This is a genomic window from Salibacterium halotolerans (assembly GCF_900115625.1).
In the GTDB taxonomy this organism is placed as follows: Bacteria; Bacillota; Bacilli; order Bacillales; family Marinococcaceae; genus Salibacterium; species Salibacterium halotolerans.
Window position 1 is genome coordinate 1 of sequence record NZ_FOXD01000022.1, and the last position, 51,326, is coordinate 51,326.

The following is a 51,326-nucleotide window of genomic DNA, read 5'->3' on the forward strand; positions in this document are numbered from 1 at the left end:
ATTTGCTTCCTAGGCATACATGGATGATAGAGGACCTTCTCTTTTTTTGCCAATCATCAGCTTTCGTCGCTACCGAGAACTATTTTACACATACTAGGTTGAAAAACCTTTTAAAAAAAAGAACCGGCAGCCTTTTCCAAGGCGTGCCGACTCGGGGTGTTATGTCGTTACGGTTTGTTTGGAATGGCTCGCGGATACCAGGATCGTCTCTTTGCCTTCATCAAAGGATTTGTACTCGATCCCTTCTTTCGTTTTGATGCCGAGCACTTTCTCTCCAAAGAAGGATTGAATCACGGGGATCGCCGCGTTATAGCTACTCCTTCATGCTTAGGAAGAGCCCTGCAACAAAAAAAGGTATTGATTTCCAATACGGTTATTTATTGTTATCATTTTGCAAGACTACTGCCTTTTCCATGCTTTTCTCTGCTTCATCCTTCGTCCACGAGCAGCGGCACATGGTGAAATCCTTCGTCTGTATGTTGAACCAGCCCGATATCAGAAAGCCGGAGTTCCGGTATGACGACCAGCGCCAACAGCGACAGGGTCATAAACGCGTAGTTCATGGTACAGCCGGCCGCTGCGAGTGCGCTGCTGACAGCGCGTGACTGTTCCGCGACCTGCTCAAACGGCTCCGGTGACATAAGGCCGGCCACCGGAAGCGGCAGTGCCGTCGTGTCGTTTTCGGTAACAACTACTACGCCGCCCTGCATGTCGATCACTTTATTGGCGGCTTCAGCCATCAGCGTCTCATCATTTCCGATCACGAGCAGATTATGGGAATCGTGTGCTGTCGTGGAAGCCAGAGCCGCCGGTTTCGTAAACCCGACGTTCGTCAGAAATGCCGACGCCTGCGTCCCTTTCAGGCCGTGGCGTTCGATCACCGACATCCAGCATACGTCTTTGTTCTCCGGAAGACGCAGCCTCCCGTCACGAACCGGAACATCGATATGTTCTTCTTTCGTATCCACGTGGTTTTCCCGTACCTGAATCGCTCTTGCAGTGTACGTTCCATCCGGTTTTCCCGCCGGTCCTTCCACGTGAAAATCTTTTGCTTTCACATCCGAGCGCAGGTGAACAGACTGCATGGCTTCGTCCGGGATACCGCTGCTTTCCCAATCAATCAGCATGGCCCCGTCCTCCGCGGCTTCTACACCGGCGGCAATGGTCGTTTGAACCTTCACGTCGCGAAGCGGTCCGTCCAGGATGAGAATGTCGGCGTACCTGCCCGGTGTGACCGAACCAATATCCTGAGACAGTCCGAATCGTTCGGCGGTATTCAGGGTGGCCATCTGAAATGCGGTCACAGGCGGTACGCCCTGTTCGATGGCGTGCCGGACGACGAAATCCATATGCCCTTCGTCCACCAGGGATTCCGGGCTGCGGTCGTCGGTGACGAGCATGAGCCGGCGCGTATTGATGCCCTGCTCGGTGTATGCAGTAATCGTCGGTACGACGTCATGCCACGCTGACCCACGGCGGAGCTTGGCGTACATGCCGAGCCGTACGCGGTCGATGACTTCTTCGGCACTTGTCACTTCGTGATCCCCGGAAACGCCGCTCGCAGCATACGCCGACATCCGCCAGTCCCCGCTCGGCCACGTGTAATGGCCGTCTGCGACCCGGCCGGCCTTCAGCGTTTCTTTAATCTCACCGAGCATTTTCTCATCGCCGAACACAACGCCGGGGAAGTTCATCACTTCGCCGAGAGCCACCATGTCCGGCCCCCACGTGAAAGCTTCCGCTACGTCATCCGAGCCCAGTTCCGCCCCGCTCGTTTCAAACGCGCTGCTCGTCGATGGCACGCAGGAAGCCGCCTGCATGTAACCGGCCATCGGGGTTTCGCGGAGTTCATCCAGCATCAGCCGCAGCCCTTTCATGCCGAGCACATTCGCGATCTCATGCGCATCGAAAAATCCGCCGGTTGTACCTTTTGGCAGTACAGCGCGGGCGAACTGTCTCGGCGTGATCTGACTGCTTTCAATATGACAGTGGCCGTCAATCAGGCCGGGAGTCACGTACCGGCCGCCGGCGTTTATAACCCGGGTGGCCGGCCCTATCGTGTGGGAGGCGTTATATCCAACGTAGGCAATGCGCTCTCCCTGCACCGCAATGGACATGCCCGGCTGTATTTCGCCGGACATCACATTGACGAGTCTCGCGTTTTCAACCACCAGGGTGGCGGATTCATCGCCGCGCGCGGTTTTCACCAACTGTTCCATATCTTCTGCCAGTGTTTTTCTTGAATTGGCAAATGTCATCGTATCCATCATTTCAGCTCCTTTATCTTACTCATATTATACGAATGAAAAGCGAAGCTGAAAATAGATCTGTCAGCCTTTTTTCCAAGCCTTATGATTCGGCGCGGTACAAGCGGATTTTCCAGGCGGAAGTGTCGTTTTCGAACACTTTCTCAAGCTCCAGATTATTCTCTTCGGCGTTTTCAATTTCAACGGCGGACAGAACATATTCGCCGCCCATATTCTTGAATGCCTGTGTCCCGAAGTCCAGGTTGTCTATCGTTTCCTGATTGTTTTTCGTAAACAGATAATTCTTGCCCAGTTCGTCGGAGAACACGTAAGCCCTTCCGCCCCAGTCATTGTAGTAATTTTGAAGGGTATCGTTTTTCGCAAGTTCGCCTTCGATAATGTTTTTAAACCGGTGTTTATACTCGAGCGGATACATCGTGACGTAAAAATCAAGCGTATAGAATCCATTGTACTGCGCGACAGCGGGGTGCATTCCGATACTGACCACCCGGTAATCTGATGGATCCTGCCCGATATAATTCTGAATATCGGAGAAAAGGTCTTCCGCGTAAAATTCTTCGTACGACGGATAATCGATGCTCCGGTATTTGAATTCATGGTGTCTGCTTGTTTCCCCGGCAACCTGGCCGATCAAAAGCAGCACAACGAGCACTACGCCGAACTTGATTCTGCGCTGAATCATCATCAGCGAGAGCCCGAAGACGACATACCAGATCACCACATTCAGAAGGTGGAACCGGCCGAAGTTGAACTCATTGATTAAGTCAACGGCATCTTTCAGCACCCGCATGCCTTCCCAGTTCCAGATCGAAATCCAGAAGGAAAAAACAACAATCAGAAGCAGCAGCCACGGAATCGCTTTTTCTCCGGACGTTAACGGGGCCGGCTGTTTTTTTAGTTTCAGCCGCCGGACAGCAATGATACCTGCCGTGAATAACAGCGCGAACACCGCGGTGAAAAAGGCAAACGGATAGTGGTACACATACGAATGGGAATGGGCATGCAGCAGGTTGTTAACGAAAAAGTCAGTGACCGTATCCCAGTTCCGGTATCCCCTGTCGAATTCCACCCGGTGCGGCGTGAATCCCTGGCCCAGGAGCTCGCCGTATACGAGCCGGTACTGTTTGACTAAGTACAAAGCCGTCATGAACGCGATGCCGCCGATAAACTTCCAGTTCGGTTTTTTATGCCGAATCGCATCCACAAGCCAGAATATACCCATAGAAGCGAGGAAAAAGATGAACGACACAATGAAGCTGGAGTAAAAAGGAACAACAAGAAGTATAAGCCAGTTTGTCCAATAGTCTCTGCGCTTCCATATATTCAGGAAAGCATAGAGCACCAGCGGAACACCGGCGAAACTCAAACCGCCGAACGGCCAGAACGCCGGAAGGGAAAACGCGAGCGCTGTTCCGACACTGATGAAGGAGCCGGCTTTTGTCTGCGGCAGTACATGTTTTTTCATGAGAAGCAGCATGCCGAAAAATGCCGTGAAACGCATCAGAAATAAGTTCACCGCGTAAGCCGGGAATGGATCGAATAAGGAGAAAAGCAGCGCAAACATGCTCAATTCCGCACCGAGTGCTTCTCTTGGAAGGCCGTTCATAATCGATGGAATTTCTGTGTCATTTGAGGCAAACAGCACATTGTTCTCTACCAGCGTTTTATACCAGATTAAATTGGAATCCAGGTTATCATGGATCCGAAGATGGGCATCTTCCCCCAGAATGACAAGCGGGGAAAGATAAGCCAGGATCAGGCCCACACTGATCAGGATCCACGTCCTCTCTCTCATCACTTGTAAAAACTCCTAACCTGTTCTGTGATTTCTTTGATCTGTTCCTGCTGCAATCCGTAAAACATGGGCAGACGCAGCAGTCGTTCGCTTTCGCCTGTCGTCCAGCGGTCGGTGCCGTGAAAGCGGCCGAAACGCTGTCCGGCAGCTGATGAATGCAGAGGAACATAATGAAAAGCCGATGTAATACCAGCTTGTTTCAAGTGCTCCACCAACGCCGTCCGTTCTCCGATACCCGCTGTTTTAATATAAAACATGTGGGCGTTATGTTTACACGCTGCCGGAACCTTCGGCAGTTCCAGCAGACCGTCTTCCTCCAGCGGTCGAAGGTTTGCGGCATACGTCTCCCAGGAAGCAAGACGATCGTTATTGATCGCGCGGGCGTGCTGGAGCTGTGCGTATAAATACGCCGCATTCAGCTCCGCCGGAAGGTAAGAAGAACCGGCTTCCACCCAGGAATATTTATCGACCTGTCCGCGGAGAAACCTGGAACGGTCAGTTCCTTTCTCCCGAATAATTTCAGCCTGCTCCTGTTTATCGGATCTGTTCAAAAGAAGCGCGCCGCCCTCGCCGCTCGTATAGTTTTTCGTATCGTGAAAACTGAAGCAGCCGTAATCGCCTATCGTGCCGAGTGCCTGTCCTTTGTATGTACTCATTACACCCTGCGCGGCATCTTCAATTACCTGCAGATTATGCCGCTTTGAAATGTCCATAATGGTGTCCATCTCACAGGCTGTTCCCGCATAATGCACCGGTACGATGACTCTCGTTTTTTCCGTTACAGCTTCTTCGATTTTTGTTTCATCGATGTTCATCGTATCCGGCCGGATATCGACGAAAACAATCCGCGCGCCCCGAAGCACAAAGGCATTGGCTGTGGAAACAAACGTGTAGGACGGCATAATGACTTCATCACCCGGTTCGATTCCGGCAAGCATCGCCGCCATTTCCAGCGCATGGGTGCAGGACGGCGTAAGAAAAGCCTTGGACGCGTGAAAAGAGTCCTCCAGCCACGTCTGGCACGCTTTTGTGAAGGGTCCGTCCCCGGACAGCTTCCCGTTCTCAAGCGCCTGCTGCATATAATACATTTCATCTCCTGTGACCGGAGGGGTGTTAAACGGAATCATAATCGGTCGTCCTTTCTGTTAAGCGGATTGGCTCATTACGACAATGCCGGACACAACAAGCAGCATTCCGATCAATTTAAATGACGTCACCGGCTCGTTGAATAAAAAAATCGACAAGATAAATACGAGAATAAACGACAGGCTCATAAAAGGATAGGCATAGCTGATATCAAACTTGGTCATCGCCGCCATCCAGCACATCGCTGCCAAAAAGGCAGAAAGAAAACCCGACAGCACGAGCGGGTCCAATAACAATTTGAGCAGAAATACCCCTTTGTCCCATAATTCGTCCGGCAGACTGCCGTATTTACTGATGCGCCACTTCAGTATGAGCTGGCCGTAGACCGTGAATAACACGGTGCCGAAAATATATAAATACCCCATGCCTCCAAAACCCTTTCCGCTTCTATTGGTTCAGCTTATGATACACATCGACCGCATCTTTAAATTTAAAACCAAGCGAAGCCGTTAAATTCACCATCGCCAGGTTCGCCGCTGAGATGGACGTCTTCACTTCTTCATACCCTTCGTCAAACAGAATCTGGACGGCTTTGCTCCAGAAATATTTCGATAGGCCGCGGCCCTGGTACTCCGGCCAAAACGCCTGCAGCAGCACCTGGTTGCCGGAATACGCAAAGAAACCGGCCAATTCACCGTCGTAGGCAAGCCCCCATACGCCTCCTTCGTCATACAGCTGACCAAGCCAGTTGTCATAACGGCGGTCGGCGCCGCTTCGGTCCAGCCTGAAATCGCGGTGGAAGCGCCCGTGTTCATAAGCTCCCCGTGAAACGGCAATAATGTCTTCCCGCGGGACATCTTTCATCAATGTCAGTTTATCGTCTTCATACGTTGTAAACTGGCTCCTCGTGCATACCGGAACGAGCAGCGTATCGGTATAATAGAAGCCGTACTGCTGTAGCAGATGTTTGGAATCCAGAGGATCCACCTTGATCGTAAAATGCCCTTTCAGCGCTTCACTCTGCTGCAGCGCCTTTTCAGAATGCTCCAGCAGTTCATACGTTTCCATGCCGAGGGCGCGTTTATCCCACGGCGTTTCTCTCATTATATTTTCACTCACAGGCGTATCCTCCTATTTCTGTTTGGATGCCGGGATCGGCACCGTTTTTTCTACATTTTTTTCATTAAATCCAACCGATTCCTGCACAATATAGAGCGGTCTGTTTTTGACTTCATTGAACACTTTTCCCATGTACAGCCCGAGAATGCCGAGATTGGCAAACAACAGACCGCCCACAAAATAAATCGAGACCATAATACTCGTCCAGCCGGGGACCGGTTCGAACATAAAGAAATATTGATACATCAAATACAGACCATAAAGAACCGCTCCGGTGGATAGCAGGAACCCGAACTTAATCGATAACCGCAGCGGCTTGTTGGACTGCGATACAATGCCATCCACAGCAAGGTTCATCAGTTTGGATAAGTTATAGGATGACGTTCCGGACATGCGCTGCTGGTGCTCGACATCGACCGCCGCTGTTTCAAATCCCATCCACTGGATAAACAGCGGAAAATTCCGGTTCTGCTCCCGCAGATGCCGGTAATTCTCAATAACTTTCCTCGAAGAAATGCTGAAATTGGCAATCGCCGGATCGGATGTACTCTCCGTGAAATAATCGTACACTTTGTAAAACAGTTTGGATTCCCACCTCTTCAGCAGGGTGTCCTCCCGATCGCGTCTGCGGGCGAAGACGACGTCATATCCTTCACGGGCTTTCGCATAGAGTTTGGGAATCTCTTCCGGCTGATCCTGCAGATCACAGTCCATGACAACGACCCAGTCTCCAAGAGCTTCATCAAGCCCCGCGGTAATTGCTGTGTGCTGGCCGAAGTTTTTGGCAAACTTGATGCCTTTCACCCGTTTGTCTCTTGCGGCCAGCTGCTGGATAACACTCCACGACTGGTCCGGACTGCTGTCTTCCACCATAATGATTTCATACTGCCAGCTGATGGATTCCAGTGTTTCGCTGAGGCGGTTGTACAGCTGCATGATGCAGTCGCCGCAGCCGTACACCGGGGTGACAACGGAAAGATGAGGATTATTCGTATTCATCGATATACCACTCCACCGTTTTTAATAGTCCGGATTCAAAATCTTCTTCCGGCTTCCAGCCCAGCTCTTCTTTTATTTTCTCAGCATCTACGGCGTATCTGCGGTCATGGCCGGGCCGGTCTTCGACATACGTTATCAATTCCCGGTAGCTTTCCAGTCCGGTTCCTTCAAGTTTTTCGGCTTTGCGCTCATCAAGCATGGCGCATATTTTACGGGCAATGTAGAGATTGGTTCGTTCATTATCTCCGCCGATATTATACGTCTGTCCTGCGCGCCCCTGCCAATACGCCAGTTCCACTCCGGCACAGTGATCCGTGACATAAAGCCAGTCCCTGATATTTTGCCCGTCGCCGTAAATCGGCACGGTTTCCAGATGCAGCGCCTTGCGGATAATGGTCGGAATCAGCTTTTCGTCATGCTGATTCGGGCCGAAGTTGTTGGAGCAGTTAGTGATGATTGTATTCAGTCCGTACGTGCGGTAATAACTCTGCACAATCATGTCCGACCCTGCCTTGCTTGCGCTGTAGGGGCTGCTCGGCGCGTAAGGAGACGTCTCGGAAAAAAACCCCTCTGCCCCAAGCGTTCCATACACTTCATCGGTGGAAATGTGATGAAAACGGGCGGTTTCGTACCCGGGATAACACTCGTGCGGCCCTTTCATCCAGTAGTTTTTGGCCGTATCGAGCAGAGTGAAAGTGCCGTGCACATTCGTCCGGATAAACGCATCAGGGTCCTGAATGGAACGGTCCACATGCGATTCCGCCGCAAAATGAATCACACCGCGCACGTCATGTTTTTCAAACAACCTTTCGAGCATCACCCGATCGGTAATACCGCCTTCGACAAAATGGTGGTTCGGAAGCCGGTTCAACTGCATGACGCTCTCCGTATCGGCGGCATACGTGAGATTATCCACATTCAGAAGCGTAATCTCCGGATGCCTCCGGGCAAAGCGGGATATAAAATGCTGTCCGATGAAACCGGCTCCTCCGGTCACCATGATCGTTTGTTCATCTGTCATCATTTCATCAATTCCGTTCTGTGGGGATCTTCCTGGTCCACTGTGCCGGAAGAAACCGGCGTTCTTTCGACGGTGCGGAGCAGGTATTTTTTGTATTCACTGTTTTTCATATCATAAATCTTCTTTAATAACGAATCACGGTCCAGGTAGTTCATATAGAAGGCGATTTCCTCCAGACATGCTACTTTAAAGCCTTGCCTTTTTTCAACCGTTTGAATGAACTGGGATGCATCGAACAACGATTCCGGCGTACCGGTATCGAGCCAGGCAAAGCCGCGTCCGAGCAGTTCCACATTCAGTTTACCGGCTTCAAGGTACGCTTTATTAATATCGGTAATCTCAAGCTCGCCGCGATCGGACGGGCGCGCTTCTTTGGCGATATCCAGCACGTCATTGTCATAAAAATACAGACCGGTTACAGCAAATTCGGATTTCGGCTGTTTCGGCTTTTCTTCCAGGGATTTCACGCGTTGATTTTCGTCGAATTCGACGACACCGAAGCGCTCCGGTTCACTCACCCGGTACCCGAACACAGTCGCGCCTTCTGTCCGCCCCGCCGCTTTTTGCAGGAGCGGGGTGAACCCCTGTCCGTAAAAAATGTTATCCCCGAGAATCAGAGCGACATGATCGTTTCCGACAAACGATTCACCGATCGTAAACGCCTGCGCCAGACCGTCCGGGGACGTCTGCACTTCATACGACAGAGAAATACCGAACTGGCTGCCGTCTCCGAGCAGTTCTTTATACCGCGGCGTATCTTTCGGAGTGGAAATAATAAGGATTTCCCGGATGCCTGACAGCATCAGCACAGACAACGGGTAATAAATCATCGGTTTATCATATACCGGCAGCAGCTGCTTGGACATGCTTTTGGTCATCGGATAGAGCCTTGAGCCGCTTCCGCCTGCCAGAATAATTCCTTTCATGGTGATCCTGCCTCCTTGCTTCACATACTTGTTGATGATCACTTGTCTATTTCCTTTCCCTGCGGACGGGAAACATCCGTGCATTCCGTACCTCTCCTCCTATTCAGTCTTCGCAATGAAGCACCTTTTCATCACAGCTGCAGAATAAAGGTTGGTATGACAGGGATTTGGGAACACACAACTGTTCATCTTTCTTTCCTAAGCATGAAAACAAAATGTGTCAGTCGTGCGTCATCCCATAGTTTTTTACATTTTTTTAAATTGATCCACACCCCGCAAAAAAGCCCCGAACGGATCTAATCTGCACAGATTCGTCCGGGGCTTTTCTATGGTTCATGGCCCACTCGTTAGAGATAATCAAACAATATCGAGCGGCTGTTTGCGGTCGGGGGCGGGAAAAGCCTGGTCCAGTGTCCTGCAGTCTTCTTCGGTCAAGTGAATCCGGGCGGCTTCGGCGTTATCGTATACGTGCTGCGTCTGCATGGCTTTTGGAATGGCGAGAATATCGCCGGCCTGAATCACCCAGGCAAGCAGAATCTGCATGGCGGACGCGTTATGTCCTTCTGCTATCTCCTGTATCCGGGGATGCTCCAGCATTCTGCGCCGCAAGGCACCGCCCTGGGCCAGCGGGCAGTACGCCATCATCGGAAGGCGGTTTTTGCGCATCCACGGCAGCAGGTCATACTCCACCCCTCTCGAACCGAGATGGTACAGCACCTGGTTGGTCTGACAGGAAGCGGCGTTGTCATTCTGCCATAATTCCTGCATGTCGGCGGTATCGAGATTGGACACACCCCAACGCCGTATTTTTCCGTCCCGTTTCAGTTTCTCCATGCCTTCCACGGTGTCCTCAAGGGAAAAACCTCCCCTCCAATGCAGAAGGTAAAGATCCACATATTCCGTTCCCATCCGCTTCAGGCTTTCTTCACAGGCCTGTATTAACCTGGAACCACCTGCATTGTTCGGGAGTACTTTGGAGACGATAAACGCTTCGTCCCGCCGTCCCTGTACCGCTTCGCCTGCAATTTGCTCCGCGCCGCCGCTGCCGTACATCTCCGCTGTATCTATCACGGTCATGCCAAGATCCAGTCCAAGCTGCAGCGCGCGGACCTCATCCTCTTTCTGATCCGGTTTTTCTCCCATGTGCCATGTCCCCTGCCCGATAACAGGAAGTTCTGTCTTATCAGGGAGGGTCAACGTGCGATGCTGCACGGCCTGTCGTATGTCCGCTGCATCCTTTCTCATCCTGATCCACCTTCTTTTCCCTTTTTATTTCATGAAAAACAGGGCTGCCCCCTGATGTTTTAGACAGCCCTGTTTCGTTATTTTATCCCATTTGTGTTCCGCTTTGACCAAGTGTCAATTCTGTCGTCTGCTGGCTGCCGTCGCGGTAAAACGTTATTTCCACTGTTTGATCAATGGAAGCCTGGTTGTAAAGGAAGCTCCGCAGATCCTGGCCATTTGCGATTTTATTTCCGTTAATGGATGTGATGACGTCATACTGCTGAAGTCCGGCCTGCTCGGCAGCAGAACCCGGCTGTACGCTATTCACGAAAACACCCTGCTCCACATCTTCCGGCAGATTCAACGTCTCCTGCCAATGGTACTGTGGAATTTGTGATAAAGAACCGATCGTCACGCCGATTTTAGGACGTTCTACTTTTCCATTCTCCTCCAGGTCTTCCAGAATAGGAACTACCGTATTGGAAGGAATCGCAAAACCGATACCTTCCACCTGCGTCTGTGCTATTTTCATAGAGTTAATTCCAATGACCTGGCCATTTGCATTAATCAAAGCACCACCGCTGTTACCGGGGTTGATGGCAGCGTCGGTCTGCAGCACATCAGCTGTCCAGTCGGACTGGCCGTTGCCGTTTCTGTCTACTGGAATGCTCCGGTCGATAGAACTGATAATTCCTTTCGTCACCGTTCCATTCAGGTTGCCGAGCGGATTACCAATCGCCATTGCCGGCTCCCCTACACTTAGTGTGCTGGAATCACCGAATTCAGCGACGGTGCTTACATTTTCAGAGCTGATTCTCAGTACTGCCAGATCGGTCAAGGCATCTGTTCCAACTACTTCCGCCTGCACACGGTTTTCGTCTGTCAGACCTACTTCAATTTGACTGGCTCCCTCAATGACGTGGTTGTTTGTCACCACAAAGGCAGAGCCACCTTCTTTTTTGTAGATGACACCGGAACCGGCTCCCTGTGTCTGCGAACTTCCTTCCTGCAGCAGACCGCCCTGCTGATTCCGGAAAATACCGACAACGGCATCAGACACGTTGTTTACAGCGTCCGTGATTTCTGTCGATACATTGACACTTTCAATCGACATATCCGTGGTTTCAGGGGAAGCTGACGCTGCTGTTTCCTCCTGCGAACCATTGCTGCCGCCTGCCGCACTGCTCGACTGGGTGTTATCTCCATTCATAAGCGGCATCAATGCTGCTACGATGAGCGCACCGATGACGGCTCCAATTAGACCAGTGATACCCGCCTTTCTGCGCCCTTTTTTGTAACGCCTGTTGTTGTCTTCTTCGGCGGTCTGATGAGAAACGGTCTCCAGTTCCTGATGATGTTCGTGCTGATTGTCGTGTTCTTGATGATCCGATTCAGGATAATGCTGATTATCAAAACGATCCATTATAAAATCCTCCTTAATAAGACATAATATGCGAAAAATTGCAGGCTTTATCGATTGCTGATTCATACTTTATAGGACTTATGTGTCAGCCATATGTCTACTGAAAAATTTCTCATGCCGCCCTTTTCGATGTATGTCTTTCCACGAACACCAACCATTCAAACCCATTCAGCGAAAAATTCGTCGAAGGATGATCCATTCCAGGAGGCGGTAGGGAATCAGGGGTTTGACGTAGTGGTACATTCTGGCGGAGGTTCCCATTGGATAACGCAGCCGGGGCTTTTTTGTTTTCAGGATGTTCTCAAGAACCGTTGCTGCCACTTCCGGATCTGAACTGCCGGAAGCCGCCCGGGATGCTTCCTTTTCAAGGTTGGACGTTAGTGTGTCATACGCTTCGTCGGCGTGCGCTCTTTCCTGAAGGGCTTTCTCCCAGATTCCGGTCCGGTAACTGCCGGGTTCGATAAGGGAGACGTAAACCTGAAACGGCAGCATTTCATACCGCAGCGATTCACTGAAACCTTCCAGTGCAAACTTGGTTGACGCATAGGCGCTCATGCCGGGAAGGCCGATACGCCCACTGATACTGCTTATGTTAATGACACGGCCGAAGCGCTGCCTGCGCAAAAGCGGCAGGAGCGCTTTCGTCAGCCGGATGACGCCGAACATATTCACGTCAAACTGCTCCTGCCACTGCTCTTCGGACAGTCCTTCCACGACACCGCCCTGGCAGTATCCAGCATTGTTGATCAATACATCTACGGAATCGGAACTTTTTTCGAGAAAGGCGGTGAGTCGTTCGATGTCATCAGGATTTGTCACATCGAGCTGCCATAGGTGCAGATGTTCCTGTTTCCCAATCTGCTTCGCTTCCTGCACGAGGAACTCTCCTTTTGCCATGTCCCGGACGCCGGCAATGACGTCATAACCTTTTTCAAGCAGCGTCCGCACGAACACGCTGCCAAAGCCGCCGCTGCTTCCTGTTACCACCGCGTAGGTTCCCATTGTTGTCTCCTTTCTGGCCTGCCTTTTACTGCTCGGAATTCTTGATGTATTGCTTGACGAAACGGATAAACCAATACAGGAATACCCACGGGGCAATGATTACGGTAACCCAGAGCAATACCGCTGGAAAAGCAGGACCAACCGTTTCCATCCGGAACGACATAATAATAACAAAAAGAACGACGGCAAGGACGGTGCCGTAGAGTACGTATTTCATAATGTACCCCTCCAATACGCTATTTTCTTCTTTTTACCACCTTCAGTATATAGACGAAACCCCCGAGAGCGATTCCGGTAAGTACAACAAAAAGCATATAATCAGAGCCGGGCTGCGATGCGGAGTCTGCCTCTTCCGCCGTAAACAAGTTCATCAGCGGCATGATAATCCAGAAAATCAAGGCATAGCCGGCGGGCAGAAGGAAAAGAAGCTTCTTCATTCTATCCCTCCTCCGTTTTGAAACGGGTAGTCTACCGGGTCATCAATATAATTTTCAATAGAGCGGAACGTCACATCGGTACCGCCGCTTGTCACATGAAAGCCGTCGCGGGCGATAACACTTCCCTCAAATGAACTGCCGTTAAATGTGACTTTTCCATTCGGTGCGTATAAAAAGCCGCTGAAAGACAGACCCCCGCTGTTTATACTAATATCTCCCCGGCTAACAACAACAGCGTTGGTAAACGTATCAACATACCGGCCAAGCTCGTTATCATTGTAGCTCTTGATTGTGATATCACTGCCATACAGTTTCATATTTTCCGGCTGCACGTTCTGATTGTACCTATGCTCGGCGTACCACTCATCAGCTTTGGGGTTAGGAAAAAACATGTCCGGCATATCAACGGACGGAACAGATGTCTCTTTTATCATTCGATCCAGAATATAAGAATGATAATCGGATGGATTTTTTAATGTTCCTGTATAGTAGATACGGCTGTCTTCCCCAAAAGATGGAGTCCAGCCCAGTTCCACATCCCCGTTCACATACACATTCCCATGGATATGGGCGTCTTTCAGCCGGAAGTCGCCGTTTACATGCACGTCTCCGTAAATATGTCTGGAGCCTCCCCATAGTTCAAGGTCCCCGTTCACATGGATCTCCCCCGGTTTACTTGCAGAGCCAAGACCGGCACTTCCACCGTCCAGGGTGACTGCATCATCGATATAAATATTGGTAACACCTGTAAAGGCACCTCCATTGAAGTCACTTGTCTCAAGCGGATCGCGTATAAAAACAGAACTGCCATCTCCGTAAACATTATTCCCCTGGAAAGAGAACGAAGAACCAAGTATAAATAACTCACTGAGCATCCCGCCGAAATCTCCTCCCGGCTCCGGGGGATCGAGGGTGACGACGGCTCCTCCGTCGGCCTGTTCGGCTTCAATTACCGTATCAACGGTGAAGGTCTGGCTGTGATCATCGGCGAGCGTGAACTGCACGTTCAGTGGTTCGTCCGGATTCACATTTTCACAATCCGGCACGCCTGACAGGGACGTGTTATCATTATGAATAGTTAACTCTTCTGCATGAAATCTTCCATCTGAAAACAAATTTCCTGTGCAGAGGGAATACGTATCTCCCTGATGCTTCTGCCGGAGTTCCGTAACAACAATGTTCGCTTCCTGCCGCAGGTTCACTTGGGAGTGGGTGCGTTCCCCAAGCGACACGCTGCTCACCAGAACCGTGGTGACAAGGCCTATGACCACCGAAGACAGAAGAATCGTCAACAGCACTTCAATTAACGTGATTCCGGATGTCTGCCGATAATAGGTATGCAGCACTTATATCCCCGCCGTCCTTGAAATTATGTATGAAGAAGGTGACACGATGAAAAAAGCCCCTCTTCTGCTGCGGCAGCAGGGATTCACCCTGGTGGAACTGCTCGCTTCGCTGACTATATTAAGTATAGTGATTATCAGTTTTTTATCTTTTTTCTCGCAGTACATCCTGTTCTCGGTACGCGCGGAAGACGAGCTGACAGCCGTCAACGCGGCAGAAGAGGTGATGTATGAAGTGAAGAACGAGCAGAATCAGCCCGGAGAGATTCAATTGAACAACAAAACATACTACCCGGACGTCCACCTGTGCCGATCGGACATGGAAGAACTCGGCCGCGTGCATGTCGAGATTTTCCGCGAACAGAATCCCTCTTCGTCCGCTGAACCACTTTCGGAACTGTACAGTTATGTGGACACGGATGAATACGGCAGTCTGGAGGGAGCACCGTCATGCCAAAGCTGAATGAATCGGGCTACACGATGATTCTCGTTCTTCTTACCATTACGATCATTGGTATTATGGTACCACCTATCATGTCCAGTATAATGAACAGTTCATCGCAGTACAACGAAAGTGAAGAGAATATACAGCGGAAAAAGTTAATGGATATGGGAACCATCCGTATCGAAAAAAAGGTGGAACTCGCCGTTGAGGAAGCAGAAGACATAGTGGAAAGGGAAACGAAAGAAGGAGAAACGCAAGACCCCGAAGACCGGTTTTTCAACCTTCTTCAAAACAGACTTCCTTCCTCAGAGGAAACCATTGTCCTGCAGGACGGCGGGGAGCAGTTCATCTTATCCCACGGCAGCCCTTCCCCGAGCGGCGGCGGTATCACTGTATCCTATGAAGTAACACCGTCGCTGGACGGAGGAGGAAAAGAGGCGGCAAAACTGCAGGATACCGTGACGGTAAATGTGTCGCTGGCAGAGAGATAACTCAGGTTTCTCCCTCTTCAATATACTGTTTCACATCAGGCGCCTGCCACGTATGAAACTGATCAATCATGCGGGAAGCATCAGCCTCGACAACAGCCATGGATCGGTATTTTTCATCCAGAAACTGCTGATCGGTCATCTGATCGAAAAAGGCGGCGAGCGCGTCATAATATTGTTCAATATTGAGCAGCCCGAGCGGTTTCTGATGCAGGCCGAGTTGTCCCCACGTGAAGATTTCCACGAATTCTTCAAGCGTACCGGGGCCGCCGGGAAGCGCGATGAAACCATCCGCCAGTTCAGCCATTTTGGCTTTTCGTTCATGCATGGAGTCTACGACAATCAAATCATTCAAGCCTTTATGAGCGATTTCTTTCTCGTCCAGCATGGTTGGTATCACACCGGTCACCCGGCCGCCCCCGGCAAGTACCGCATCAGCCGTCACTCCCATCAGGCCGACGGACGCTCCGCCGTAGACGAGTTCAATCCCCCGTCGGGCAAGTTCGCGCCCAAGAGCGGCGGCGCCTTCCTCATAAACAGGAGAGGCCCCTTTCCTGGACCCGCAGAATACAGCAATCCGTTCCATGTCTCATCACTCCTTTTTGCTTGTCCATCATTTTATCCTATTTAACTGTATCAGATGATATGTTCCATCACCACTTCTTCCTTTATGAAAAAAATCGGGGTGTGGTCGTTTCGGGCCGTAGCAGTTCCATGGACACTACACCACTGGTCTGCATACGTAGTGTCCACGGAAATGGGATCAATGGACACTATAACTTTCTGCAACGGCAGATAGTGTCCATTGATTTCCGCCCGCACCGACTACCTTCCGTTTTCAGCTGCGTAGTGTCCACCAAACGGTGATCCGTGTACACTGGCTTCTCTTTTTTCCATAGTAGTGTCCATGGGCGCCATCAAGCGCCGGCGCGTTCTGCTTCTGTTCATCGTTGTACTGTCTTTCTTAAAAAAAGGAACTGTACCTTTTGGATACAGCTCCTCTCAACCGGTATGATTATACTTCTGCTTTCTGGAAAAACTGCGGCAGCCATGGTTTATGGGCTTCCATCATGTCATCTACAATCTGCTTGGCCATCGTATCGGACGGCGTCAGCGGATTGATCGCAAGGGCCAGTACAGCTTTTTCGTAATCGCCGGTTACCGCGGCTTCGGCGGCCACGCGTTCAAACGATTTGATCTGCTGCACAAGACCCTGCACCTGCACCGGCAGTTCACCGATGTTCAGCGGTTTCGGTCCCTCTTTTGTAATCATGCAGCTTACTTCCACGGCGGATTCTTCCGGAATGCCAGCAATCGCACCACTGTTCACGACGTTGACAGGCTGGATATCGCCGCGGTCTGTGTGAATGGACGTAATCAGGCGTACGGCGGCGTCGGAGTAATACGCTCCGCCGCGGTCTTCGAGCTGCGGCGGTTTGACCGACAAGTCCGGATCTTTGTACAACTTGAACAGTTCAGACTCCAGCTTCTGTACCACTTCCGCCCGCGTCCCTTCTTCTTCCGCTTTTTTGGTGTCTTTTGCAATCATTTCATCGGTTTTGTAATAATAGTTGTGATACGGGCATGTGAGAACATTCAGGGAGCGCAGGAATTCAGGCTCCCAGTTCATGCCGTCGATGTTTTTTACGAAACTGCTGTTACCCGGCTGACTCAAGAGTTCAATTACTCGGTCTTTGACACTTTCTCCATCAAGAAAGACATCCAGCCCGTATACCATGTGATTCAATCCGGCGAAGTCGATTCGTATTCTGGAATGGTCGACCTCAAGCAGTCCGGCGATTCCCATTTCCATGCCGATCGGTACGTTGCAGAGACCGACTATTTTAGTAATGGACGAATACCGCAGCACGGCCTCGGTCACCATGCCGGCCGGATTCGTGAAATTGATGAGCCACGCGTCCGGGCACAGTTGTTCCATGTCCCGGCAGATATCCAGGATAACCGGAATCGTACGGAGTCCTTTGAATAGACCGCCGGCTCCGTTTGTTTCCTGACCGAGCAGACCATATTGCATTGGGATTCGTTCATCTTTGGCCCTTGCATCCAGCATACCAACGCGCAGCTGCGTGGTCACAAAATCCGCATCGCGAAGGGCTTCGGTGCGGTCCAGGGTCAAATGGACATCAATCGGCAGCCCGGCCTTTTTTATCATACGTTTGGCAAGATTCCCGACAATCTCGAGTTTTTCCTGCCCTTCTTCTACGTCAACGAGCCACAGTTCCCGTACCGGAAGCTCATCGTAATGCCTGATAAATCCTTCCACCAGCTCCGGCGTATAGCTTGATCCGCCGCCGATGGTCGCAATTTTGATTCCTTCGCTCATCTCGTAACACCTCCACCTTCATTTAATCATGAAGGAGAAAAGCGTCATAGGTTCTGCGTGCATTCTGTGCAGTTTCACGCGCGTTGTAATTTGTTATCTTAAAAAAACAATGTGTTTTTTTCACAAATCTGCACAGCGGACCGCAGTGGAAGAACGTTAACCCATCACTTTTGCTGCGGCAGCACCATGCCTTGGTACATCTTGACCGTCAGCCCGTAGTAAAGGAAATACAGCAAAATAAACACGAGCAAGGACACCCATATCCGGTAATACGGCTCGAGCAGGATGAACGAGAACATGTTCATCCCGATCAGAACATGAGCCAGTCCGAGAACAGCCGGGATCAGGAAGATAACAAACAGTTCACCGGCCACCGAGCGCTTCAGGAGCCGGCGGGATACACCGATGTTCTGCAGCATCCGGTACCGCGGGATATCACCGGCCGCGCCGGACAGTACTTTGAACATGAGGCAGCTTGCCATCATCGCCAGAAACGCCGTACCAAGAAAAAATCCCATGAAAACCGTGCCGGTGGCAAGCGTCTGGTAGTTGTCAAACGTGGCGTATTTGCTGCGTGAATAGTAGTTTTCTTTTCCCGCTTCTTCCATCTTTTGTTCTTTAATCTTCTCGAGTGCCGCCAATGGATCCAGATAACTCATAAAGTCATCCGATTTTCCGGCAAAGACGGTTTCTTCTTCCGCATCGATATTTTCATACAGCGCGCGGCTTACAATAAGCGGAGCTTTGGAATAATCACGTGACAATTCTCTCTGCAGAAACCGCGTCCACTCCGATCCCGGATCTCTGGCTGCTTTCACGTCAGCCAGGGACTCTCTGTCTTCAGGCAGTTCATTTTCCAATGTTTTCACTCCCCCTGATGATGTCCGCATCTTAGGAGGCTGACCTTCAAGGTCTTCTTTCAGATAAAACGTGTAATCTTCGTTCTGTTTGTACCGGTACTGCCAGATGCCTGTAAACGTGATATCGTCCAGAATCTCTTCTGCTTCCGGACCGGCATTGTGCACGACAGCATCGTAAAACCCGGCCTGTTCTGCAAATACCGGTGCGTTATTTTTGAAAGCCATTCCGCCGGATATTGCTCCGGCGCCAAGGGCGATCAGCATCGCAGCGGTCGCGAGAAACTTCTTCAGGTTCTGCACCCGGAACGTGAGCTGCGAGAGGGTGAATGCGCGAACTCCTTTCTCCTTCCACGTCCCTTTTTCTTTCACGGCTTTCAAAAGCACCGGCAGCAGTGATGAAAACAGGAGGTAGGTGCCGAGTGTCGTCAGGATGGCAGCGGAGAAAATGCCTGTCTCCCTCAACTGTTCCATAAAAATCAACGACAGCCATCCTCCCGTCAGACTGACAATACCGGCAGCCATCATGACGATATTCACCTTAGGCCGCGCGGGCATGCGGTCAGAGGTGGTATCCGCGTGAACAAGGTCCAGAACCTGAACTCTGGAGAGTTTGATATGATTCCATACCGCCGTCACGATAAACAGCACCAGGAAAAACAGCAGCGTGACAACAAGAGACGGAAGGTAAAACGAATGATACCCCTCAAGACCGGCGTCAAGCTGCCCCATCACCATTCTTGCCGTAATCCAGGACAGTACCGTGCCTGCAGCAATACCTATCACGAGCGCCATCGCTCCAATCAACAGATTCTCCAGAAACATCAGCCGCTTCAGATGGGATTTTTTTGCCCCAAGCAGTAAAAACATGCCGTATTCCCGCTGCCGCAAGGAGAGCAGGAAGGTGTTCGTATATAAAAGGTAGAAAAAGGTGATGACAGCAAGCAGAAACGAACCAACGTGAAAGACAAGCTGCATCGAAGAAATCATGGCATTGTCACTGGTGAACTCGTTATTTAATGCAAGCGTCTGAAACATATAAAAAATGGCAATCGACATGACCAACCCTGTCAGTAGAATAATATAACTCTTCCGCTTTGACTTCATGCCGTTCCAGGCTAATTTGACAAGCAATGCGGCCCCCTCCTTTTCCTACAGTTTTTTCTTTCCGGCTTCCGCCTGTTCGTCGAGAATTTGTTTAAAAAATTCTTCCCGCGTTCCGTTCCTCTGCATTTCTTTGTACAAACGACCATCTTCCAGAAATAGAATCCGGCCGCAGTAGCTGGCGCTGAATGCATCGTGTGTGACCATCATAATGGTTACTCCGTGATTTTCGTTCAAGTGCTGTAATGTCTCCAGCAGCCCCTTGGCATTACCCGAATCAAGCGCCCCGGTCGGCTCATCGGCGAGAATCATACTGGGGTGGTGAACGAGAGCTCTCGCTGCGGCGGCACGCTGCTTCTGTCCGCCGGAGATCATCGCCGGATATTTCGAGAGGGTATCTTCCATCCCGAGCATCCCGGCAGCCCTCTGCACTTCTTCGCGCACGCTCCCCCCTTTTTGATTCTGAAGAAAAAGCGGCAGCGCGATATTTTCATAGACCGTCATATTTTCGAGCAGATTGAAGTCCTGAAAAATGAACCCAAGCCGGCGGGCCCGGAAATCGGTAAGCTCTTTTTCTTTCATGTCTGTCACATTCGTACCGGCAATGGTGATACTGCCGCTCGTTACCCGGTCCAGCGCGGCAATGGTCTGCAGAAGAGTTGTCTTGCCGGAACCGGAAGCCCCCATCACACCAACGAATTCTCCCTCCCCAATAGAAAAGGAAACGTTGTCGAGAGCTTGATACGACGCTTCCTTACGGCTTCCATATACTTTATTTACATCTTCCACTTTTACAACGGATGAAGCCATGCTTATCTTCTCCTTTTCTCTTTGTTATCTTTGTATTATTTTATATAATACAAATAGTGTAGTAAACCTTTTTTCTGTTTTATTCACGTAACGATGTGTTTTTTTCATGACTGTGATATGATACGTGTAGAACAGAACATGGAGGATAAGATAACACATGTTTACCAATGAAGAGATTGCCTCCCTCAATGAACTGGAAACGTCGCTGTATCAATACATTATGAAAAACATGGAGAAAACCGCCTATATGCGGATCCGGGAACTGGCGGAAGCCACTCATGTCTCCACGACAACGATCCTGCGGTTCTGCCGCAAAAACGGATGCGAAGGCTTCTCCGAATTCAAGGTGAAGCTCAAGATGCACCTGGAGAACCGGGAATCCACCGTTGTGAAAGACTCCCGCCATGCGGTGAGCGAATTTTTCGAACGGACGCTTGCTGGCAATATGGATGACAACATTCAGAAAGCGGCGGACATTATCCAGCCCGCCGATCACGTATTATTTATCGGTATCGGCAGTTCCGGCATTCTAGCGGAATACGGGGCACGGTATTTTTCCAGCCTGGGTACGTTTTCAGTGTACATCAAAGACCCCTACTACCCGATACACACTCATGTGCTGGAACGAAGCGTCATCATTGCTTTGTCCGTTTCCGGGGAAAATCGTTATACGACCACCCACATTCATCAGTTAAAAGAAAAAGGCAGCACCGTTATCGCCATTACCAATACAAAACATTCCACCATTGCCTCGATGGCCGACCTTACGATTCCTTATTACGTCACAGAAGAAGCTCATCAAGGATCCAACATTACCACCCAGATTCCGGTCATCTACTTACTCGAAACGATAGCGCGCGAAGTGTATAAGAAAAATCAGGCGCACGACGTTTGAATGACAGCGGATACGGGAATTTCATCAACAGGATTCAAGACAAAAAAGCTTGGGTTTTACTAAAAAGGGCAGGGGCGCCTCACCTTCTTTTAAAAATCAGCGTTTGAAATAGATACGAAGCGGCGGAAAAAACGGGTATTTATGCTCTTTTTCGTTTCCACACCTGCGAGGCTTTTGGATATCCTGCAGGTGCAAAAGAGCCGCAACGTAAATGTATACCCGCTTTGGCACCATGTGCCAGAGCGGGTTATTTTTTTTTGAAACAAGAATAAGATGAATACAAGGAAAGTGATTTCGTGAAAGGAGGTTTGTGCCATGCAGATTCATGTAGTCCAGCCCGGTGAATCGTTATGGGGCATCGGACAGATGTATAATGTCCCTTATGAAACCATCAGAGATGCCAATCAAATCCCGGAAGCCTCCCGTCTGGTTGTCGGTCAGACGCTTGTCATTCCTTTTGAAGGCCGGCTGCACTGGGTCATGCCCGGTGAGAGTGTATGGGAGATCAGCCAGCGGTATGGGGTGCCGTTCGATTTTATTCTGCGTCTGAACAATCTGCCTTTATCTGCTGTACTTCCGGTCGGTTTTCCGCTGTACATTGACCGCCCTGTTCCGATGAAGCCGGTGGTGGACGTCGGTGCTTACCTGAACCCGAACATTACAGGAGATGAATCAACGGACGTTGTGAATGAAGTCGGCGAGTACCTCACCTACCTGCAGCTGTTCAGCTATCAGATGAACCGCGATGGCACACTGACTTCGATGGACGACCAGGCTATTATTAATACGGCGTACGAAAACAGGGTTGTCCCCTTAATGGTTATCACCAATATTGAAGACGGCGCGTTCAGCACGGAGCTTGCCGCAGCAGTACTGCAGAATGAAGAGCGGCGGAACCGGATGCTCGATGAGGCGCTCGCGATTATGCAGGAAAAGGGATTCCTCGGCATTGATTTTGACCTTGAATATGTAGGAGCGGAGAACAGAGAAGCGTATAACGAGTTGATGCGCGAAGCCCGCGCGCGGCTGGACGAATACGGGTATCTGCTCTCCAGTGCGCTTGCGCCGAAAGTGGAGCCCGGCATGACCGGTGATTTATACGAAGGACACGATTACGCCGTACACGGGGAACTGGCTGATTTTGTTTTTCTCATGACATACGAATGGGGATATTCCGGCGGGCCTCCACAAGCTGTTGCACCGGTGGATCAGGTGCAGCGCGTGATTGAGTACGCCCTCACCCTCATGCCGGCGGATAAAATCATGCTCGGCATGCCGCTCTACGGCTATGACTGGACCCTTCCGTTTGTGCAGGGGGAAACGCAGGCCGAAGCAATCGACCACCAGCAGGCACTGCAGCTCGCGCTTGAGTATAATGCAGCCATTTCCTTTGACGAAACGGCGCAGTCCCCGTATTTCACTTATTACGACGAGACAGGCGCGCAGCATGAAGTCTGGTTTGAAGATGCACGCACCGTACAGGCGAAATTCAATATGATCAAAGAAAACGGGCTGCGCGGCATGTTTTACTGGGTGCTCGGCTGGGACTTTCCACAGAACTGGCTGTTGATTGAAGAAAATTTCACGGTGAATAAACGGTTGTAATTATACTGCCAGCGCGGGCAGTGAGATGATAGACAGTTTGAATCGAAGAGTGTCCGTTATATCTGTTTTATAGACATTTTTCATACCTTTTTGTCCGGTAACATAAAGTTATAGACACTTTCGGCTCTCTGTGCACTGATTTTGTCCCGTATCCGCAGATTATGGACAGTTTCATCCTGAAAATGACCATAAAAACAGCCCCGGTCTGCTGTCATCCAGCCAGTCCGGGGCACTTTTACGATCTTATTCCGCTTCGGCAAAAACCTGTTCCACTTTCGGGGTCAGGTCATCCCAGTCGGCATCCATCGTTTTATTCACTGTAACAAAATCGTTGACACCGAAAATATTGTCTACGCCGTCCAGCTCCAGCAGTGCCTGAGCCAGCTCGTGATCGGTGCTGTCTCCTTTTTTCAGGGAAGTGCTCTTTTCAAACAGATTCCGGTCCGCGGTAAACTTCATCGCATTCGGATTCGGCGTTGGTTCCGCCTGTACATTAATAGCCATTGTGGTCTCCTTTCGATTACACGCTTACAATCATGCAGATCTTTTTCTTATCATAACACTTTTTATAATGAATATTAAATAAGATTCATCTTTTTCGTGAAGACAGTGTCAGATAAGAGATCGTGGTTTTTGGGGTGAACGGCTGGGTAAACTATTAGTATAATGGAATAACATAGAAATGATGACAGCCGCAAAGGAGCCCTGCAATGATTTTACGATTTGGTTATGTATCCCATGCGTTATCGCTCTGGAACGCCTCTCCTGCCGGAACGATGACGTACAAAAACTGGTCCGCCATGGAAGAACCGGACCGGACGGAGAAACTGCACCGCATCACCCGCGGCAATCTTGAGAATACTATCCGGGCACTTCATTTCAATATCGCCCACCGTATTCCGCTGTACCGGTTTTCTTCCGCTCTCGTGCCGCTTGCAACGCATCCGGAAGTGGACTGGGACTATATCACGCCGTTCAGAGATCTTTACGCGGAAATCGGCCGGCTCGTGAAGACCCACCAGCTCCGTACCAGCTTTCATCCCAACCAGTTCACGTTGTTCACAAGTGATAAAGATCAGGTAACCGATAATGCCGTCACCGACATGAACTATCACTATCACGTGCTTGAAGCGATGGGGCTGGCGGACGAAGCGTATATTAACCTTCATATCGGCGGAGCCTACGGTCATAAAAAGACCGCGGTCGAGCGTTTCCATGAAAATATCAAGAAGCTCTCCCCCGTCGTGAAAGAACAAATGACGCTTGAAAATGATGATAAAACCTATACCGCCTCCGAAGTACTGGATATCTGTGAAGCCCAGGACATTCCGATGATGTTTGATTATCATCACTTCGAGGCCAACAAAACGATGGAAGAATCCCTCCATGACATCCTCCCGCGTTTTTTCGCGACGTGGAACAGCCAAAACGTTCCGCCGAAAATTCATCTATCTTCACCAAGGTCGGACGAAGAGTTTCGGAGTCATGCGGATTTCGTCGACCCCTCGTTTGTTCAGCCGTTTCTGCAGGCGCTGAAACGGTGCGGGCGGGACGTGGATGTCATGATTGAAGCCAAAGAAAAAGACCGGGCCATGCTGCAGCTTGTGGAGGATTTAACATCTATCCGCGGCGTCAAACGGATCAATGAGGGGACCCTGGAATGGTGACTTCCGCGTTTATTCCCCTCTTTTCCATTCTTCCTGCAGCATGCTGTAGACAATGACGTCGAGGTAAGAACCGTTTACCCGTTCTGCTCCCCGGAGGCGTCCTTCCTCCTGAAACCCAAGACGTCCGGGAACAGCGCGGCTTTTCTCATTAGCTAGGGCTGCTTTGATTTCAACCCGGTGCAGATCCAGCTCATCGAACGCATGCGCCAGTAATGCCCGGCAGGATGTCGTGACCAGGCCGCGTTTTTCAAAAGGCGGAGCAATCCAGTAACCAATGCTTGCCGCCCGGTTAACCTCATCGATATAATGAAAACCAATAACCCCGGCCAACTCACCATGATGCCAAATCCCTGCCTGCCAGCCGTTTCCGTCCGCAAACTGCTGCATCACCGACCCGATAAAGGCTTTTGTGTCGACAGGTGTTGTCGTATGTTCCACCCAGGGCAGCCATTTTTTCAACTCTTCAGCATATTTCCGAGTCAGAGAAAACAATGCCTCGGTATCGTTCCTATCGAGCATTTTCAACGTGGTGCTTTCATTCACCTGGTATAAAAACATTCACCCATTCCTCCTCCATTTTTTTCACGATCATATCACAGCGCACTGGTTTCTTACACCGCCTCCGGTATATATGTTACATTGAATAAACACAGGACGTGGAAGGTTGTGACGAACTAGTGAATGATATGGCAAGAGAAATGATTGTACGTGAAGTCGTTGGTGAAATATATGATGCGTTCCCGAATCTTCTGGAGGACCTCGAAGAGCATGAAAGTGAGCAGGAACTGGAGCGGCTGCAGCAGGAAAATGCGTATCATCTCGATAACCTCGAAACAACATATGAGATGGATAATATTGAATTCTTCCTGAACTACACCGAGTGGCTTGATAATGTCCTCACCAGCCGCAACGTGGACCGCTACATGATTATCGATAATTTTGAACGGCTCCAACGCCTCATCCCGGGCAATGTGGAAGAGGAAGAAGAAGGAGCTTACGTGATGTATCTGGAGTCTGCCATCGACCTGCTGAAAGAACGCCAGGATCAGGAAAACGCGACATAATCCGTTGTCATATAAACATTCGGCAGAAAGTACAGGCAAAAAGCAGCATCGTAAAACGTAAAAAAGACGGAGCAGGGATTTCCTCCTGCTTCGTCTTTTTTGTTTTTCTAATCTTGGAAGGGTTGTTCCACTGTATTCTTGGCTTATTTATTGATTTTCCATCCAGTCCAGGGTGTTGGAAATGAAGACCGAGAATTGGGCGCGGGTTGTTTCATTTCCGGGACGGAAGGTGTCATCCGGGTAGCCGCTTGCCAGTCCGGCGGAAACGACAGCGTGGATGCCGTCATGCGCCCAGTAATCGGACGAAATATCCGTAAAGGATGCATCCGATCCTTGAGCTTCAAAACCGAACGCCCGCTCAAGAACAACAGCCATCTGCGCCCGGGTCAGCGTATCATTCGGGTTAAACTCATCACCGTGCCCCATCATGATACCTTCATCGGCGACGGTGTCGATGTAGGCTTTGCCGTAATAATCCGAGCTGATGTCGTCAAAGCCGGCATCCGGACGGTTTTCTGTCGAAAGATCCAAAGCTCCTGTGATGATTTTCGCTGCCTGTACCCGTTTGATCGGCTCATTCGGGCGGAACGTTCCATCCATATAGCCTTTGATAATATTTTCATTTGTCAGATGGCTGATTTCATTCACAGCCCAGAAGTCCGCGTTAATATCGGAATACATGTCTACCGCACTTGGATTCATCGGATCCTGAGGCTTTTCCGGTTCTTCTGATCCATCATTTTCTTCTTCCTGCGCGAACATGTCCGGCATCTGGGTCACAATCGCACCGGAGAGGGCTGTGCCGATCGTGGACATGCGCTTGCCGCCTTCATCAAAGGAGTTGTACGCCATTTCATAGTCTTCCATCACATACGACTCAACAACGTCGATGACATCCTGCTCATGGGCATTCAGCACTGATTCCGCAGTATCTGCCGAAAGATTGCCTTCTGTTGCTGTTTCCAGAAACATTCCCAGTTCCTGCGGGAAGTCCATCAGAAGACTATCTTTTACTTCTTCCTTTTGCATGTCATCGTTATTTTCGATGGCATTGCCAAGACCGGATGTATCTTCGTACTGGCTGGAGAAGATCTCTTCAAACTGAGCCGCTCCTTCTTCCCCGTAAATGGATTCAACAGCTGTCACCATTTCACCGGCATTGGCTTCAAGCTGTTCCCTTGCCGCTTCGGTACCATCTGCATTCTGAGATTCCTGCACCGCCGTCAGCACCTGGTAGTCAAAATGAAGGCCAAGCAGCTGATTGAAGGAAGCTCTAAGGTCGGCGGCCGGTGTCATGGCTTCCGTATGATTAAACATTTCCGGCATCTGCGTTACAATACCGCTTGATAAGGCACCACCGATCGTGTACATGTGTTTATATCCTTCATCGTAAGCGGCATAGGCTTCTTCATAATCCCCGTTAACGAAATGTTTTGCAACATTGATAACATCCTGTTCATGAGCACGCAGCGCTTTTTCGGCTTTGTCAGCAGGAAGATTGCCTCCGGTCGCCGTGCCAAGAAATCCACCAAGTTCAGATGGAAAGTCATTCAGCAGTTGATCTTTCACTTCTTCTCTTTCATCCATGTTTCCATTGCGGAGCGCCATGCCCAGTTCCGAACTGTCTTCGTACTGAAAAGAAAAGATGTCTGCAAACTGGGAAGCTCCCTCTTCTCCGTAAATGGATTCCATCGCGGTTGTAATCTGCTGTGCGTTTTCTTCGAGTTTCTCTCTCACCATTTCCGCATCGTCGGCCTGCTGGTACACTTTCACCGCGGTCAGCACCTGATATTCAAAGTGCGAAGCCAGCAGACGGCTGAGATCCGCTCTCAAGTCCGCAGCCGAGGTAGATACCGTTGGTTCCATGTTATCTTTCGACTCACTGTTGTCCGCTGCCATCGCCGCCGACGGTACCAGCATGGACGCAGCCAGCGATACCGTAAGTATTCGTTTCCCTTTCATCATCAAACACTCCTTTTTGATTTGTTATACAGGGAAACGAAAAACATCCGCCTTTGGATCACTTTACCGCAGATTTTTTTATAAAAATTTTTCACCCGCGTGCTTCGTCCTGTCACAGAAGGATTTTCCTCATCAAAAAAGCTGCACCTGTTCTTCCACCTGGGTAGCGATACAAGACATGATCGAAGCTGCCGGCACACGGCGTCCAAGCGTTGGAGCCTGACCGGACCAAAGCGACATCCACTCCGGCTGCCCAGCTGCCGCTGCCTGTGCACGAATTGCTTTGGTTAGTTGATGTTGAAAAGGATACGGTAAAAACATGTCCCGGCCGTTCTCCATCTCTCTGCTGAAAGAGTTAGCTACACCTCTCGCAGGCTTTCCGCTGAACGCTTTTGTTATCACCATATCTTCTTCGCTGCTGTTTAGAATGGCTTCTTTATGAAGTGGGTGTGCTCCACTTTCTTCACTTGTCACAAAAGCCGTACCCATTTGAACGCCCGAAGCTCCGAGAACGAGTGCCGCCAGTACACCCCGCCCGTCCATGATGCCTCCTGAAGCAATGACGGGAATACGGATATGATCGACAACCTGGGGAACGAGGGCCATCGTCCCAACAGGATCCTGCCCGGAAGACGTGAAACCGCCGCGGTGACCGCCGGCTTCACTTCCCTGCACGACAACCATATCCATACCTCTTTCTTCGTTTAACCCGGCTTCCTCTACCGTCGTTGCCGTTCCTATAAGTGTCGTTTTATTCTTTTTCAGCTCCCGTACCGTATCAGGGCCAGGGAGGCCGAACGTAAAGCTGCATACCAGTACCTTTTCCTGAAGCACCGTCTCAAGCTGTTTTTCATACAGCGCTGAAGTAGAGGAGACGGGCTGCTGTGCATCAATGCCCAACGCTTCGCGGTACGGCTGCAGCAGCCGGTTGGCCTGTTCCACCTCGTTCTCTGTCACCTCAGGGCTTTCCGGCACAAAAACATTGACTCCGAATAATGAAACATTTTCTTTTATTGTTTTAATTGCCTGCTTCATCTGCCCCGCCTCCATGTAACCTGCACCAAGCATCCCAAGACCGCCGCTTTGCGTAACCGCTGTGACCAGTTCCGGAGTGGTGACTCCACCTGCCATTCCTGCCTGAATGACCGGGTAGGGCAGATTCCATTCACGGGTCAATGCTGTATCGTTCCACACCATGACTCCCCCTCCTTCTCTACAGCACAGTATACGAAGCGTAAAACATCACGTAAAATAATAATATATAATACTTACCATCACTATTTGTGATTTTTATAACATATCGACAGGAGGCAGGAGATGAATACAGAAGACTTTCATATTTTTAAGCAGGCCGCCGCGTGGCAGAATATCACAAAAACAGCACAGCACCTGAATAGAACCCAATCCAATGTAACTGCCCGTATCCAGCACCTGGAGCATCATTTTCAAACACAACTGTTTTATCGTCATAAACAGGGAGTCACTCTCACTCCTTCCGGAAAAATTCTGCTTCCCTATGCAGAACGTGTACTTCATCATATCCAAGATGCAGAGACCGCTTTATCCGATGCATACCAACCAAAAGGAATGCTGGCCATTGGTTCGATGGAAACGACTGCGGCCACCCGCCTGCCCGAACTTTTGTCTTCTTTCCATTCCGATTATCCAGAAATCGAACTTTCCTTAAAAACAGGGTCCACAAAACAGTTAACAGAAGCGGTGCTTCACCGGGAAATAGAAGGAGCCTTCATAGGCGGAGAATGGGGCCGCCCAAAACTGGATGGGATAGAAGTATTTCGGGAAGACCTTATTGTTGTAGGGAAAGAGCTGAACACAGAAACGCTCGAACATCCACATGTTATTGTTTTTCAATCGGGATGCTTTTACAGAGAAACATTTGAAAAGTGGCTCCGTGAAGAAGGTATCGTGCCCACAGGTATGATGGAGTTAAACACGCTCGACGGCATTCTGGGTTGTGTAAAGGCCGGTCTCGGCATTACCTTATTAACAAAAAGCGCCGTCCGGCGGGCGGAAGGTCTGGACGATCTGCAGCAGATGGAACTGCCGTTTCCGTATTCTCCCGTTCCCACTTATTTCATTTATCATAACGAAGCTGTGGTCACTCCTGCCTTTCGTTCCTTTCTGGAGTATCTTTGATAATCTTATTTTTTGCCGCCGGGAAAGATTAAATATATGGAAGTTGTGGAACTCTCTATAAGGAATACGGACAAAAGAAGGGGTTGGAATAGTGCGCAGGCAGATACCGGCAGAAAAAGGGCTTGATCATACACTTGATTTGTTGTCGCAAGGATTTCACTTTATACCAAATCGGCGCGAACGATTTCAGTCGAACATATTTCAGACCCGGCTGATGGGAAAAAAGGCCATCTGCCTGAGCGGCAAAGAAGCGGCCCGTGTTTTTTACGACAATCGTTTTTTTAAAAGACAAGGGGCTTCTCCAAACAGGGTTAAAAAGACTTTATTCGGACAAAATGGCGTTCAGGGCATGGACGGGGAGGACCATAAGCACCGGAAACGGATGTTTCTGTCGCTGATGACTCCCGACCGGCTTCAGGAACTTCAGATCATTACCCAGAGGTTGTGGAAACAGAAAGCAAAAGAATGGGAAAACGCAGACCATGTCGTGCTGTTGAAGGAAGCAGAAGAGATCATGTGCCGCGCAGCCTGTGAGTGGGCAGGTGTTCCGCTGCTCGAAGATGAAGTGAAACAGCACACAACCGAATTCAGCCGTATGATTGATGCGTTCGGAGGCACAGGCTCCCGCTACAAGAAGGGGAAGAAAGCCCGGCAGCATTCAGAGAAATGGATCCAGCAGGTCATCAAACAGGTGCGCTCCGGTGAACGGCAGCCACCACCTTATACGGCAGCCTATATTATCGCGATGCACACAGAACGGAATGGAAGAAAAATGGATACCGCCACTGCCGCGGTCGAACTGATCAATGTGCTGCGGCCGATTGTGGCCATTGGGCGTTTTATTATGTTCGGGGCGCTGGCTCTTCATGAATATCCGGCCGTCGAAGAAACACTGCGCACAACGGACAATGAAAAGTACACCCGGATGTTTGTCCAGGAGCTTCGGCGTTATTACCCATTCGCCCCGTTTATCGGCGCCGTCGTGCGCAAAGATTTTCTCTGGAATGAATACCGGTTGAAAAAAGGGACGCTTGTAATCATGGATATTTATGGAACAAATCACCATCCGGAGCTCTGGAAAGAGCCTGAAGTGTTTCGACCGGAACGGTTCCGGGACTGGGAAGGGCATCCATTTTCATTTATCCCGCAGGGCGGCGGTGATCATTATACCGGACACCGCTGTGCAGGAGAATGGATTACCATCATGCTCATGAAAACAAGCATAGAGTTTTTAACCGGACACATGACGTATCAGGTGCCCGCGCAGGACCTGTGTTATGACATGGCGCGGATGCCGACGCTTCTGAACAGCGGCTTTATCATCGAAAATGTCAAGGCTCGTTAATCAACGTTATCTTTGGTAACCATCAGCACTGCGTCTCTCCTTTTGGTTCATGTAAACCAAAGAGGGGAGATGCCATGGCTGACTATTCTGTAACATGCGGGATATAATGAGAGACATAAATTCAGCGGGCCTTTGCTTTTATATATTTTTCTTCTTCCACTCTCCTTGCATTTTTCTTATCGGTGACACTGATATATATGGTAACAATAATACAAGCTAACAGTGTAGAATGAAAAAGCACATGGAGAGTGTTCGGCACAATTCCGTGAATAACAGGTAAAAAAGAATGGGTATCACCAAACATATTATTGTACCTCTCTATTCTTTGTTCTGCCCCGTATCCTGAAAAATATGGAATCCACCAATCTATTAAAGCCCCGCTGAAAATAAAGCTTTGGTGAATAATTAACCATAACTTTACCAAGAGAGGGTAATGTTTTCCGATGAAAAACAATGCCATTCCCATTAATAACAGCACTTGCCCCGCGCCAAACAACGTAACAGTAATTAGTTCTCCTCTGGAACGATCCGCAGAAATGGCCTGAACGTCATTTAATGCCCCTAAGGGCACCAAGTCTTGTGTTATCATAAATAAAAATATAAAACTTAACCCGCCAATTAATAGCTTTTCCGATTTACGTACGTTTCTTTTCATTATATCCCTCACAGCAGCTGCCTGCTTCACAAAAATAGGGGGGCTCAAATCATACCTTTGACCTATCAGATACCTACTATGCCTAATAACCGCTTTGTCATCGATAACGTCAACGTTCTTTAATCACGAATGTCTTCGGTAACGACCATGACGGCCATACCGTCATGCCCTTTTTCTCCGACAGTCTGGAAAGCGGTCGCGTTCACCCGCGGTTCCTCAGCGGCCTTTTCGAAAAAACGGCGGATGCCTGTATTTCCGGCACTTTCCCGCTTCGCATCCGCCACCTCGCCGCGGCGGACGACGTTATCGCAGACAATCACCGTGCCTTTTTGGGATAAATGGAGCGCCCATTCGAAATACGACGGCGTGTTCTCCTTATCCGCATCGATGAAAATAAAATCAAACGTGTCGTTCTCAAGCTCCGGCAGCGTATCCAGTGCCGGCCCCTCCCTCAGTTCAATCAGGTGATCCAACCCGGCTCGTTGAAAATGGGCGCGGGCGGTGGCAGCATGATGGGCATCCGCCTCCAGAGTAACCAGTCTCCCGTCCGCCGGGAGCGCACGAGCCATCCATAACGTGCTGTAGCCGCCCAACGTGCCTATTTCGAGGATGTTTTCCGCTCTGCACATCTGGGCATAGAGCTACAGTAATTTTCCCTGGTTCGGGGCGACTTCAATGGAAGGAAGCCCCTCCTCTGTGCTTTTCCGGCGGACCGTTTCCATTTCTGCATCTCTAATGTCGAGCGCTTCCGTCAGATAGCGGTCAATCGTTTTCCATTCTTCCCGTGATGACATGGTACACGTGCCCCTTCCTGTTGATAACATAAAAACACCCTGTATTTCTTCGATCAGCCGGCTGCAATCTCCTTCTACCTGGTATAGCAAAAATGAACGGACCGGCACGTCAAATTTACAAAATATGATTAATTTACCAATGATCTTATGGAATGTATAATGGTAAAAGATTCTATATTAAGAAAATGGAGGGTTTAAATGAAAGGGAAACATGTTTACCTTTTCTTTTATTGGTTCATCCTCATGTGCGGGGCGGCTTCCTACTATTACGCTTTTATTGAATACGGTTTTATGGTTACCGTCATGGTAACGTTCGTTAGTGGTCTGAGCGCTGTGCTCATTGCCAATGCAATACATAATCGTTTTTTAATGTCCCGGGTGTATTTATGATTTTGAGTCCACTTCTTTTTGTGGGGATAACAGTCTTAATAGAAATCATTTGATAACAACATGCATGTCGCAGAACGATCCCGGGATTGCCGGATACCCGACCCCAACCGGCGGAGGTGTTGCAATTCCCCCCCCCCCCCGTCATTACTTATCAGCATGGAATCAGTCTAATAGTAAAACAGACGGCAGACTTGTGTCGGGGTTTTTCCATCTCAAAAGCGTGTATAACTGTCCTGTTCTGCCTAGCATCAAGCCAAGACCCGAAAAATCCTTCTCCACCCCGTTATTCCAGCCGGAATCCTCCATTTCGCTTACGTATTTACTCATCCATGCATCGATGGTTTGATCTATTTCCTGTTTTCTACTTTTCAGAAAAGGCGCGTTTCTGATTTCAAGTAAAATATCCAAATTACCGAGAAGACCGTGGCATAAAGAATTTCCCTGCTTGTGATCGGCCCCGTTCTGTATCGTCGTTGTTAACGCATCATCGATATGATTTACCTGACACGCCGAACCCATGTTTTGCTGGATAAGGACTCTTCCCAGTAAAATACCTGCCGCCCCGTGACACCAAAAGGGGTGGGAATAGGCCGTGTAGTCTTTTCGATTGTCTATCCAATCATCTCTCTCTTCATTAAATAGTATATCTTCATAACGCAGGGCCCGGTTTATCACATCAGATACCTGCTCTTTTGTTTTTATCGAAGAGACTGCGGCGTATTCCGACAAAGCAAAACAAATACCGGTCAGCCCATGAGAAAATCCCGCCAGCACGTTATTGTTAAAGGCTTGCTTATCTGCCCAGTACATTGTGTCTTCCTGCACGGAAGCTCTGGCTGTCAATGATTGAAAAACAAGGTCTGCAGCCTTTTTGGCAGAGATAATTTTGTGTTTTTTATAAAGTAAAGACAACACTTTTAGTACGCCTGCTGCGCCCCCAATGAAATCGAAGGAGGATATATCTTCATAATGAGCAATCACCTTTCCACAGAAATCCTCATATATTTTAAATGCTTGTTTTTCATTTATCATCTTCCACTCTCTTAACTTTTCCGTGAAATATACGTAAGAAGCCACACCGTAATATGCTGAAAAATGGCTGCTTAGGAGACTGTTGTCCAACAAATGTTTTATGGAGCGAAACGTATCCTCCCCTATAGTTTTAAAATCTTCACCTTCTTCATGAGCAAAAGCGGCTAAATACAGAGTAATCCCGGAAAGGCCGTCGTATAACCCATAACTTAAGGGACCGGCTGTCATTTGACCGCCGGGGCTGACCGCCAGCGAAAGCCACTGAATGTGGTCATTGTACTTTAGTTGTTTATTTATAATATCCCTGGTTTCTGTTTCAATAAAATTTTGGATAGAATTTATTTGTATGGGCCATTTATAAAAATTACTTCCGGATTCGGTTTGTTGCTTTTTCCCATTATTGGCCCGTGAAGCTGCGAGGGAAATATTAATTAATTCCATTTGGTACATTAAATCTTCATCAGACAGATGTCTCATTCGATATTGGACTTCATGATTTGGACTGTCCTGCAGCAATTCACAGGGAATCAAAGTGTCTTTGCTGCTGTAAAGCATACGATGGCGAAAAGAAGCATAAAAGTAGGGAATGTCCCCTCCATATAAATCTTCTATTTCATATGGCACAATTTCCTGAAAGGTGCGAATGGAGGCATAGGAGGTATCAAAAAAAGATAATATCCGCTCTCTTTCTTCCGAACGCCCCAGATACTTCGGATGCAGCAATGCCTGCAGAAAGCTCGCGTAAATATAGGTCGGGCGTACAATAATTCTTACCGGAAAATCCGGGAACGCCCTGATAATAGCTATGACCATATCTGCATGAGCCTGGAAGAACCGATAGACATGCTCAAACCCTTCCATAAACTCTTTTTCAAAGCCGAAAACTTCCATTACCCGTCCGTTGCAAATTGGAAGATTCATGCTTCGATCCATCTCAACGGTTACTTTTTTTATGCATATATGATCTGTACCGGGATATAACACTTGTTCTTCATCATAGGCTTGATTTTCCATTTTGGAAAGCCCGCTTAAATTTTTTGAACCTGTCTCTTCGGGATGCGATATATTATCCAGTAAAAGTGACTTATAAACCGTCTGACTTAGAAAATCAAAAAGCTGGAGCGGCTGATCCTCACGTGCACCCCCTCTGAAATCCAACGTTGGTTGAAATAATGTTTCTAAATCAAGCAAAATTGGCTTGGCTTCCTGAGCGATAATATTTTCATAATGAAAGTCCGTACCTTTAAACATATACACAAATCCCAGATGCATACCAAGCTCTTTATAAAATATCCCGGCATCCTCTTCGCGGGAGCAGGGGGAGAAACGTATAAACTCCTGCCAGCCATAATCCCCTTTATCCAGCGTTTTCGTTGTTTTCAAATCCTGTTTATTCTGCTCGTTAAAACACGCAATTACCTTTTCGTATAAACAATCGGCTTTTAACGACCTTGGTTTGTAGACAATCTTATCGTTTTCACATTCCAACACAGCGACGCTGCTTCCATTCCTGTGGGTATCTCCCGCATCAATCGTCAACCTCCGCAATTTACCCGCTTTTTTTCCCAGCATGTTTTCAATTTGAGAATAGTCATCTTGAAATCGTTTTATGATTAGCGTACAATGATGAAGAAAATTCTTCTCAATGGATTTCATCATTCGCAGTAATACAGGATACTTATCCAGCATATTCCATATGTAATCGGATCTTTTTAACTTTTTACAAAATGCCTTATAATGTTTTGACTCATCCGTAGAATCTACCGTATCAAAGGTTTGATGAAATTCGAATATCAGGACTTTTCGTGTGATCTCCATGATTTTTCTTTTATAATTCTCTGCTAAAGAAAGGGATACCGCTTCTTTCTGAACCATGGTATCCGATACCTTATTTAATTCATCGTCTAAACTTTTTTCAAACCAGGACATGATATGAGCATAAAAAGGGGCAAATAGTTCTTCTTTTTCCTCTTGTGAAGAGACGCTTCTTTGGAGAACGTTAGGATCGTTTGTTTCATTCATGACCTCCATTGTATTTTCTCCTTTCGTACCATTACTTTTAAGCTTTTCAGCAGGTATTGAAAAAACAATACCCCCCCTGAACGTCTACCAGGATCATCCAGGGGGTTATTGTCACCCATTGTACTGGGCTGTCCCCTTTAGACAGCTCTTATAAGTACATTAGTCATTGCAGGGCTTTACGACAGAAGCGCATTTTGTTGTCGGGCAGCCCCAAGCAGAAATGGGAATGGTAACCGTTGTCGTTGGATGGCTGGCAGGCTGTTGATCACTATCTGCTGCGCCGGCCAGGTCCTTTAATTCCTGCTCTGTGATTTCTTCTACTCCATTGTACTTTTTCATCTTTCTCACCTCCTTTCAGGGAATTCAGTTCAACTGGTTGATTCCAACTCTTCGGTGTCATTTGTTTTCCATTGTTTTAACCTGCCTCCATCTAATTCATAGATCGACTCAAATTCCTGAATTACATCCGTGCGATGTGTAATGGAAATGATGGTAATCTCTTTATCATAAAGATGTTCCAGTATTCTTTTTTCTGTCTCTTTATCAAGATTGCTGGTTCCTTCATCTATTAGAAGAATCTGCGGATGTTTCGCCAACACGCGTGCGATGGCAATTCGCTGTCTTTGACCTCCGGAAAGACTGATCCCATTTTCCCCTATAAGCGTGTGATATCCCATGGGAAGGGTCAGGATAAAGTCATGAATACAGGCGTCTTTTGCTGCCTGAACAGCATCTTCATCCGACACAGCCTCCGTAAAATATTTAATATTATTCAAGATTGTGTCATTAAACAAATGAACGTCCTGTACAATGTATCCTATCTTTTCTCTTAGTTGAATCATATTGATGTCTTCTACGTGGTGCGGCCCAAAATGAATGGAACCTTTCGTAGGTTGATAGAGTCCGGAGATCAGTTTAAACAAGGTAGATTTGCCGCTCCCCGTTTTTCCAATGAAAGATACTTTTTCCCCGGGGTTTATGTCGAAGTTAATATCAGTTAACACTTCTTCTCCATTGTCATAGCTGAAAAAGACGTGGTTCAGGGTGATTTTATCTTTGGAAGGATTAAATACAGCATTACTGTCTGCGTTGTATGGTTCGTCTTCTTCCTCAAGAACCGTTTCAATCCGATCCACCATTTCTTCCACCATTTTGACAGACTCCAGACTGCCGATGATGGAACCAAGCGGTGTCATAAATCTTCCAGCAATGGTAGAGAAAGCGACTACCGCACCAATGGTAAGACCATTTTGCATCCCTATCCAAACACCAACAACTAATACAAATAACGGCAGAGATAAGTTAACAGCGTTGGATACTCCGCCAAGTACCGCTGATGTGTTCATTCTTTTGGAAAAATATCCTATCTGATCGTCAAACAGGTGATTCATTTGGGATTCAATAGACTGGGTGTTACCGACAGTTTTTATAAATGTCATGGACCGCAGCAGTTCCACAAGCTGACTTTGAAATTTAGCCTGACTGTTTACTTCTTGTTTCGTAAACATTTCAATCTTAGGCAGTAAAATAATAGTAAACAGGATTTGCAGCGCAGCTCCCACAAATACCAATACAGACAGTAATGGTGAGTAATAAAGCATCACGATACAAAAGACAATTAACAGGCTGATATCCAAAATAAGGGTGGATGCCAGTCTCGATATGATTTCTCTGATGGCGGCTATATTGTGAATTCTAGTTGCTATATCTCCAGACGTATTGACTTCAAAGAACTTCATCGGAAGTGAAAAAATTTTCTTAATAAATTGATTGGTTAATCCCTTATTAATACGGACCTGCAGTTTAATAATCCAAAACATCCGCAGCAGGGAAAGCCCAAAGAACAACAGAGCTGTAATTCCTGCCAGAGCAGCGAGAACATCTATCTGAATCATGTCCTGCCCATTTCCCATGAAGGTGTCAATAAGATACTGCGTCAAAAATGGGGTTACAGCATTTAATCCCTGAAACACAAAGGAAAGTAAAACAATATACACCAGCATTTTTTTTTCCTGAAACAAATACCTGCCTATTTTCTTTACTAACGAATCCCCTTTAAGTCTTTTCTCCGTTTTACTGGTCCCGGCTTCCTTGGTGATGGAAACAGCAATTCCAGCATAGGATTCGTAAAATTGTTCAAGTGAGATTTTCTTTCTACCCGATGCCGGATCAATAATAGTCGCATGATTTCCTTTGATTTTTTCAAGCAGGACGAAATGATTGTGTTCCCAGTGAACCATTAATGGAAAATTCAGTTGATTGTTTTTCGTTTCTTCCTTAAGATTGGGTACTTTATAGACTTTGCATCCATAACCATATTCTTCGGAAAGATCTCTTAAGTGCTTCAGGCTTGTACCGTCTCTTCCTGTAAAATTACCTTTTTCTTTCAATTTTCGCGGGTCGACCTTGTATCCCTCGTGTCGGCTGATCAACATGGCCAGACAGGCGATCCCACAATCATATTTGTTTTTCTGCATGATTACTGGTGTGTTCTTTTTAAACATCATAATTGTTGCCCCTTTGGGGATCTGATTTACCAAATTTAAGGTTTAAAATGTTGGGAACCCGCTCATCACAGGCAAAGACCAGACCATAGACGATACCTGCCATACCGACCATCAGATTTGGTGCCTGCACGCCTTCTCCGACTCCGCATTTGTACCCCCTTTGTTCGCCGTTTTTCACACTCTCCAACATGAGGTTTTGGGCTGTTTCTACAATACTTGGCTGGTTCGCCTCACGTCCGTACTCTATTAACGTGATCGCATTTCCAACATCCCCGTGACACAAACTGTGTTCTCTTCCGAATCCGTCGATGAAAATATTATTAAATGCTTTTCTTCTATCTATTTCCGCCTGGTGAGCCAAACTTTTCTTATAGGAGCGGGCAAGTCCCATACGACTTAATAGAATTCCCGGTGAGCCATGACACCAGGATGAGACGGAAGCTTCCTCTGTTTCTTTTCTTCTATCCATCCAGTTATTTTGAATCATTTGGTTATTTTCATAATTCAATCCTTTTGTGATGACTCTAAACATTGATTCATCCTGCAAATAATCATTCAGCATGGAAAGAGCATAAATGATCCCGGCATTACCATGAGAAAAACCGGTTAATGGCTGTTCCGCTATACCTATCCAGGAAACCTGTTCCTCGTTAATTTCTACCGTGTGTTCCATTAAATACGTGCCGCATGCAGCTGCGGTTTTTAAAAACACTTCCAGCTTCGTCTCTTTGTAGCAGTTTATTAATACAACGATCGCACCTGCTGCTCCGCCAATAATGTCAAATTCTTTATCTTTATATAGAAGTTCCGGAATTTTATCGGTAAGTTCCAACGCTGATGTTTTATATTTCTCCTCCTGTGTAAATAGATAGAAATTCATAAGCACATAGATAATGGAAGAAATCCCTGTAAATGCTCCAATCGATAATGTATCTTCTTTCCTATCCAGTGTATCCCCTACCTGAAATCGCGAATGAAGGTCTGTTGCGATATCTTCGGCTGTCTCCCTGTACTTCTGCTTTTTCGTGGTAACCCACAAAGACAGATACATGAGGGCCATGCCGGACAAGCCATTGTACAAGGTATCCCCCATTGGTGCTGATCTCCATTGAATCTCATCTACTCCCACCGGAGTCGAATTAATCCAGGAATAATTTTTCCTGCCTTGATGAGTACCCTGAAAAGATTCGGCATAAATGACTTCTGCCAGTTCTTCTGCTTTTTGTACTAAATAGCTACGAGAGACAAACGGAGCAGTATAATTATCTGGATATTTCATTTGAGATTGTTTCAATGTCTTCTCTCTGTCATTGGCGGTGCCAAGCATTGATAATCCAATCAATTTCCGTTGGAAAATCAGATCTTCCTCGCTCAGATTTGTGATTTTCTCCCTGACATGCTGCAAAGGGGAACAACGAAAATAGTCTGATATGCATTTATTTCTGGAAGACCATAAATCGGTGGAATCTATCGGTAATGTGAAGTAAGGAATATCTTCATTGATTAAATCACGGTATTCATGCTTGGCAAGCGGCCTGTAACGTTGATTTTCACTCGCATCCTTCCAAATGTTTGCCAGATATACTTCCCGATCCATCGTGTTATGCAGAAACCTCGGGTGTAAACTTAACTCATGGAATGAAGCATATTTTGCTGTTGCTTTTGGAATAAAACGGACAAAGACTTCTTCCCTTTCCTTAAACTCTTGTATCTTATTAAGAATGTCCCCGGTATTGTCCATCATGACCCTATAGACTTTGGTGAAGCCATTTTCTATTTCATGAAGGTATTCTTTGGAATCTACAAATTCCCCGTTTAATTTCGGATGATTCGGAGAAGATGTTAACGACACATATTCTCTTTCAATTTTCATATTTTCCTGATTAGGATTTTTGATCTGCGGCAGCTTCATAAAGGACTGAACTTCTCCCTTCCGTCCAATACCGCTTATATCCACATCTTTTTCACCAAAAAAGAATGGCAGTAAGCCTAAAGCCTTCACAGAAACATTTAACTTATCTTTCGCTTTGTCGTAAGCATCTGTTTTTATCTCTTGATCATAGGGGATATGAAATAATGATTCTAAATCTATCAGTACTGGATAACTGCCGTTTGCAATAAGATTTTCCGAATGAAAATCCACAGCATTTAAAGCGTACAACAGGGCGATCTGGCCGCCTATTCTGCGGTAAAAGTTTTTAACTTGTTCCTCCACGGAACACTCTTCATAATGAACAAACTCCATCCACCCGTAATTTTTCCTGGAAAGGACCTGGGGATTGTACAAGTGGTACTGTAACTGCCCGATTTTTTCGTTTACAAAGTGGGTGAGTTCCTGATACAGAAGATCTATGGTTAATAAACGGGGTTTATAAATCAACAGATGATTCTCTAAGATAAGTTTAGCAACTTTTTTGCCGTCGCAATGACTGTCGCCCTGCCCCATTTCTATCGTTTCAATCTGCTCTGTTTCCTCTTTATGAAATATATGGCGGGCAATAGCCCATTTATCCTTATCATATCTGGAAAGGACTTCATTAGTTATCTTTTTAAACTTTCTTATTTCATTTGCAATCACTCTTAATAAGGTTGGATACAGTTCGAAAAATTGATTCATATAATCCGCATCATTTAAGAGTTTCTCATTGTAGTAGCGATATTTTTCTTCTTTAGAATTTCCTTGTAATGTTTTCTTTTCTTTATTTACATTTAAATCAAATACCAGTGTTCTATAAGATAGTTTCAATACATTGCGTTGAAATTGGTCAGAAATGTCTTCCAGAAATTTATCTTCATTTTTGATAATATGTCTGCTCTTTTTAAATTTATGGGAATTTATTAAATCTTTTGCAAAATAAGTGCATATTTTTAATCCAAAGGTATGAAACATAATATTGTCAGAAAGATCCGTTTCGATTATTTCCTGTCGGGATAATTGCTCTTTTATGTATTGGTAGAATTTTATTCTATAATTACAATCATGTTCCGTAGTGGCGTAAAGCCGGTATACTTTTTCTAAGGAGTTGATATCTAATACGTTGATTAAGCTTTCCTCAATTAATTTGGTATCCCCTTTATATACAATATCGATGTTGCGGTTAAAGAGTGTGCCTTCTACTTTAGAGTCACCTTGACCTATTTTTTCCCTGCTCTTAAGAATATCGGTAAACAACATCATCAACTCCTTTTTCATAGAAAAGGAAGAAGGGGAAAGAATCCCTTCTCCCCAACAATTTTTCATCTGTTGATTTTTTCTCTAAAGTCTAGCACCAGCAAGTATGTGTCGGGCACATGCCGCATTCCCAGGTAATGGTGCAATAGTCACCGTCATTTCCCTGAGAAATGCCCCGCGGTTCAGCATCTGCACCGCCACTGATAGAACTTAGCGAAATGTCCTCTAATTCTTGTTCTACATCGCCAGCCACCGCATAAAACTTTTCTTCCATTACTACATCCTCCTTTTTTGGTCATTTATCTTGTTCAATTTTATCGTAATATATTATTCAGAATATTTCACCGAAAACTTGCGTGCGTTACAACGAATTTTTTATTTGCAGGATTCCGAAATAATAAAGGACCTTATTTCGATAACATCATTTTTTCTATCTGCCATATATAGGAAGGATTTGTTCGGGGAAAACTATTTCGGAAAGAGTTGCGCTTTAACGCAAAAAAAAATTCCTTAGTATCTTGTGTCGTTTATGAAAACAACACGGATAAAGGAAAATTTCATCTAGCTCATAACAGGACATCAATCCGCCTGTTCGTCTTTTCATATACTGTAGTGGGTAATCAGTGATTTCCTGCTGGCTTCAGCTAAAGCTCCAGATCTCGATTTCACATGTAACTTCTTAAAGATTCCGGTTAACGTATATTCTACGGATCGTTGGCATACTAACATCTTATTTGCAATTTCTCTATTGGTTAAGCCTTCTGATATATACACGATAATTTTCTGCTCCCTTTCAGTTAAGGTAACATCATTAAGTTTACGAGATGAAAGAGGAGGATCGGTTTTTCTATCCATTTTTCTTACCTGACGCAGCAAGCTGGTAGGTAGTACAGTTTCTCCCTGTATCGCACATTCTATAGCAAAACATACATGTCTTGGCGATGCGGTTTTGTTGATAAATCCGCAGACCCCCGCTTCTACAAGGGAATTAAAATAGACATGGATATCATTATCTTCGGCAAAGATTAATATTTTTCTCGCTGCGTCTTCCTCTAAAATCTGCCTGGATAATTCTATTCCATTTACATGAGGCATATGTAAATTCATTAAAATAGCATCATATTCGTGTTGGTATATTCTTCTCTGTACCTCTCTGCTGTCTGTGACGATATCCACTCCCATGGACCTGTTTTTTTCTAAGACTAACTTAATCCCTTCCGCTACAATTTCATGATCGTCCACCAAAAGTAGTTTATTCATACTATTCACCCTTAACGATGGTTTAAAGTAAAACTTAGAAGGTGGAAATAAAAGATGACGGTTCCCAGCCCTTTGGCCGGGAAACACGGCCGGCCTTTTCATCAAGTATCCTCTATCATCTAAACAAATTGAAACGACAGATAAATAGCATATGTCACAACATAAACAAGAAACAGCACTGTTAACCATTTACTAAAACGGCGGATTCCCTGCAGACCGTAGTTCAAAATACTGCCGATAAACAGTACCAGCGCACTGCCCAAAGAAATCATTGCAATAATGAATACAATTTGTTCCATTTTTTCCTCCATTTCCTTTAATGATAAACGATTTGCTGTTAACTCATTCGTGCTTTTTGCGAATACTTATACAGCCCGAACAGCGAAAAGCTGATATAAATGAAGAAGAGAAGTCCTCCCCATAACACAAGTTCCACACCTTCATATCCCATCGCTGCATCATAAAACTGGATCGCTACCCGGTAAATGAACGAAAACGGAAATACGATGGATACATCAGCTCCCAATAAAATAGTCGTAATAAAAATAGAGCCAAGACCTGCCGTGACAACACTTAAAATATTTTTCGTCGCAAATGCCAGCAGAGCCGCAATCGGAATAACCAGCAGTGTTAATACAGTGAATAGAATCGATGGAAGGAATCTGGATAAAACGTCCATAACCCCTGTTTCTGACCTGAAGAGTATCCACAGCGTAAACAAATGAACCAAATGATTGATAAGTGATGTCGCCATCAGCAGCAAAAAGGTTGCGGCCATTTTCGAAAACATTAAACGGAAATTATGAAATGGGTAAGAGATCCAGTTTAACGTCGTACCATTTTGAAACTCTGTATAGAAAAAAAAGCCGGAAAAAATAAATACAAGAGCCGGGAATAAAATGGCGTATTGGTTAAATATAAAGAAATAATAGTTACCAGGATCCATCGCGCCTGTTGCCAGCATTCCTCCGGTGTTAATCAGATAAGGGATAAAGCTGATCACTAATATAACGTATACCATTTTCTGTCGTTTAAGCTTCATGCATTCATTTTTCACTAACAAACTCATTGGGTTCTCCCTCCGACAGCAGTTTTAAATATAAATCTTCCAGAGACAGTTCAAAGACATCGAGTCTTTCTATGGAAACCTGCTCTTTTATCAGAATTTCCTCGATTTCTTCCAGGGAAAGAGGAGAAACAAATTCGACCTGGTCCCCTTCACGCAGCACCATATGAGCTTTCAGCTTTGACATAAAATCCCGGTTCATCTCAAAGGGAGTACGAAGTTTATACAAAAAGTTGTCCGATACATCCATGTTAATCGTTTCGAATATCACTTCCCCGTGATTGATAAAAATTAATTCATCTGCCATTAAATTGATTTCATTCAACAAATGACTGGAAATAACGATCGTTGTATTGTTTTGTATCACTTCTTTAATAAGCATTTCCCTTACTTCCTTGATCCCATGAGGGTCTAATCCATTGGTAGGTTCATCAAGGAGTAACAGCATCGGCTGATGGGAGATCGATCTTGCTATGCCCAGCCGCTGCTTCATCCCGAGTGAAGTATCGGAAAACAATTTATCTTTTTCATTGTAAAGCCCGACTGTTTGCAACAGGGCATCAATACGCCCCGCGGTGAACTGCTGCTGCAGATATCTCAAATGGAGTACTAAATTTTCCGATAGAGTTAAATTATCGTAAAACCCGGGAAACTCAATGATACTGCCGATACCTTTCAGTAGATCATTCCCTGGATGGTTATATAAATTTTCTCCCTGGAAATGGACGGTTCCGGACGTAGGTTGAAATACTCCCAATAACGTTTTTAACAATGTCGTTTTTCCAGCTCCGTTAGGGCCGAGCAGGCCATAGATCTTTCCTTTTTCAAAGGAGAGGTTCACATCTTTTAGAATTTGTCCTTTTTTCATTTCTACATGAACGTTTTCCGTTGTTAACAAAGAGGACATTGGTCTGCACCCGCCTTTCGATTTACTGCCATTGTAGCTGGCGAAGGTTAAATCGAAGTAGGACGTGAGGTTAAATTCATGTTAAAAATGACCGCCGGCTCATGTAAAAAAAACTGACTTCCTAATGAAAGAAAGTCAGTTCTCTTTCGGGAGAATGGTGATTGTAGTACCACTGCTGCCGGTGGATACTCTTTTTTCGAGCTCCATCTGCTCCAGCATCATGTCGACAATAGATAAACCGATGCCGGCGCCGCTTTTCCCGGAGGGGTTGTGCATTCCTTTTCCCCGGTCCTGGATTTCCAGCATCGATGTTTCTTTTTCCATCTTTACGGATACATATTTTCCTTCTGCCGCATGACGCAGGACATTCTGCAGGAGGTTATCCAAAATCCTTCGGAACCATATTTCATCCACATTCCAGTGGATAGGTTCCTGTAACTCTACATCCATCTCAAAGTCCTGCTCTTCAAGGACTGGATACCAGGCGATCAAGGAAGAGCGGACAAGTGCTGCGATATCCTTCCACTGTCTGTTCATCGGCAGTTTTCCCTCACTTAATACTGTGAACGAGGAAAGGTTATCGATCAGGTCTGAAAGAAAAACGATCTTTTCATTGATGACGTGAACTGATTCCGCCATATCTTCCTTTAAGTCATGCTGATTCAGTTTGTGTACATGACCGTTCATGATAGACAGAGGTGTCCGTAAATCATGCGATAAGCTCGAAATGAGACGCTTTCGAATCAGCGCTTCTTGTTTTTCTTTCTCATGGCTTTCGTTTAATTGTTCGACCATTTGGTTAAACGAATGTTCCAACTGCCCTATTTCGTCCTCTTTTTCTATTTTCATTCTGGACGGGATAAGCTGGTTTTCATTGATTTCCATTTTTTCCTGCATTCTTACCAGGCGTTTTCTCGTTCGATTGAAAAACAGCCAGGAAATATAAATAAACAAAAACCAGAAGGACCCTATGGCAATGAACCAAATCGTAGAGTATTGATACTGCCCTACTCCAATGTTCGTTTCTAAATAAGAAGAAGGGATCTGCAAAAACGCATAGCCTCCGGCCTCTGCTCCCTCCAAATAGGCCGAGGTCGTGAAATACTCTCCACCACTTTCCTCCTCCACGTACTGAATCAGGCTGGAGACATCCCACTGCGTGCTCCCATTCTTTGAAGGGTCGTTTGACATCAGTAATTGACCGTTATCCTTTACCCAAAAGATAACAGAATCCGGATACCTATCCATATTCCGTAAGGATGATGTGATGTCCCGCGTTTCCCCTCCTTCCAGAGCATCCATCTCCCGGGCCCACGTTTCCTCTATTTCTTCCGGATCATAGTATTCTTCCGGTGAAAAATCAGCCAGCTGCGTAATGACAAGATAATATAGAAAATTAACACCTAAAAACGAGACGGGAAAGATTAAAACAGCCAACAGAATGATCAGTATGTATTTCGTTGATAACTTCACCGTCTCACCCTGTATCCCAACCCGCGGATCGTTTCAATAATCTCAGGATTTTGTGGATCTTTTTCGAGTTTCTGCCGCAAATAGCGGATATGAACGGTTAACGTTTTATCCCCTTCGATATACGGCTCCTGCCATACATTCGAATAAATCTGTTCTTTCGTTAAAATATGATTGGCGTTTTTAAGGAAAAAGCGAAAGATCTTAAATTGTTTCTCCGTCAGGATGATTTCTCTTCCCGTCTCTGTATTGACAATGTGATTAGCGTTCAGATCAATGCTCAGGTGCCGTAGTGTCAGGGTATCCAATCTGACTTTGTCGTACCGCTTCAACAGAATATCAATCCGCAGCAGCAGTTCCTCCGGATGAAAAGGTTTCGTCAGATAATCATCGGAAAACCCAAGGCCGGTAAGCTTATCTTCAATGGCGGTCCGGGCGGTTAAACAGAGAATCGGAAGACTGCTGTATTGTTCGCGTATCCGCTTCCCTAACGTGAAACCGTCCAGACCCGGAAGCATGATATCCAGCAGTAAAAGGTCCGTTTTATGCAGGTGGTCTTCCAGCTGCTGTCCTGATCGTAACCACGTACATTCATATCCTTTGTCATGAAGATCATGTAGGACTAAATCAGCTATTTCCTTGTCATCTTCCACATATAAAATATGATTTCCCACCAGCGCCTTCCCCCTCGTATCGAAATGCTGTTTATCTTCCTTTTAACAAAAATCCGAAATAATTGGAATAGGTCTCCCGCCATTATTTTAAGAGAGAGAGGCAGGTTTCATCTTAAATAATTATCGAAAACGTCTATCGTTTTCTCCATTGCCTGTTCGAGTTCACGCGGCACATGCTCCATAGGGTGGGCTGCATTGAAGGTATGGGTGCCGCCTTCGATGATAGTGAGGGAATGTTCGGATGCGGCATCGCGCATTTTTTCCGCGCCTTCCTGCAGCCAGCTGCCGTCCGCGTCTCCCTGTATGATATGCAGGGGGGCATGCATCTCGTTTATTCTACTCAGAATGTCGAATCGTTCTCTGTTGGATTCGATATCCTCCAGCAGATTGGCTTTGATCGGCATATCCTGGTTCGTACGTTTATTCGCAATGTACCCGGCACCTTTTTCACGAATGTCCTGTTTCAGTTCCTCCCCGAGAAAATCCACATCCGCTACCCCGTTCCAGGTGACGACTGATTTGACCTCCGGGTGTTCAGAAGCGAAAATAATGCTCGTCGCACCGCCCCGGCTGTGCCCGACAATGCCTGTGCGGTCCGTATCGAACATATCCGAATACGGAAGGTCCCCGTCTTTTGCTGCCTGAAGCAGCGCTTCCAGATCTTTCAGCTCCCGCGTATACGTATTTACCGCGAATTTGTCGAGTTCATCAAAGTCTTCCTTATCCACCCCGTTGCAGGAAAAGTTGAAACGAATCGCGTAATAACCGCTTCCTGCCAGTTCCTCCGCAGTATACGGGAAGAAGTTCCAGTCTTTGTATCCTTTAAATCCGTGGCAGATAATAACGACGGGACGTTTTGTTTGTTCTGCTGGAGCATGGACGTCTCCGCGGACAAACAGATTATTTCCAAGGTCGATCGTAAACGACTGCTGTTCGGTAGGTGTCATCGTTCATCTCCTCCTTTTCTGTATCGTATCATATATTTTTTTCATCCTCTGCCGGTTCTCAAGGAAAAAAAGAAGGTACGACGGGTAATCGAAGAAAAGTACGGATCCAGTCTTTCGCTTGAGGATAAGAGTAATGATAGTAAAAAACCTTCTAATTAAAAGGGCAGGTTATCATCCATTCTAGTTGTCTTTTGTTCCTTTTTTGTTTTCGGTTCATCTCCTTTATCCGGATTTGATTTGACTTTCCCAAACTTTTCTTCATATAAATCACGAACCCATACTTTCACCGGCGCTTTCCATGACTGGGAAGGAGAAGGTATATTTTTCACTAAGCTCTTTGGTGTCATACCGAGTTCTTTTGCCATGTGAATGTCAGCCTGGGTCAAGCGGCAGCGTTTTTTTGCTTCAGACCAATCGATATTTTTCTTATTCTTCCCCAATTATTTTCCTCTCCTCTACACCATAGATGACCATTATTTGCATAATAAATGGTTTAGGAATAAACCCAGAGCCACTCACTATATAATTCAATGAATTTGCTGTTCTCATTATTTTTATCCACGATGATATCTGCTAAGGGAAGTATCGTTTTTTTCATTCCGTCTCTGCATTCTACTAAAATACCGTAAGATTCATCCACTTTCATCTTTTGGTCCAATTCAACACAGGTGACCTCGGTTCCTGCCAGCTGCAAGGGGCCCACTTCTTCTTCATACACCGCCGGAAAAGGAAAACTCATATGCTGGAATAGGTAGTTATAGAATAGCTGCTGTCTTTCATACGTTACGCCGAGCATCTCAATCAGATCATTTTTCATATACAACTTTTCTATGTTCAGTTCTTTTCCGGCTATTATTTGAGCTGCTACGACCTCCATTTCATCTATCATAACAGGTTCATCCTGCTCCTCTTCCTTGACCGGATCCCGGGGTGCAAAAAAATCATTTATCATCGTCCACGTGTCAAATGGATTATTATCTTGTATAGATGCCGTGGCGAATTCATTGTCAAAATAACTCATTTTAAACATGTCTCTGATATTTTTTGATTTCTGCCCGGTGGTACTTTGCTTTGTGTTAAAAAACGTGTTAATATCATCCACTGTAGCATAAGGCTGGCTCTGCTTATCAAATAAAAAGTTGATCGTTCCCAAGGCATGTATAACAGCTGCTGCCCAAATTTCAATTTTACCTGCCACAAAAGGAACTTCCCTCTTTCTTGCCATCTTATTTATCAATTTTTCAATGATTTCATCATACTCTTCATTCAAATATGCTTGACTGAAATCTTTCGTTAACCGCATCAATTCCGTTTTCTTTTCCTTTACTCTTTCCTTTACTCTTTCCTTATATTCAGCCATAATATCCTCCCTTACTCCTCATTGTGTTTTTAGTATCCATCTGTGCCGCCCCCGCCGTTAGTGGTGATATACTCTATTATCTCTCTAATAGCTATTATAAAATACAATCCTCATATTTTGGGATTTTCTGATCTTCATTTCAATCTTTCTCCAGATTCATCCTGCAGCTTGCGATCGGAACAGTGATACCAGCTGAAATGTTTCTATTTTCTTCTCCCAGTTACGTTTAGCCAGTTCGCAAGTACGATAAACGTCGTTATGACACGTTCTAAGTTGCGTTTGACTGAGGAAGCAGCCGGCCAAACTGTCCTATGAACCATTCATACTTACGTTTACGGTATTTTTTCTCCCCCATTTGGCCGTATGGGACGAAAAAGCACAAAGCAGCTAACTATACTTTGCACTTTTTTGTCATAGAGTATATAACAAAACCGCCGTCATCAGCGGATCATTCCACTTCTTTTCTTTTTTATGTAACGTATCCTCCACTGTCTGTTCCAATTAAATATTTCCTTTTTCATAGATATCTCAGATCATTATTTCCTCCATCAATCTGATATCATTATAATATATTAAGTCTTTCTGTGATTTCGAATATAATAGGAGGAACCATTCCATATGGAGACGTTTGAAACATGGTATAAAATGTATCAGCCATATGTTTTCGCCATTGCCTACCGGATGCTGGGATCAATTACCGAGGCGGAGGATATCATTCAGGATATATTTATGGATCTTCATGAGCGGGATACGAGCTGCGTACATAATATGAAGGCTTATCTAGCAAAAATGACGACAAACCGGTGCCTGAACCTTTTACATTCAGCGCAAAAACGGCGGGAAATTTACCCGGGCCCTTGGCTGCCTGAACCTCACATCACACAGAGAGAACAACCTTTGGATAAAATGCTGCAGGAAGAGTCCGTTTCCTATGCCTTTCTCGTGCTGCTGGAACGACTTTCTCCTGTAGAACGAGCGGTATTCGTTCTTCGGGAAGCGTTCCGGTTTCATTACAGCGAAACAGCAGATATTTTACATAGAACCGAAAATAACTGCCGGAAATTATACAGCCGTGCCAAACAAAAAATACCCGACGAACCGGTATTTCCGGAGCAATCCAATCATACAGCCCGCCTTACAAATACTTTCCTGCATGCAGCGGAAACTGGGGACTTTGAAGCATTTATTAACCTGCTCACTGATGATGTTGTTTTTTATTCCGATGGCGGCGGCAATGTCAAGGCAGCCACCAAACCCGTTTTCTTCAAAAAACGTGTACGTGCTTTACTGCAGGGAATAGCAGCAAAAGGAAGCTTCAGCGGAAACCTGTACCCCATCCTTATTAACGGACAGACAGGTATCCTGCAGATACAAGAGGGGAGTCCTGTCAAGGTTATCTGCTTCAGGTGGGATAGAGAGCAGAAAAATATACAGAACCTGTACTTCATCTCTAATCCCGATAAACTGCCGGCGCTGTAGGAGAAACCGGGTTTGGGGAATCCTCCGGGGAGGATTTTTTCAGGTTTCTGCCCCAACAGCTTATGGGACGTTATCACCTTTTTTTCCTGCCTGCGTTTACGGTGTGCTTCCCACTAGTCTTGCAAATAGCTAACATATAATAACTATAATGAGAAATAATACTTTATTCTCGTGTTGAGTTTTCTTTAGTTCGTAGAAAGGGGATA

At 46.7% G+C, this 51,326-nt stretch carries 49 protein-coding genes and 1 pseudogene; 10 read left to right on the forward strand and 40 right to left on the reverse strand.

What is annotated here, in order from left to right:
* Positions 1-159: 159 nt before the first annotated feature.
* The 15 genes from BM124_RS19540 to BM124_RS15140 form a co-directional block, all read right to left on the reverse strand.
* Complete coding sequence (locus BM124_RS19540; RefSeq protein ID WP_280139751.1) at positions 160-294, reverse strand: hypothetical protein; 135 nt, start codon at positions 292-294, stop codon at positions 160-162.
* A gap of 134 nt (positions 295-428) precedes the next feature.
* A complete protein-coding gene (locus tag BM124_RS15075) occupies positions 429-2,270 on the reverse strand; it encodes an adenine deaminase (protein WP_425288596.1) in 1,842 nt (613 codons plus the stop codon).
* Between the two features lie 79 nt (positions 2,271-2,349).
* On the reverse strand, positions 2,350-4,062 hold the full coding sequence (locus BM124_RS15080) for a DUF6044 family protein (protein ID WP_093338754.1): 1,713 nt from the start codon (positions 4,060-4,062) through the stop codon (positions 2,350-2,352).
* Positions 4,062-5,189: a dTDP-4-amino-4,6-dideoxygalactose transaminase gene (gene rffA / locus BM124_RS15085; protein ID WP_093338755.1), complete on the reverse strand. Its 1,128-nt coding sequence runs from the start codon at positions 5,187-5,189 to the stop codon at positions 4,062-4,064. Before rffA ends, BM124_RS15080 begins: the two co-directional genes overlap by 1 nt.
* Before the next feature lie 18 nt (positions 5,190-5,207).
* A complete protein-coding gene (locus BM124_RS15090; protein ID WP_093338757.1) occupies positions 5,208-5,573 on the reverse strand; it encodes an EamA family transporter in 366 nt (121 codons plus the stop codon).
* A gap of 22 nt (positions 5,574-5,595) precedes the next feature.
* Positions 5,596-6,267, reverse strand: a complete 672-nt coding sequence (locus BM124_RS15095) for a GNAT family N-acetyltransferase (RefSeq protein ID WP_093338759.1) — start codon at positions 6,265-6,267, stop codon at positions 5,596-5,598.
* Between the two features lie 12 nt (positions 6,268-6,279).
* On the reverse strand, positions 6,280-7,266 hold the full coding sequence (locus BM124_RS15100; RefSeq protein WP_093338760.1) for a glycosyltransferase family 2 protein: 987 nt from the start codon (positions 7,264-7,266) through the stop codon (positions 6,280-6,282).
* The gene (gene rfbB, locus BM124_RS15105) at positions 7,253-8,290 is read right to left on the reverse strand and encodes a dTDP-glucose 4,6-dehydratase (RefSeq protein ID WP_212634970.1); all 1,038 of its coding nucleotides are present in this window, start codon (positions 8,288-8,290) and stop codon (positions 7,253-7,255) included. Before rfbB ends, BM124_RS15100 begins: the two co-directional genes overlap by 14 nt.
* A complete protein-coding gene (gene rfbA, locus BM124_RS15110; protein WP_093338824.1) occupies positions 8,287-9,213 on the reverse strand; it encodes a glucose-1-phosphate thymidylyltransferase RfbA in 927 nt (308 codons plus the stop codon). The genes rfbB and rfbA overlap by 4 nt, the downstream gene beginning before the upstream one ends.
* 357 nt (positions 9,214-9,570) lie before the next feature.
* Complete coding sequence (locus BM124_RS15115; RefSeq protein WP_093338762.1) at positions 9,571-10,458, reverse strand: aldo/keto reductase; 888 nt, start codon at positions 10,456-10,458, stop codon at positions 9,571-9,573.
* An 82-nt stretch (positions 10,459-10,540) separates the two neighbouring features.
* On the reverse strand, positions 10,541-11,860 hold the full coding sequence (locus BM124_RS15120; RefSeq protein WP_093338763.1) for a S1C family serine protease: 1,320 nt from the start codon (positions 11,858-11,860) through the stop codon (positions 10,541-10,543).
* A gap of 168 nt (positions 11,861-12,028) precedes the next feature.
* Positions 12,029-12,862, reverse strand: coding sequence for an SDR family NAD(P)-dependent oxidoreductase (locus BM124_RS15125; protein ID WP_093338764.1), 834 nt, complete (start codon positions 12,860-12,862; stop codon positions 12,029-12,031).
* Between the two features lie 25 nt (positions 12,863-12,887).
* Positions 12,888-13,079, reverse strand: coding sequence for a hypothetical protein (locus BM124_RS15130; RefSeq protein WP_093338765.1), 192 nt, complete (start codon positions 13,077-13,079; stop codon positions 12,888-12,890).
* Positions 13,080-13,098: 19 nt separating this feature from the next.
* A complete protein-coding gene (locus tag BM124_RS15135) occupies positions 13,099-13,299 on the reverse strand; it encodes a hypothetical protein (RefSeq protein WP_093338766.1) in 201 nt (66 codons plus the stop codon).
* Positions 13,296-14,645 (reverse strand): PulJ/GspJ family protein, encoded by a 1,350-nt coding sequence (locus BM124_RS15140; RefSeq protein WP_093338767.1) that lies wholly within the window; start codon positions 14,643-14,645, stop codon positions 13,296-13,298. Before BM124_RS15140 ends, BM124_RS15135 begins: the two co-directional genes overlap by 4 nt.
* Before the next feature lie 46 nt (positions 14,646-14,691).
* Here BM124_RS15140 and BM124_RS15145 point away from each other — a divergent pair, with 46 nt between their 5' ends.
* Positions 14,692-15,105, forward strand: coding sequence for a type IV pilus modification PilV family protein (locus BM124_RS15145; protein WP_212634971.1), 414 nt, complete (start codon positions 14,692-14,694; stop codon positions 15,103-15,105).
* On the forward strand, positions 15,093-15,578 hold the full coding sequence (locus tag BM124_RS15150; protein WP_093338771.1) for a hypothetical protein: 486 nt from the start codon (positions 15,093-15,095) through the stop codon (positions 15,576-15,578). The genes BM124_RS15145 and BM124_RS15150 overlap by 13 nt, the downstream gene beginning before the upstream one ends.
* 1 nt (position 15,579) lies before the next feature.
* Here the strand turns inward: BM124_RS15150 and BM124_RS15155 are convergent, their stop codons facing one another.
* The 5 genes from BM124_RS15155 to BM124_RS15175 form a co-directional block, all read right to left on the reverse strand.
* On the reverse strand, positions 15,580-16,161 hold the full coding sequence (locus BM124_RS15155) for an LOG family protein (RefSeq protein ID WP_093338772.1): 582 nt from the start codon (positions 16,159-16,161) through the stop codon (positions 15,580-15,582).
* A gap of 239 nt (positions 16,162-16,400) precedes the next feature.
* On the reverse strand, positions 16,401-16,523 hold the full coding sequence (locus BM124_RS19545) for a hypothetical protein (RefSeq protein ID WP_280139753.1): 123 nt from the start codon (positions 16,521-16,523) through the stop codon (positions 16,401-16,403).
* 67 nt (positions 16,524-16,590) lie between these two features.
* Complete coding sequence (locus tag BM124_RS15165) at positions 16,591-17,919, reverse strand: 6-phospho-beta-glucosidase (RefSeq protein ID WP_093338775.1); 1,329 nt, start codon at positions 17,917-17,919, stop codon at positions 16,591-16,593.
* 164 nt (positions 17,920-18,083) lie between these two features.
* Positions 18,084-19,910, reverse strand: coding sequence for an ABC transporter permease (locus BM124_RS15170; protein ID WP_093338776.1), 1,827 nt, complete (start codon positions 19,908-19,910; stop codon positions 18,084-18,086).
* A gap of 18 nt (positions 19,911-19,928) precedes the next feature.
* Positions 19,929-20,690: an ABC transporter ATP-binding protein gene (locus BM124_RS15175; protein WP_093338778.1), complete on the reverse strand. Its 762-nt coding sequence runs from the start codon at positions 20,688-20,690 to the stop codon at positions 19,929-19,931.
* 157 nt (positions 20,691-20,847) lie between these two features.
* Between BM124_RS15175 and BM124_RS15180 the strand changes: the two genes are divergently transcribed.
* Entirely contained in the window at positions 20,848-21,585 is a 738-nt protein-coding gene (locus BM124_RS15180) for a MurR/RpiR family transcriptional regulator (RefSeq protein WP_093338779.1), read from the forward strand.
* A gap of 315 nt (positions 21,586-21,900) precedes the next feature.
* On the forward strand, positions 21,901-23,190 hold the full coding sequence (locus BM124_RS15185; RefSeq protein WP_093338781.1) for a glycosyl hydrolase family 18 protein: 1,290 nt from the start codon (positions 21,901-21,903) through the stop codon (positions 23,188-23,190).
* A 243-nt stretch (positions 23,191-23,433) separates the two neighbouring features.
* Here BM124_RS15185 and BM124_RS15195 read toward each other — a convergent pair whose 3' ends face one another.
* Positions 23,434-23,694, reverse strand: coding sequence for a NifU N-terminal domain-containing protein (locus BM124_RS15195; RefSeq protein WP_093338784.1), 261 nt, complete (start codon positions 23,692-23,694; stop codon positions 23,434-23,436).
* A 206-nt stretch (positions 23,695-23,900) separates the two neighbouring features.
* Here BM124_RS15195 and uvsE point away from each other — a divergent pair, with 206 nt between their 5' ends.
* Positions 23,901-24,857 carry a UV DNA damage repair endonuclease UvsE gene (uvsE, locus tag BM124_RS15200; RefSeq protein ID WP_093338786.1) on the forward strand — a complete coding sequence of 319 codons (957 nt, stop codon included), beginning with the start codon at positions 23,901-23,903 and terminating at the stop codon, positions 24,855-24,857.
* Between the two features lie 9 nt (positions 24,858-24,866).
* Here uvsE and BM124_RS15205 read toward each other — a convergent pair whose 3' ends face one another.
* Positions 24,867-25,415, reverse strand: coding sequence for a GNAT family N-acetyltransferase (locus BM124_RS15205; protein WP_093338788.1), 549 nt, complete (start codon positions 25,413-25,415; stop codon positions 24,867-24,869).
* 128 nt (positions 25,416-25,543) lie between these two features.
* On the opposite strand from BM124_RS15205, the gene BM124_RS15210 reads away from it, so the two are divergent.
* Positions 25,544-25,921, forward strand: coding sequence for a hypothetical protein (locus BM124_RS15210; RefSeq protein WP_244504362.1), 378 nt, complete (start codon positions 25,544-25,546; stop codon positions 25,919-25,921).
* 147 nt (positions 25,922-26,068) lie between these two features.
* On the opposite strand, the gene BM124_RS15215 is transcribed toward BM124_RS15210, so the two are convergent.
* Together BM124_RS15215 and BM124_RS15220 are read right to left on the reverse strand one after the other, a co-directional pair.
* The gene (locus BM124_RS15215) at positions 26,069-27,883 is read right to left on the reverse strand and encodes an S-layer homology domain-containing protein (RefSeq protein WP_170841165.1); all 1,815 of its coding nucleotides are present in this window, start codon (positions 27,881-27,883) and stop codon (positions 26,069-26,071) included.
* Positions 27,884-28,015: 132 nt separating this feature from the next.
* Positions 28,016-29,080, reverse strand: a complete 1,065-nt coding sequence (locus tag BM124_RS15220; protein ID WP_093338792.1) for an NAD(P)H-dependent flavin oxidoreductase — start codon at positions 29,078-29,080, stop codon at positions 28,016-28,018.
* Between the two features lie 120 nt (positions 29,081-29,200).
* Here BM124_RS15220 and BM124_RS15225 point away from each other — a divergent pair, with 120 nt between their 5' ends.
* Complete coding sequence (locus tag BM124_RS15225) at positions 29,201-30,040, forward strand: LysR family transcriptional regulator (protein WP_093338794.1); 840 nt, start codon at positions 29,201-29,203, stop codon at positions 30,038-30,040.
* A gap of 91 nt (positions 30,041-30,131) precedes the next feature.
* Positions 30,132-31,385: a CYP152 family fatty-acid peroxygenase CypC gene (gene cypC, locus BM124_RS15230; RefSeq protein WP_093338795.1), complete on the forward strand. Its 1,254-nt coding sequence runs from the start codon at positions 30,132-30,134 to the stop codon at positions 31,383-31,385.
* 121 nt (positions 31,386-31,506) lie between these two features.
* On the opposite strand, the gene BM124_RS15235 is transcribed toward cypC, so the two are convergent.
* Positions 31,507-32,070, reverse strand: a complete 564-nt coding sequence (locus BM124_RS15235; RefSeq protein WP_342028642.1) for a hypothetical protein — start codon at positions 32,068-32,070, stop codon at positions 31,507-31,509.
* A gap of 89 nt (positions 32,071-32,159) precedes the next feature.
* A pseudogene (locus BM124_RS15240) lies at positions 32,160-32,834 on the reverse strand (O-methyltransferase).
* 198 nt (positions 32,835-33,032) lie between these two features.
* Here BM124_RS15240 and BM124_RS15245 point away from each other — a divergent pair.
* On the forward strand, positions 33,033-33,224 hold the full coding sequence (locus BM124_RS15245; protein ID WP_093338797.1) for a hypothetical protein: 192 nt from the start codon (positions 33,033-33,035) through the stop codon (positions 33,222-33,224).
* A 162-nt stretch (positions 33,225-33,386) separates the two neighbouring features.
* On the opposite strand, the gene BM124_RS15250 is transcribed toward BM124_RS15245, so the two are convergent.
* From BM124_RS15250 to BM124_RS15315, 14 genes are all read right to left on the reverse strand, one after another.
* A complete protein-coding gene (locus BM124_RS15250; protein ID WP_093338799.1) occupies positions 33,387-36,287 on the reverse strand; it encodes a type 2 lanthipeptide synthetase LanM family protein in 2,901 nt (966 codons plus the stop codon).
* 150 nt (positions 36,288-36,437) lie between these two features.
* The gene (locus BM124_RS15255) at positions 36,438-36,617 is read right to left on the reverse strand and encodes a class II lanthipeptide, LchA2/BrtA2 family (RefSeq protein ID WP_093338800.1); all 180 of its coding nucleotides are present in this window, start codon (positions 36,615-36,617) and stop codon (positions 36,438-36,440) included.
* Positions 36,618-36,646: 29 nt separating this feature from the next.
* Positions 36,647-38,785, reverse strand: a complete 2,139-nt coding sequence (locus BM124_RS15260) for a peptidase domain-containing ABC transporter (RefSeq protein WP_244504361.1) — start codon at positions 38,783-38,785, stop codon at positions 36,647-36,649.
* Complete coding sequence (locus tag BM124_RS15265; protein ID WP_093338802.1) at positions 38,775-42,026, reverse strand: type 2 lanthipeptide synthetase LanM family protein; 3,252 nt, start codon at positions 42,024-42,026, stop codon at positions 38,775-38,777. Before BM124_RS15265 ends, BM124_RS15260 begins: the two co-directional genes overlap by 11 nt.
* A 22-nt stretch (positions 42,027-42,048) precedes the next feature.
* Entirely contained in the window at positions 42,049-42,231 is a 183-nt protein-coding gene (locus BM124_RS15270) for a plantaricin C family lantibiotic (protein ID WP_093338803.1), read from the reverse strand.
* A gap of 326 nt (positions 42,232-42,557) precedes the next feature.
* Positions 42,558-43,217 carry a response regulator transcription factor gene (locus BM124_RS15275; protein WP_170841167.1) on the reverse strand — a complete coding sequence of 220 codons (660 nt, stop codon included), beginning with the start codon at positions 43,215-43,217 and terminating at the stop codon, positions 42,558-42,560.
* A 119-nt stretch (positions 43,218-43,336) separates the two neighbouring features.
* Complete coding sequence (locus BM124_RS15280; RefSeq protein ID WP_093338807.1) at positions 43,337-43,516, reverse strand: hypothetical protein; 180 nt, start codon at positions 43,514-43,516, stop codon at positions 43,337-43,339.
* A 38-nt stretch (positions 43,517-43,554) separates the two neighbouring features.
* Positions 43,555-44,286, reverse strand: a complete 732-nt coding sequence (locus tag BM124_RS15285; protein WP_093338808.1) for an ABC transporter permease — start codon at positions 44,284-44,286, stop codon at positions 43,555-43,557.
* Positions 44,264-45,190: an ABC transporter ATP-binding protein gene (locus BM124_RS15290; protein ID WP_093338810.1), complete on the reverse strand. Its 927-nt coding sequence runs from the start codon at positions 45,188-45,190 to the stop codon at positions 44,264-44,266. The genes BM124_RS15285 and BM124_RS15290 overlap by 23 nt, the downstream gene beginning before the upstream one ends.
* A gap of 135 nt (positions 45,191-45,325) precedes the next feature.
* Positions 45,326-46,663: a HAMP domain-containing sensor histidine kinase gene (locus BM124_RS15295; protein ID WP_093338811.1), complete on the reverse strand. Its 1,338-nt coding sequence runs from the start codon at positions 46,661-46,663 to the stop codon at positions 45,326-45,328.
* Positions 46,660-47,334 (reverse strand): response regulator transcription factor, encoded by a 675-nt coding sequence (locus BM124_RS15300; RefSeq protein ID WP_093338813.1) that lies wholly within the window; start codon positions 47,332-47,334, stop codon positions 46,660-46,662. The genes BM124_RS15295 and BM124_RS15300 overlap by 4 nt, the downstream gene beginning before the upstream one ends.
* A 107-nt stretch (positions 47,335-47,441) precedes the next feature.
* Positions 47,442-48,281, reverse strand: coding sequence for an alpha/beta hydrolase family protein (locus BM124_RS15305; RefSeq protein WP_093338814.1), 840 nt, complete (start codon positions 48,279-48,281; stop codon positions 47,442-47,444).
* Positions 48,282-48,436: 155 nt separating this feature from the next.
* Entirely contained in the window at positions 48,437-48,721 is a 285-nt protein-coding gene (locus tag BM124_RS15310) for a hypothetical protein (protein ID WP_093338816.1), read from the reverse strand.
* Positions 48,722-48,774: 53 nt separating this feature from the next.
* Complete coding sequence (locus BM124_RS15315) at positions 48,775-49,641, reverse strand: DUF6398 domain-containing protein (RefSeq protein ID WP_093338817.1); 867 nt, start codon at positions 49,639-49,641, stop codon at positions 48,775-48,777.
* Positions 49,642-50,259: 618 nt separating this feature from the next.
* Here BM124_RS15315 and BM124_RS15320 point away from each other — a divergent pair.
* Positions 50,260-51,120: an RNA polymerase sigma-70 factor gene (locus BM124_RS15320; protein ID WP_093338819.1), complete on the forward strand. Its 861-nt coding sequence runs from the start codon at positions 50,260-50,262 to the stop codon at positions 51,118-51,120.
* The last annotated feature ends 206 nt before the right edge of the window (positions 51,121-51,326 follow it).

What these genes read in the sequence shown, in the direction of transcription:
- BM124_RS15075 (WP_425288596.1), bottom strand. Translation starts at nt 2,270, where the DNA reads ATGATGGATACGATGACATTTGCCAATTCAAGAAAAACACTGGCAGAA.
- BM124_RS15080 (WP_093338754.1), bottom strand. Translation starts at nt 4,062, where the DNA reads ATGAGAGAGAGGACGTGGATCCTGATCAGTGTGGGCCTGATCCTGGCT.
- rffA (WP_093338755.1), bottom strand. Translation starts at nt 5,189, where the DNA reads ATGATTCCGTTTAACACCCCTCCGGTCACAGGAGATGAAATGTATTAT.
- BM124_RS15090 (WP_093338757.1), bottom strand. Translation starts at nt 5,573, where the DNA reads ATGGGGTATTTATATATTTTCGGCACCGTGTTATTCACGGTCTACGGC.
- BM124_RS15100 (WP_093338760.1), bottom strand. Translation starts at nt 7,266, where the DNA reads ATGAATACGAATAATCCTCATCTTTCCGTTGTCACCCCGGTGTACGGC.
- rfbB (WP_212634970.1), bottom strand. Translation starts at nt 8,290, where the DNA reads ATGATGACAGATGAACAAACGATCATGGTGACCGGAGGAGCCGGTTTC.
- rfbA (WP_093338824.1), bottom strand. Translation starts at nt 9,213, where the DNA reads ATGAAAGGAATTATTCTGGCAGGCGGAAGCGGCTCAAGGCTCTATCCG.
- BM124_RS15115 (WP_093338762.1), bottom strand. Translation starts at nt 10,458, where the DNA reads ATGAGAAAGGATGCAGCGGACATACGACAGGCCGTGCAGCATCGCACG.
- BM124_RS15120 (WP_093338763.1), bottom strand. Translation starts at nt 11,860, where the DNA reads ATGGATCGTTTTGATAATCAGCATTATCCTGAATCGGATCATCAAGAA.
- BM124_RS15125 (WP_093338764.1), bottom strand. Translation starts at nt 12,862, where the DNA reads ATGGGAACCTACGCGGTGGTAACAGGAAGCAGCGGCGGCTTTGGCAGC.
- BM124_RS15130 (WP_093338765.1), bottom strand. Translation starts at nt 13,079, where the DNA reads ATGAAATACGTACTCTACGGCACCGTCCTTGCCGTCGTTCTTTTTGTT.
- BM124_RS15135 (WP_093338766.1), bottom strand. Translation starts at nt 13,299, where the DNA reads ATGAAGAAGCTTCTTTTCCTTCTGCCCGCCGGCTATGCCTTGATTTTC.
- BM124_RS15145 (WP_212634971.1), top strand. Translation starts at nt 14,692, where the DNA reads ATGAAAAAAGCCCCTCTTCTGCTGCGGCAGCAGGGATTCACCCTGGTG.
- BM124_RS15150 (WP_093338771.1), top strand. Translation starts at nt 15,093, where the DNA reads ATGCCAAAGCTGAATGAATCGGGCTACACGATGATTCTCGTTCTTCTT.
- BM124_RS15155 (WP_093338772.1), bottom strand. Translation starts at nt 16,161, where the DNA reads ATGGAACGGATTGCTGTATTCTGCGGGTCCAGGAAAGGGGCCTCTCCT.
- BM124_RS19545 (WP_280139753.1), bottom strand. Translation starts at nt 16,523, where the DNA reads ATGAACAGAAGCAGAACGCGCCGGCGCTTGATGGCGCCCATGGACACT.
- BM124_RS15165 (WP_093338775.1), bottom strand. Translation starts at nt 17,919, where the DNA reads ATGAGCGAAGGAATCAAAATTGCGACCATCGGCGGCGGATCAAGCTAT.
- BM124_RS15175 (WP_093338778.1), bottom strand. Translation starts at nt 20,690, where the DNA reads ATGGCTTCATCCGTTGTAAAAGTGGAAGATGTAAATAAAGTATATGGA.
- BM124_RS15180 (WP_093338779.1), top strand. Translation starts at nt 20,848, where the DNA reads ATGTTTACCAATGAAGAGATTGCCTCCCTCAATGAACTGGAAACGTCG.
- BM124_RS15185 (WP_093338781.1), top strand. Translation starts at nt 21,901, where the DNA reads ATGCAGATTCATGTAGTCCAGCCCGGTGAATCGTTATGGGGCATCGGA.
- BM124_RS15195 (WP_093338784.1), bottom strand. Translation starts at nt 23,694, where the DNA reads ATGGCTATTAATGTACAGGCGGAACCAACGCCGAATCCGAATGCGATG.
- uvsE (WP_093338786.1), top strand. Translation starts at nt 23,901, where the DNA reads ATGATTTTACGATTTGGTTATGTATCCCATGCGTTATCGCTCTGGAAC.
- BM124_RS15205 (WP_093338788.1), bottom strand. Translation starts at nt 25,415, where the DNA reads ATGTTTTTATACCAGGTGAATGAAAGCACCACGTTGAAAATGCTCGAT.
- BM124_RS15210 (WP_244504362.1), top strand. Translation starts at nt 25,544, where the DNA reads ATGGCAAGAGAAATGATTGTACGTGAAGTCGTTGGTGAAATATATGAT.
- BM124_RS15215 (WP_170841165.1), bottom strand. Translation starts at nt 27,883, where the DNA reads ATGAAAGGGAAACGAATACTTACGGTATCGCTGGCTGCGTCCATGCTG.
- BM124_RS15220 (WP_093338792.1), bottom strand. Translation starts at nt 29,080, where the DNA reads ATGGTGTGGAACGATACAGCATTGACCCGTGAATGGAATCTGCCCTAC.
- BM124_RS15225 (WP_093338794.1), top strand. Translation starts at nt 29,201, where the DNA reads ATGAATACAGAAGACTTTCATATTTTTAAGCAGGCCGCCGCGTGGCAG.
- BM124_RS15245 (WP_093338797.1), top strand. Translation starts at nt 33,033, where the DNA reads ATGAAAGGGAAACATGTTTACCTTTTCTTTTATTGGTTCATCCTCATG.
- BM124_RS15250 (WP_093338799.1), bottom strand. Translation starts at nt 36,287, where the DNA reads ATGGAGGTCATGAATGAAACAAACGATCCTAACGTTCTCCAAAGAAGC.
- BM124_RS15255 (WP_093338800.1), bottom strand. Translation starts at nt 36,617, where the DNA reads ATGAAAAAGTACAATGGAGTAGAAGAAATCACAGAGCAGGAATTAAAG.
- BM124_RS15260 (WP_244504361.1), bottom strand. Translation starts at nt 38,785, where the DNA reads ATGATGTTTAAAAAGAACACACCAGTAATCATGCAGAAAAACAAATAT.
- BM124_RS15265 (WP_093338802.1), bottom strand. Translation starts at nt 42,026, where the DNA reads ATGAAAAATTGTTGGGGAGAAGGGATTCTTTCCCCTTCTTCCTTTTCT.
- BM124_RS15270 (WP_093338803.1), bottom strand. Translation starts at nt 42,231, where the DNA reads ATGGAAGAAAAGTTTTATGCGGTGGCTGGCGATGTAGAACAAGAATTA.
- BM124_RS15275 (WP_170841167.1), bottom strand. Translation starts at nt 43,217, where the DNA reads ATGAATAAACTACTTTTGGTGGACGATCATGAAATTGTAGCGGAAGGG.
- BM124_RS15280 (WP_093338807.1), bottom strand. Translation starts at nt 43,516, where the DNA reads ATGGAACAAATTGTATTCATTATTGCAATGATTTCTTTGGGCAGTGCG.
- BM124_RS15285 (WP_093338808.1), bottom strand. Translation starts at nt 44,286, where the DNA reads ATGAGTTTGTTAGTGAAAAATGAATGCATGAAGCTTAAACGACAGAAA.
- BM124_RS15290 (WP_093338810.1), bottom strand. Translation starts at nt 45,190, where the DNA reads ATGTCCTCTTTGTTAACAACGGAAAACGTTCATGTAGAAATGAAAAAA.
- BM124_RS15305 (WP_093338814.1), bottom strand. Translation starts at nt 48,281, where the DNA reads ATGACACCTACCGAACAGCAGTCGTTTACGATCGACCTTGGAAATAAT.
- BM124_RS15315 (WP_093338817.1), bottom strand. Translation starts at nt 49,641, where the DNA reads ATGGCTGAATATAAGGAAAGAGTAAAGGAAAGAGTAAAGGAAAAGAAA.
- BM124_RS15320 (WP_093338819.1), top strand. Translation starts at nt 50,260, where the DNA reads ATGGAGACGTTTGAAACATGGTATAAAATGTATCAGCCATATGTTTTC.